This is a genomic window from Cellulomonas sp. P4_A2, from assembly GCF_056402515.1.
In genome coordinates, this window is record NZ_JBFUHG010000001.1 from 442,368 (window position 1) to 497,382 (window position 55,015).

52 protein-coding genes, 1 pseudogene and 2 riboswitches (2 of these 55 only partly in view) are annotated in these 55,015 nt (G+C 72.4%); of the genes and pseudogenes, 28 read left to right on the forward strand and 25 right to left on the reverse strand.

Annotated elements, in window-relative coordinates; genetic code table 11:
• The 3 genes in view from moaA to AC1DUE_RS02310 are tightly spaced (each overlapping or abutting the next) and all read right to left on the reverse strand, a layout consistent with a single transcriptional unit that may run on beyond the window.
• Positions 1-933, reverse strand: partial view of a GTP 3',8-cyclase MoaA gene (gene moaA / locus AC1DUE_RS02300; RefSeq protein ID WP_477037755.1) — the 5' portion only. 153 nt of this gene lie to the left of the window's left edge; 933 of the gene's 1,086 nt are visible here — the first part of the coding sequence; its start codon is at positions 931-933; its stop codon lies beyond the left edge, outside the window.
• Positions 930-1,346 carry a molybdenum cofactor biosynthesis protein MoaE gene (locus AC1DUE_RS02305; protein ID WP_477037756.1) on the reverse strand — a complete coding sequence of 139 codons (417 nt, stop codon included), beginning with the start codon at positions 1,344-1,346 and terminating at the stop codon, positions 930-932. Before AC1DUE_RS02305 ends, moaA begins: the two co-directional genes overlap by 4 nt.
• Entirely contained in the window at positions 1,343-1,843 is a 501-nt protein-coding gene (locus AC1DUE_RS02310) for a MogA/MoaB family molybdenum cofactor biosynthesis protein (protein ID WP_477037757.1), read from the reverse strand. Before AC1DUE_RS02310 ends, AC1DUE_RS02305 begins: the two co-directional genes overlap by 4 nt.
• A gap of 158 nt (positions 1,844-2,001) precedes the next feature.
• On the opposite strand from AC1DUE_RS02310, the gene AC1DUE_RS02315 reads away from it, so the two are divergent.
• The 6 genes from AC1DUE_RS02315 to AC1DUE_RS02340 all read left to right on the forward strand — a co-directional run bounded on the left by AC1DUE_RS02315 (position 2,002) and on the right by AC1DUE_RS02340 (position 8,747).
• Entirely contained in the window at positions 2,002-2,853 is an 852-nt protein-coding gene (locus tag AC1DUE_RS02315; protein ID WP_477037758.1) for a hypothetical protein, read from the forward strand.
• A 53-nt stretch (positions 2,854-2,906) separates the two neighbouring features.
• A riboswitch (glycine riboswitch) is annotated at positions 2,907-3,002 on the forward strand.
• A gap of 321 nt (positions 3,003-3,323) precedes the next feature.
• Positions 3,324-6,161, forward strand: a complete 2,838-nt coding sequence (gene gcvP, locus AC1DUE_RS02320; protein ID WP_477037871.1) for an aminomethyl-transferring glycine dehydrogenase — start codon at positions 3,324-3,326, stop codon at positions 6,159-6,161.
• 11 nt (positions 6,162-6,172) lie between these two features.
• Positions 6,173-7,306 carry a glycine cleavage system aminomethyltransferase GcvT gene (gcvT, locus tag AC1DUE_RS02325; protein ID WP_477037759.1) on the forward strand — a complete coding sequence of 378 codons (1,134 nt, stop codon included), beginning with the start codon at positions 6,173-6,175 and terminating at the stop codon, positions 7,304-7,306.
• A 38-nt stretch (positions 7,307-7,344) separates the two neighbouring features.
• Entirely contained in the window at positions 7,345-7,719 is a 375-nt protein-coding gene (gcvH, locus tag AC1DUE_RS02330; RefSeq protein WP_477037760.1) for a glycine cleavage system protein GcvH, read from the forward strand.
• A gap of 280 nt (positions 7,720-7,999) precedes the next feature.
• Positions 8,000-8,233, forward strand: coding sequence for a helix-turn-helix domain-containing protein (locus AC1DUE_RS02335; protein ID WP_028051171.1), 234 nt, complete (start codon positions 8,000-8,002; stop codon positions 8,231-8,233).
• Positions 8,234-8,315: 82 nt separating this feature from the next.
• The gene (locus tag AC1DUE_RS02340) at positions 8,316-8,747 is read left to right on the forward strand and encodes a (deoxy)nucleoside triphosphate pyrophosphohydrolase (protein WP_477037761.1); all 432 of its coding nucleotides are present in this window, start codon (positions 8,316-8,318) and stop codon (positions 8,745-8,747) included.
• Positions 8,748-8,754: 7 nt separating this feature from the next.
• Here AC1DUE_RS02340 and AC1DUE_RS02345 read toward each other — a convergent pair whose 3' ends face one another.
• From AC1DUE_RS02345 to AC1DUE_RS02370, 6 genes are all read right to left on the reverse strand, one after another.
• Positions 8,755-9,891, reverse strand: a complete 1,137-nt coding sequence (locus AC1DUE_RS02345; RefSeq protein WP_477037762.1) for a MalY/PatB family protein — start codon at positions 9,889-9,891, stop codon at positions 8,755-8,757.
• A gap of 65 nt (positions 9,892-9,956) precedes the next feature.
• On the reverse strand, positions 9,957-12,290 hold the full coding sequence (gene metE / locus AC1DUE_RS02350; RefSeq protein ID WP_477037763.1) for a 5-methyltetrahydropteroyltriglutamate--homocysteine S-methyltransferase: 2,334 nt from the start codon (positions 12,288-12,290) through the stop codon (positions 9,957-9,959).
• A complete protein-coding gene (locus AC1DUE_RS02355; RefSeq protein WP_477037764.1) occupies positions 12,287-13,339 on the reverse strand; it encodes a methylenetetrahydrofolate reductase in 1,053 nt (350 codons plus the stop codon). The genes metE and AC1DUE_RS02355 overlap by 4 nt, the downstream gene beginning before the upstream one ends.
• 43 nt (positions 13,340-13,382) lie before the next feature.
• Positions 13,383-13,477, reverse strand: a riboswitch (SAM riboswitch).
• 75 nt (positions 13,478-13,552) lie between these two features.
• Positions 13,553-13,768, reverse strand: a complete 216-nt coding sequence (locus AC1DUE_RS02360) for a hypothetical protein (protein ID WP_477037765.1) — start codon at positions 13,766-13,768, stop codon at positions 13,553-13,555.
• A 192-nt stretch (positions 13,769-13,960) separates the two neighbouring features.
• Positions 13,961-14,560, reverse strand: a complete 600-nt coding sequence (locus AC1DUE_RS02365) for a DNA-3-methyladenine glycosylase I (protein WP_477037766.1) — start codon at positions 14,558-14,560, stop codon at positions 13,961-13,963.
• Positions 14,557-15,795: a TetR/AcrR family transcriptional regulator gene (locus AC1DUE_RS02370; protein ID WP_477037767.1), complete on the reverse strand. Its 1,239-nt coding sequence runs from the start codon at positions 15,793-15,795 to the stop codon at positions 14,557-14,559. Before AC1DUE_RS02370 ends, AC1DUE_RS02365 begins: the two co-directional genes overlap by 4 nt.
• Positions 15,796-15,876: 81 nt before the next feature.
• Between AC1DUE_RS02370 and AC1DUE_RS02375 the strand changes: the two genes are divergently transcribed.
• The 3 genes from AC1DUE_RS02375 (at position 15,877) to AC1DUE_RS02385 (ending at position 18,525) form a co-directional block, all read left to right on the forward strand.
• Complete coding sequence (locus AC1DUE_RS02375; protein WP_477037768.1) at positions 15,877-16,800, forward strand: ATP-binding cassette domain-containing protein; 924 nt, start codon at positions 15,877-15,879, stop codon at positions 16,798-16,800.
• Positions 16,800-17,579, forward strand: a complete 780-nt coding sequence (locus tag AC1DUE_RS02380) for an ABC transporter permease (RefSeq protein ID WP_477037769.1) — start codon at positions 16,800-16,802, stop codon at positions 17,577-17,579. Before AC1DUE_RS02375 ends, AC1DUE_RS02380 begins: the two co-directional genes overlap by 1 nt.
• Positions 17,580-17,661: 82 nt before the next feature.
• The gene (locus AC1DUE_RS02385) at positions 17,662-18,525 is read left to right on the forward strand and encodes a hypothetical protein (RefSeq protein WP_477037770.1); all 864 of its coding nucleotides are present in this window, start codon (positions 17,662-17,664) and stop codon (positions 18,523-18,525) included.
• A gap of 3 nt (positions 18,526-18,528) precedes the next feature.
• Here the strand turns inward: AC1DUE_RS02385 and hrpA are convergent, their stop codons facing one another.
• Positions 18,529-22,659 (reverse strand): ATP-dependent RNA helicase HrpA, encoded by a 4,131-nt coding sequence (gene hrpA, locus AC1DUE_RS02390; protein ID WP_477037771.1) that lies wholly within the window; start codon positions 22,657-22,659, stop codon positions 18,529-18,531.
• A gap of 77 nt (positions 22,660-22,736) precedes the next feature.
• Between hrpA and AC1DUE_RS02395 the strand changes: the two genes are divergently transcribed.
• Positions 22,737-23,222: an aminoacyl-tRNA deacylase gene (locus AC1DUE_RS02395; RefSeq protein ID WP_477037772.1), complete on the forward strand. Its 486-nt coding sequence runs from the start codon at positions 22,737-22,739 to the stop codon at positions 23,220-23,222.
• 4 nt (positions 23,223-23,226) lie between these two features.
• On the opposite strand, the gene AC1DUE_RS02400 is transcribed toward AC1DUE_RS02395, so the two are convergent.
• Positions 23,227-23,619 (reverse strand): PPOX class F420-dependent oxidoreductase, encoded by a 393-nt coding sequence (locus AC1DUE_RS02400; RefSeq protein WP_477037773.1) that lies wholly within the window; start codon positions 23,617-23,619, stop codon positions 23,227-23,229.
• Between the two features lie 118 nt (positions 23,620-23,737).
• Between AC1DUE_RS02400 and AC1DUE_RS02405 the strand changes: the two genes are divergently transcribed.
• The 3 genes from AC1DUE_RS02405 to AC1DUE_RS02415 are packed head-to-tail and all read left to right on the forward strand — an operon-like array spanning position 23,738 to position 28,300.
• Positions 23,738-24,061 carry an STAS domain-containing protein gene (locus tag AC1DUE_RS02405; RefSeq protein ID WP_477037774.1) on the forward strand — a complete coding sequence of 108 codons (324 nt, stop codon included), beginning with the start codon at positions 23,738-23,740 and terminating at the stop codon, positions 24,059-24,061.
• Positions 24,062-24,116: 55 nt separating this feature from the next.
• Positions 24,117-25,265, forward strand: coding sequence for an exonuclease SbcCD subunit D (locus tag AC1DUE_RS02410; protein WP_477037775.1), 1,149 nt, complete (start codon positions 24,117-24,119; stop codon positions 25,263-25,265).
• Positions 25,265-28,300 carry an AAA family ATPase gene (locus AC1DUE_RS02415; protein WP_477037776.1) on the forward strand — a complete coding sequence of 1,012 codons (3,036 nt, stop codon included), beginning with the start codon at positions 25,265-25,267 and terminating at the stop codon, positions 28,298-28,300. Before AC1DUE_RS02410 ends, AC1DUE_RS02415 begins: the two co-directional genes overlap by 1 nt.
• 26 nt (positions 28,301-28,326) lie before the next feature.
• Here AC1DUE_RS02415 and AC1DUE_RS02420 read toward each other — a convergent pair whose 3' ends face one another.
• Both AC1DUE_RS02420 and AC1DUE_RS02425 read right to left on the reverse strand, forming a co-directional pair.
• The gene (locus tag AC1DUE_RS02420) at positions 28,327-28,743 is read right to left on the reverse strand and encodes a hypothetical protein (RefSeq protein ID WP_477037777.1); all 417 of its coding nucleotides are present in this window, start codon (positions 28,741-28,743) and stop codon (positions 28,327-28,329) included.
• Between the two features lie 85 nt (positions 28,744-28,828).
• On the reverse strand, positions 28,829-30,250 hold the full coding sequence (locus AC1DUE_RS02425; RefSeq protein ID WP_477037778.1) for a multidrug effflux MFS transporter: 1,422 nt from the start codon (positions 30,248-30,250) through the stop codon (positions 28,829-28,831).
• A gap of 117 nt (positions 30,251-30,367) precedes the next feature.
• Here AC1DUE_RS02425 and AC1DUE_RS02430 point away from each other — a divergent pair, with 117 nt between their 5' ends.
• From AC1DUE_RS02430 to AC1DUE_RS02440, 3 genes are all read left to right on the forward strand, one after another.
• On the forward strand, positions 30,368-31,708 hold the full coding sequence (locus AC1DUE_RS02430) for a GmrSD restriction endonuclease domain-containing protein (protein WP_477037779.1): 1,341 nt from the start codon (positions 30,368-30,370) through the stop codon (positions 31,706-31,708).
• A 61-nt stretch (positions 31,709-31,769) separates the two neighbouring features.
• The gene (locus AC1DUE_RS02435; RefSeq protein ID WP_477037780.1) at positions 31,770-32,474 is read left to right on the forward strand and encodes an LmeA family phospholipid-binding protein; all 705 of its coding nucleotides are present in this window, start codon (positions 31,770-31,772) and stop codon (positions 32,472-32,474) included.
• Positions 32,471-33,193, forward strand: a complete 723-nt coding sequence (locus AC1DUE_RS02440; protein WP_477037781.1) for a M50 family metallopeptidase — start codon at positions 32,471-32,473, stop codon at positions 33,191-33,193. The genes AC1DUE_RS02435 and AC1DUE_RS02440 overlap by 4 nt, the downstream gene beginning before the upstream one ends.
• Here the strand turns inward: AC1DUE_RS02440 and AC1DUE_RS02445 are convergent.
• Both AC1DUE_RS02445 and AC1DUE_RS02450 read right to left on the reverse strand, forming a co-directional pair.
• Positions 33,190-33,426 (reverse strand): zinc ribbon domain-containing protein, encoded by a 237-nt coding sequence (locus AC1DUE_RS02445; RefSeq protein WP_477037782.1) that lies wholly within the window; start codon positions 33,424-33,426, stop codon positions 33,190-33,192. The two genes, AC1DUE_RS02440 and AC1DUE_RS02445, sit on opposite strands and share 4 nt — an antisense overlap.
• Positions 33,423-33,860, reverse strand: coding sequence for a MarR family winged helix-turn-helix transcriptional regulator (locus tag AC1DUE_RS02450; RefSeq protein WP_477037783.1), 438 nt, complete (start codon positions 33,858-33,860; stop codon positions 33,423-33,425). Before AC1DUE_RS02450 ends, AC1DUE_RS02445 begins: the two co-directional genes overlap by 4 nt.
• A gap of 120 nt (positions 33,861-33,980) precedes the next feature.
• Here AC1DUE_RS02450 and AC1DUE_RS02455 point away from each other — a divergent pair, with 120 nt between their 5' ends.
• Both AC1DUE_RS02455 and AC1DUE_RS02460 read left to right on the forward strand, forming a co-directional pair.
• Positions 33,981-35,522, forward strand: a complete 1,542-nt coding sequence (locus tag AC1DUE_RS02455) for an N-acyl-D-amino-acid deacylase family protein (protein WP_477037784.1) — start codon at positions 33,981-33,983, stop codon at positions 35,520-35,522.
• 33 nt (positions 35,523-35,555) lie between these two features.
• On the forward strand, positions 35,556-35,930 hold the full coding sequence (locus AC1DUE_RS02460) for a RidA family protein (protein WP_477037785.1): 375 nt from the start codon (positions 35,556-35,558) through the stop codon (positions 35,928-35,930).
• 19 nt (positions 35,931-35,949) lie between these two features.
• Here AC1DUE_RS02460 and AC1DUE_RS02465 read toward each other — a convergent pair whose 3' ends face one another.
• Positions 35,950-37,107, reverse strand: a complete 1,158-nt coding sequence (locus tag AC1DUE_RS02465) for an alanine racemase (protein ID WP_477037786.1) — start codon at positions 37,105-37,107, stop codon at positions 35,950-35,952.
• A gap of 154 nt (positions 37,108-37,261) precedes the next feature.
• Positions 37,262-37,888 (reverse strand): annotated as a pseudogene (locus AC1DUE_RS02470) (HNH endonuclease family protein); the annotation flags it as partial.
• A gap of 207 nt (positions 37,889-38,095) precedes the next feature.
• Here AC1DUE_RS02470 and AC1DUE_RS02475 point away from each other — a divergent pair.
• The 4 genes from AC1DUE_RS02475 to AC1DUE_RS02490 all read left to right on the forward strand — a co-directional run bounded on the left by AC1DUE_RS02475 (position 38,096) and on the right by AC1DUE_RS02490 (position 42,126).
• On the forward strand, positions 38,096-40,093 hold the full coding sequence (locus AC1DUE_RS02475; RefSeq protein WP_477037787.1) for an HNH endonuclease signature motif containing protein: 1,998 nt from the start codon (positions 38,096-38,098) through the stop codon (positions 40,091-40,093).
• A gap of 145 nt (positions 40,094-40,238) precedes the next feature.
• Positions 40,239-41,243 (forward strand): aldo/keto reductase, encoded by a 1,005-nt coding sequence (locus tag AC1DUE_RS02480; RefSeq protein ID WP_477037788.1) that lies wholly within the window; start codon positions 40,239-40,241, stop codon positions 41,241-41,243.
• Positions 41,244-41,257: 14 nt separating this feature from the next.
• Positions 41,258-41,728 (forward strand): MerR family transcriptional regulator, encoded by a 471-nt coding sequence (locus AC1DUE_RS02485; protein ID WP_477037789.1) that lies wholly within the window; start codon positions 41,258-41,260, stop codon positions 41,726-41,728.
• Positions 41,729-41,769: 41 nt separating this feature from the next.
• Positions 41,770-42,126: a DUF2809 domain-containing protein gene (locus AC1DUE_RS02490; protein ID WP_477037790.1), complete on the forward strand. Its 357-nt coding sequence runs from the start codon at positions 41,770-41,772 to the stop codon at positions 42,124-42,126.
• 86 nt (positions 42,127-42,212) lie between these two features.
• Here AC1DUE_RS02490 and AC1DUE_RS02495 read toward each other — a convergent pair whose 3' ends face one another.
• Entirely contained in the window at positions 42,213-42,650 is a 438-nt protein-coding gene (locus tag AC1DUE_RS02495; RefSeq protein ID WP_477037791.1) for a nitroreductase family deazaflavin-dependent oxidoreductase, read from the reverse strand.
• Positions 42,651-42,792: 142 nt separating this feature from the next.
• On the opposite strand from AC1DUE_RS02495, the gene AC1DUE_RS02500 reads away from it, so the two are divergent.
• A complete protein-coding gene (locus AC1DUE_RS02500; protein ID WP_477037792.1) occupies positions 42,793-43,419 on the forward strand; it encodes a hypothetical protein in 627 nt (208 codons plus the stop codon).
• 125 nt (positions 43,420-43,544) lie between these two features.
• On the opposite strand, the gene AC1DUE_RS02505 is transcribed toward AC1DUE_RS02500, so the two are convergent.
• From AC1DUE_RS02505 to AC1DUE_RS02515, 3 genes are all read right to left on the reverse strand, one after another.
• Complete coding sequence (locus AC1DUE_RS02505) at positions 43,545-43,727, reverse strand: antitoxin (RefSeq protein WP_477037793.1); 183 nt, start codon at positions 43,725-43,727, stop codon at positions 43,545-43,547.
• A 26-nt stretch (positions 43,728-43,753) separates the two neighbouring features.
• On the reverse strand, positions 43,754-45,133 hold the full coding sequence (locus AC1DUE_RS02510; RefSeq protein WP_477037872.1) for an MFS transporter: 1,380 nt from the start codon (positions 45,131-45,133) through the stop codon (positions 43,754-43,756).
• A 145-nt stretch (positions 45,134-45,278) separates the two neighbouring features.
• Complete coding sequence (locus AC1DUE_RS02515; RefSeq protein WP_477037873.1) at positions 45,279-45,710, reverse strand: hypothetical protein; 432 nt, start codon at positions 45,708-45,710, stop codon at positions 45,279-45,281.
• 64 nt (positions 45,711-45,774) lie between these two features.
• Between AC1DUE_RS02515 and AC1DUE_RS02520 the strand changes: the two genes are divergently transcribed.
• Positions 45,775-47,061, forward strand: coding sequence for an alpha/beta fold hydrolase (locus tag AC1DUE_RS02520; RefSeq protein ID WP_477037794.1), 1,287 nt, complete (start codon positions 45,775-45,777; stop codon positions 47,059-47,061).
• Between the two features lie 68 nt (positions 47,062-47,129).
• Here AC1DUE_RS02520 and AC1DUE_RS02525 read toward each other — a convergent pair whose 3' ends face one another.
• Positions 47,130-47,264: a hypothetical protein gene (locus tag AC1DUE_RS02525; protein WP_477037795.1), complete on the reverse strand. Its 135-nt coding sequence runs from the start codon at positions 47,262-47,264 to the stop codon at positions 47,130-47,132.
• A gap of 105 nt (positions 47,265-47,369) precedes the next feature.
• Here AC1DUE_RS02525 and AC1DUE_RS02530 point away from each other — a divergent pair, with 105 nt between their 5' ends.
• On the forward strand, positions 47,370-48,122 hold the full coding sequence (locus tag AC1DUE_RS02530; protein ID WP_477037796.1) for a DUF429 domain-containing protein: 753 nt from the start codon (positions 47,370-47,372) through the stop codon (positions 48,120-48,122).
• On the opposite strand, the gene AC1DUE_RS02535 is transcribed toward AC1DUE_RS02530, so the two are convergent.
• The 3 genes from AC1DUE_RS02535 to AC1DUE_RS02545 form a co-directional block, all read right to left on the reverse strand.
• Positions 48,111-49,130 carry an LLM class flavin-dependent oxidoreductase gene (locus AC1DUE_RS02535; protein ID WP_477037797.1) on the reverse strand — a complete coding sequence of 340 codons (1,020 nt, stop codon included), beginning with the start codon at positions 49,128-49,130 and terminating at the stop codon, positions 48,111-48,113. The two genes, AC1DUE_RS02530 and AC1DUE_RS02535, sit on opposite strands and share 12 nt — an antisense overlap.
• Positions 49,131-49,204: 74 nt before the next feature.
• Positions 49,205-50,494 (reverse strand): glycosyltransferase, encoded by a 1,290-nt coding sequence (locus AC1DUE_RS02540; protein WP_477037798.1) that lies wholly within the window; start codon positions 50,492-50,494, stop codon positions 49,205-49,207.
• 10 nt (positions 50,495-50,504) lie between these two features.
• Positions 50,505-52,736 (reverse strand): glycoside hydrolase domain-containing protein, encoded by a 2,232-nt coding sequence (locus AC1DUE_RS02545; RefSeq protein ID WP_477037799.1) that lies wholly within the window; start codon positions 52,734-52,736, stop codon positions 50,505-50,507.
• A 144-nt stretch (positions 52,737-52,880) separates the two neighbouring features.
• Here AC1DUE_RS02545 and AC1DUE_RS02550 point away from each other — a divergent pair, with 144 nt between their 5' ends.
• From AC1DUE_RS02550 to AC1DUE_RS02560, 3 genes are all read left to right on the forward strand, one after another.
• On the forward strand, positions 52,881-53,591 hold the full coding sequence (locus AC1DUE_RS02550) for a DNA alkylation repair protein (RefSeq protein ID WP_477037800.1): 711 nt from the start codon (positions 52,881-52,883) through the stop codon (positions 53,589-53,591).
• Positions 53,592-53,643: 52 nt separating this feature from the next.
• Complete coding sequence (gene tsaA, locus AC1DUE_RS02555) at positions 53,644-54,051, forward strand: tRNA (N6-threonylcarbamoyladenosine(37)-N6)-methyltransferase TrmO (protein WP_477037801.1); 408 nt, start codon at positions 53,644-53,646, stop codon at positions 54,049-54,051.
• 91 nt (positions 54,052-54,142) lie between these two features.
• Positions 54,143-55,015 carry the 5' portion of an MFS transporter gene (locus tag AC1DUE_RS02560; protein ID WP_477037802.1) on the forward strand. 603 nt of this gene lie beyond the right edge of the window, so 873 of the gene's 1,476 nt are visible here — the first part of the coding sequence; it begins with the start codon at positions 54,143-54,145; the stop codon falls past the right edge of the window.

Genomic DNA, 55,015 nt, shown 5'->3' on the forward strand with positions numbered 1-55,015 from the left:
GCTCGTGCCGATGCGCAGCGCCTGCGCCGCACCGACGCCGATCGCCGAGCCGTCGGTGGGCTCCGCACCCCGCAGCAGCTCGCGGACGTCCGTCTCGGTCTGCGAGAACAGGCACGCGCGCAGCTGCCCGTCGGCCGTGAGCCGCAGGCGGTCGCACGCGCCGCAGAAGGGCGCGGTCACCGAGGCGATGACGCCGACGGTCTCGGGTCCGCCGTCGACGGTCCACAGCTCGGCGGGCGCGGCGCCGCGGCCCGGCACCTCGGTGAGCGTGAACGCCTCACGCAGGCGGCCCAGGATCTCGGCCTGCGTCACCATCTCGGCGCGGTCCCAGGTGTGCCCCGCGTCCAGCGGCATCTGCTCGATGAACCGCATCTGGTACCCGCGGTCCACGGCGAAGCGGGTCAGGGCCACCACCTCGTCGTCGTTCACCCCACGCATCGCGACCGCGTTGATCTTCACGGGGTGCAGTCCGGCGGCGTCCGCCGCCGCGATCCCGGCCAGGGTCTCGACGAGCTTGTCGCGGCGGGTCAGCTGCAGGAACTTCTGCCGGTCCAGCGTGTCCAGGCTGATGTTCACGCGCGACAGTCCGGCGTCCCTGAGCTGCGAGGCGAGCCCGGGCAGGCGCAGCGCGTTCGTCGTCAGCGAGACCTCGGGACTGCCCGACGGACCGTGCAGCGCGGTGAGCCGACGGACCACGTCCACGATGTCGACGCGCAGCAGCGGCTCGCCGCCCGTCAGCCGGATCTCCGTGATGCCGAGCTCCACCCCCACGCGGGCGACGTGCACGATCTCGTCCGTGCTCAGCATGGTCGAGCGCGCCAACCACGGGACGCCGTCGGCGGGCATGCAGTAGGTGCAGCGCAGCGAGCAGCGGTCGGTCAGCGAGATGCGCAGGTCGCGGTGCTCGCGCCCGAACCGGTCGACCAAGGTCATGTCATCCCCACCCAGACGTGTGATCCGTCCTCCAGTACCTCACGTTTCCACACCGGGAGCTCGGCCTTGACCTTCTCGACGAGGGCGCGGCAGACGTCGAACGCCTCCGCCCGGTGCGAGGTGGCGATCGCCGCGACGATCGCGGCCTCTCCGACCGCCAGGTGGCCGATCCGATGCGACACAGCGACGCCCAGCACGTCGTCGTCGGCCGCGAACGACGACGCGATCTGCGCCAGCACGGCCGGTGCATCGGGATGCGCGGAGTAGTCGAGCCCCACTACCCGTCCGGTGACCGACGGGTCGTGGTTACGCACGAGCCCCACGAACGTCGCGACCGCACCCGCCCGCGGACCACTGACGTGTTCCACGTGAAACAGCAGGTCGAGGGGCTCGTCGACGACGCGGGCGATCATCCGTGGTCACCGCCGCGCAGCTGGTCGAGAAGGTGCGGGAGCAGCGGCAGCAGCACGTCGAGCCCCTCGGAGACCCCACCGGGCGACCCGGGCAGGTTGACGACGACGGCCCCGTCCGCGGTGACGCCCGCGAGCCCGCGCGACAGGACGGCCGTCGGGACGGTCGCGGCGCCGACCCGTCGGATCGCCTCGGGGATGCCCGGGAGCTCGTGGGCGAGCAGCGGTCGCGTGCCCTCGGGCGTGCGGTCGCGAGGACCGACGCCGGTGCCGCCGGAGGTGATCACCACCCGCGCGCCCGCGTCGACGGCGGCGCGCACGGCAGCCTCGACCGACCCCGCGCCGTCCGGGACGACGACCACCGGCGCCACCGTGTACCCGCTCGCCTGCAGCCGGCCCGCGGCGAGCGGCCCGGACCGGTCGGCCCGCGTGCCGGCGGCGGACCGGTCGGAGACCACGACGACGACCGCCGGGACGCGGTCGGTCGACGGGGGGCTCATCACGCCAGCCTAACGAGCGGCGAGGAGAGAGCCGTCCTGATGAATCCCGCCCTCGGTCGCCGGCCGTGGCGATCGTCGCCCCTATCCTGCTCGGCGCGGGCACGGTCCACGCCCTCCGCGCCCCGCGGCGGAGGGCTCCTGCAGGGGGGAACGCGCACATGTCCAACTGGGGCGACCCGAACCAGCGCCCGGCCGAGCCGCCCTACGGCCAGCCGCAGCCGACCCACGGCCGGCCGCTGCCCTATGAGCAGCCACACGCGCAGCCGCAGCCGTACGGCCAACCGCAGCCGCACGTCCAGCACCCCACGTCGTACTCCCCGCCGCAGGCCCACGGGCAGCCCGACCCGGGTAGCTACGCGGCCGCGCAGCACGCTCAGCACCTCGCGCAGCTCGACGCGATGCACCGCTCCGCCGACCGCCAGGCCGTGCTGATCCGCTGGGGCATCGGTGCCGCGCTGCTGGCCTTCCTCTTCTTCCGGACGTACCGGCAGGGCCTGTCCGGCGTGGCGGCCGTCTGCGCGATGCTGGCGGTCGTCCTCGTCGCGTTCGTCGTCGGCGGGTTGGTCTCGAGGTCGATGACCGGTGGTCGTCACCGCGCGGTCATGGCCGCCCGGCCGGGCCTGGAGGTCGTCGAGGCGTGGGGTGCTCGCGGTCTGCATGCGGCGCTGTCGGCCGCGGGGATCACGCCGACCAGGGTGCGCAAGACCGCTGCGACGTCCCTGTCCGTGGTGCCGTCCGACCAGGGCATCGAGCTGTGGACCGGGCGGCGGTCGACGGCGGCGGTCCTGGTCGCGATCCCCTGGTCGTCGGTCGTCGCGATCGACGAGTCCCGCGGCTCGATCACCAACGACGGCACACGTCCCGCGATCATGCTCGTCACGGCGATCGGGCAGAACCTGCTGCTCGTGCCGCGCCGGCGCACGAACGGCGGCCGCGTGCTGGCCGCCCGCGACCTCCGGGTGCTCGTCGCGCGGCTCGAGGAGCTGCGGGTCCGGGCGCTGGGACGGTAGGCCCGGTCGACACCCCCGGCAGGTACGCTGAGCCCACAACTTCACACGCTGCTCGAACCGCGGCGGGAGAGCTCCCGCGCACGACGGCGGGGCGCCGAAGGAGCAATCCTCCCCGGGAATCTCTCAGGCCCCTGTACCGCCACGGCGAGGCAACTCTGGAAAGCGGACCGGCAAGGTCCCACCGACGGTGCAAGTCTGTCCTCGGGCAGGCAAAACTCTCAGGTCTGCACGCGTGCACGCGCACGAACGCAGGTGACAGAGCGGGGAGCCCACCCACCGTCCCGGTGCCCCCACCGGACGACCCTGCGGAGCAGCCCGTGACCGACTTGCACTCAGCCGTGATCAGCGGCCCCGTCCTGCACCTGGACGCCTCCGGCGACATCGTCGCCTCGACGCGCGTCGAGCACACGCCCGCCGCCGAGGACTTCGCCGACCGGCACATCGGCCCGCGCGGCACGGAGACGGCGCACATGCTCTCGGTCGTCGGCTACGACAGCCTCGACGCGCTGATCGACGCGGCCGTCCCCGCGAGCATCCGCACGGACCGGCCGCTCGACCTGCCCGCCGCACGGTCCGAGGAGGACGTGCTCGCCGCGCTGAAGACCATCGCCGGCCGCAACCAGGTGCTCACGCCGATGATCGGGCAGGGGTACTCCGACACGATCACGCCGGCGGTCATCCGCCGCAACGTGCTCGAGTCACCCGCCTGGTACACCGCCTACACGCCCTACCAGCCGGAGATCGCCCAGGGCCGGCTCGAGGCGCTGCTCAACTTCCAGACGATGGTCACCGACCTCACCGGCCTGGACATCGCCAACGCCTCGCTCCTCGACGAGGCCACGGCCGTCGCCGAGGCGGTCGCGCTCATGTGGCGCGGCGCCCGGGGCAAGGCCGGCACCGTGGTCCTCGACGTGGACCTGTTCAGCCAGTCGCTGGCCGTCACGATCGGCCGCGCCGAGGCGATCGGCCTGCCGGTCCTCGTCGCGGACCTGACCGACGGGCTCCCCGAGATCGAGGGCGACCTCGTCGGGGTCGTGCTGCAGCAGGTCGGCGCCTCCGGCCGCGTGCGCGACCTGACGGACGTCATCGCACAGACCAAGGAGCGGGGAGGCCTCGTCACGGTCGCGGCCGACCTGCTCGCCCTGACGCTCGTCACCAGCCCCGGCACGCTCGGCGCCGACATCTCGGTCGGCTCGGCGCAGCGCTTCGGCGTCCCGCTGTTCGGCGGTGGGCCGCACGCCGCGTTCATGGCGGTGCGCAACGGCCTGGAGCGGTCGCTGCCCGGGCGGCTTGTGGGTGTCTCGATCGACGCCGACGGAGCGCGGGCCTACCGGCTCGCCCTGCAGACGCGCGAGCAGCACATCCGCCGCGAGAAGGCGACGAGCAACATCTGCACCGCGCAGGCGCTGCTCGCGATCGTCGCGTCGATGTACGCGGTCTACCACGGGCCCGACGGACTGCGGGCGATCGCCGAGACCGTCCACGCGCACGCGTCCGGCCTCGCCGAGCTGCTCACCGGCATCGGCGTCACGGTCGAGCACGACACGTACTTCGACACGATCCGCACGGTCGTCCCGGGCAAGGCCCGCGCAGTCGTCGCGAAGGCCGCCGACGCCGGTGTCAACCTCTGGGCCGCCGACGACGACCACGTGCAGATCGCCTGCGACGAGCGCACCAACGCCGACCACCTGCTGCGCATCGTGCTGGCCTTCGCGGCCGCGGGCACCACGACGCTCGAGGCGGACGAGGACGGCACGTACTCGTTCGGGTTCACCGGTGTCGGCGGCCCGCAGGGGTTCGTCGTCGAGACCACGGCCCTGCCCGCGGTCCTGCGGCGCACGGATACCTACCTCACGCACCCCGTCTTCCACCTGCACCGCTCCGAGACCGCGATGCTGCGCTACCTGCGCCGCCTCTCGGACAAGGACCTGGCCCTCGACCGCACGATGATCCCGCTGGGCTCGTGCACGATGAAGCTCAACGCCACGGCCGAGATGGAGCCCATCAGCTGGCCGGAGTTCGCGAGCATCCACCCGTACGCGCCCCTCGACCAGACCCTCGGCTACGCGGAGCTGGTGACGCAGCTGCAGGACTGGCTCGCCGAGATCACGGGCTACGCCGCGGTGTCGGTGCAGCCGAATGCGGGCTCGCAGGGTGAGCTGGCCGGTCTGCTGGCCATCCACGGCTACCACGCGGCGCGCGGCGACACGCGCGACGTCTGCCTGATCCCCGCGTCCGCGCACGGCACGAACGCGGCGTCGGCGGCGCTCGCGGGCATGCGCGTCGTCGTCGTCGCGACGGCGTCCGACGGGTCCATCGACCTCGACGACCTGCGCGCCAAGCTGGACCAGCACGGGCCGCAGGTGGCCGCGATCATGATCACCTACCCCTCGACGCACGGCGTCTACGAGGAGGGTGTGCGCACGGTCTGCGACCTCGTGCACGAGGCCGGCGGCCAGGTGTACATCGACGGCGCGAACCTCAACGCGCTGGTCGGACTGGCGCGTCCGGGCGAGCTCGGCGGCGACGTGTCCCACCTCAACCTGCACAAGACGTTCTGCATCCCGCACGGCGGCGGCGGTCCCGGGGTCGGCCCGGTCGCGGTCGCGGCGCACCTCGCGCCGTACCTGCCGGGCAACCCGACCCCCGGCACCAGCAACGAGGCCACGGCACCGGTCAGCGCCGCGCCGTGGGGGTCTGCGGGCATCCTGCCGATCAGCTGGGCCTACGTCGCGCTGATGGGTCCCGACGGGCTTCGCGAGGCCACGGAGACGGCGGTGCTGGCCGCGAACTACCTGGCCACGCGCCTGTCGGCGCACTACCCCGTCCTCTACACGGGCCCCAACGGGCTCGTCGCGCACGAGTGCATCCTCGACCTGCGCGACATCACCAAGGAGACCGGCGTGACCGCCGAGGACGTGGCCAAGCGGCTCATGGACTACGGGTTCCACGCGCCGACGCTCTCGTTCCCGGTGGCCGGCACGCTCATGGTCGAGCCGACCGAGAGCGAGGACCTGGCGGAGATCGACCGGTTCGTCGAGGCGATGATCGCCATCCGCGGCGAGATCGACGCGGTGGCCGCGGGCCGCTGGACGGTCGCCGAGTCGCCGCTGCGCAACGCACCGCACACGGCCGCGAGCCTCACCGCGGACGAGTGGACGCAGGCTTACCCGCGGGAGCTCGCCGGCTTCCCGGTGGCCGCACTGCGCGAGGGAAAGTACTGGCCGCCGGTCCGCCGGATCGACGGCGCGCACGGGGACCGCAACCTGGTCTGCAGCTGCCCGCCCATCGAGGCGTACGCCGAGTGAAGGACGAACCCGTGACCGACACACTGAGCCCGCTCCACGACGAGCACGTCGCCCTGGGCGCAGCTCTCACCAGCTTCGCCGGCTGGCAGATGCCGCTGCGGTACACGTCCGACATCGCGGAGCACACCGCGGTGCGCTCCGCCGCCGGGCTGTTCGACCTCTCGCACATGGGCGAGATCCGCGTCACCGGCCCCGACGCCGCCGCGTTCCTCGACTACGCCCTCGTCGGGAACCTCTCCGCCCTGCGCTTCCAGGGCGCGCGCTACACGATGATCTGCGCGCCGGACGGCGGCGTCGTCGACGACCTGATCGTCTACCGGGACCGCGAGGACGCCTTCCTCGTCGTCGCCAACGCCTCGAACCACGAGGTCGTGCTCGACGCCCTGCGCGAGCGCGCGGCGGGATTCCAGGCAACGGTCGAGGACCGCTCCCCGCAGACCGCCCTCATCGCGGTCCAGGGCCCGAACGCCCTCGACATCGTGCGCGCCACGCAGGGCCTGGACGAGACGGGCGGCGACATCGGCGCATCGAAGTACTACGCGTGCCTGCCGGCCACCTTCGCCGGCGAGCCCGTCCTGGTCGCCCGCACCGGCTACACGGGCGAGGACGGCTTCGAGTTCTTCCTCGACGCTCCCCTGGCCCCCGCCCTGTGGCAGGCGTTCCTCGCGGCGGGCAGCGACAAGGGCCTCGTCCCGGCCGGGCTGTCCGCACGCGACAGCCTCCGCCTCGAGGCGGGCATGCCCCTGTACGGCAACGAGCTGGACCGCACCACCACGCCGCACGACGCGGGGCTGGGCCGCGTGGTGAAGCTCGACAAGGCGACGGCCGACGGCGAGCCGGTCGACTTCGTCGGCCGTGCCGCCCTCGAGGCTCGGGACGGCGCGGAGGCCACCAGGACGCTCGTCGGGCTGGAAGGTCTGGGCCGCCGGGCCGCCCGTCACGGCTACCCCGTGACCCTGCCGGACGGCTCGCAGATCGGCGTGGTCACATCCGGGGCGCCGTCGCCGACGCTCGGCCACCCGGTCGCGATGGCCTACGTGGCGCCCGAGAACAGCGCGCCCGGTACCGAACTCGCCGTTGACGTGCGGGGACGCCTCGAACCTGTTCGGGTCGTCCCTCTTCCCTTCTACCGCCGGGCCCGGTAAACCAGCACTAGGGTCCGTCCCCCCTGACAGGAGCACCTATGAGCACGGATCTGCCCACCAACCTGCACTACACCGTCGAGCACGAGTGGCTGCAGGACGGTTCCCCGTCGACCATCGGGATCACGGCTACAGCCGCCGACGCCCTGGGCGACATCGTCTACCTCGAGCTGCCGGCAGTCGGCGAGGAGCTCGTGGCGGGCGCTGTGGTGGGTGAGATCGAGTCGACCAAGTCGGTGTCCGAGCTGTACTCCCCGGTGTCGGGGACCGTGATCGAGATCAACCAGTCGGCTGTGGACGACCCCTCCGTCGTCAACTCCGACCCCTATGGTGCGGGCTGGCTCCTGAAGGTCGACGTGACGTCGACCGGTCCGCTCCTGACGTCCGACGAGTACGCCGCGCAGAGCGCCGGCTGACCCGCAGGACACACCGGCTGGTCCCAGGTAGTCCCATTTCGTGGACATTGCACTCGCCCGATCGGGTGAAACCTGAGAACCAGCCACACGTACGGCGTATCAAGGTGCCGATGCGACGTTCATTGTGGGTGGCTAGCGAGATCGGCATGTCGGGGGGGAACCCGTACATGAAGAGTTGGCAGAAGTGGCGTCATGGCTCACTGATTGCCCTCTCTCATCCGGTACGCAGCCAAGAGCGTGACCCGGACGTCCCGGGCGACGCAGCACACCGGAGGACATCATGAGCATGGTGGAGACGAGCAGGACCGTCGGAGTCTCGAACGACGCACTGACGCGCCGCGAGCGGGTCGTCCTGGCCGAGCTGGCCGAAGACGTCACTCTCGAGGAGATCGCCACGCGACTCTTCGTCACGCGCAACACCGTGAAGTCCCAGGTGCGCAGCGTGTACCGCAAGATCGGAGTCTCCACCCGCGCCGAGGCCGTCGCCTGGGCAGTGGCGCACGGCATCCGCTGACTCTCCTGGTGCGCCGGCTCGAGGAACGCGGCCGTCGCACCGAAGCCACACCCCTGACACAGGGGCCTGGCAGACTCACCGCATGACCTCACCCGTACTCGTCGTCGCCGCCGCCATCGTGGACGACCTCGACGACCCGCGTGAGCTGCTGGCCGCGCGACGTGCAGTCCCGGCCCGTCTGGCCGGCCGCTGGGAGTTCCCCGGCGGCAAGGTGGACGCCGGCGAGCAGCCCGAGGACGCCCTGCACCGCGAGATCCGTGAGGAGCTCGGCGCACGGATCGGCCTGGGCGACGAGCTCGTCGGACCCGACGATGGCCTCTGGCGCCTCTCCGACGAGTACGTGATGCGCATCTGGCTGGCCGAGGTGGTCGAGGGGACCCCGGAGCCGCTCGAGGAGCACGACGAGCTCAGGTGGCTGCCGATCAGCCAGTGGCACGACGTCCCGTGGCTGGATGCGGACGTCCGCATCGTCGACGCACTGCAGGAGCACCTCAGCAGGGCCGCGCACCGCTGAGGGCTTCTCAGGCGCGCCGCGTTCCCTCGAGCGTCGTCGTGAGCCTCGCTGCGGCGTCCGTGAGGATGGCCGACGAGGTGGCGAAGTTCAGTCGCACGTGGCCCGCGCCCTCCACGCCGAACGTCGGGCCCGGGTTGACCGCGAGACCGCCGTCGAGCAGCGCGCGCGCCGGGTTGTCCGAGTACCTGCTGAGGTCGAGCCAGGCGAAGTAGGTGGCTGCTGGGGGCGTCCAGTCCACGACCGGCGCCAGGAGCTCCCGCAACAGGCTGCCGTTGCGCTCCAGGCCCGCCAGGACCTCGTCGAGGAAGGCGCCTCCGTCCGCGTAGGCGGCCGTCTGCGCGACGACGCCCAGGTGCATGACGCCGTCGGCGACGGGGTCGGCCATGCCGTCGAGCTCGTGGGCGTCCGGGCCGGGGACGGCGACCGCGACCCGGAGCGCGGCCAGGTTGAACGCCTTGGACGCGGAGTGCAGGGCGATCGCGTCGGGGATGACCGTGGTCGCCGGGACGAACCGGGCTCCCGGCGTCGGGACGAGGGGGGCGTGGATCTCGTCGGACACCACCCGGACGCCGTGCTTCGCCCCGAGCGCGCCGACCGCGGCCAGCTCGTCGGCCGTGTGCAGGGTCCCGGTCGGGTTGTGCGGGTTGCAGAGCAGGAAGGCGGCCCGACGACCGTGCAGCGCCGCGCGGCCGAACGCGTAGTCCAGGGCGTCGAGGTCGAGCCGGCGATCGGCACCCAGGGGTGCGTGCACGATGTGCCGGTCGGCATGCCGCAGGAACGTGGTGAACGGCGGGTAGACCGGCGGGTTGATGACGACGGCCTCGCCCGGGTCGGTGAGCAGCCGCAGGACCTCGACGACGCCGACCATGACGTCCGCGGCCGTGCGGGTCCGCCCGGGGTCGACGTCCCAGTCCCACCGGGTCGAGGCGAACCCCGCCATCGCCTCGGCGAGGTCCCGGCCGGCGGGGTAGCCCGTGTCGCCGCGGAGCATCGCGTCGTGCACCGCGCGGACCACCGGCTCGGCCTGCGGCACGTCCATCTCGGCGACGAACAGCGGGAGCACGTCGGCCGGGTAGTGCCGCCACTTCTCGCTGGTGCGGGTGCGGAGCTGGTCGAGGGTCAGCGTGTCGAAGATCGTCGTCACGTGACCGACCGTAGACGCACGACGGCCCCGTCCACCGGACGGGGCCGTCGTTGCCTGCGCTGGTGTCAGAGCGTCGCCCGCACCGCCCGCGTCGCGGCGAGGATGTGCTCCAGCGACGGGGCGACCTCCTCGTAGCGACGGGTCTTGAGGCCGCAGTCCGGGTTGACCCAGAGCTGGTCCACGGCGATGGCCTTGACGGCCTCGGTGAGCAGCTCCTCGACCTCGCCCTCGCTGGGGACGCGCGGCGAGTGGATGTCGTAGACGCCCGGGCCCACGGCGCGCGGGTAGCCGGCCGCCGCGATGTCCGCGAGGATCTCCATCTTCGAGCGGGCCGCCTCGATGGACGTGACGTCGGCGTCGAGGCCGTCGATCGCGCCCATGATCTGGCCGAACTCGGAGTAGCACAGGTGCGTGTGGATCTGCGTGTCGGCGCGGACGCCCGCGGTCGACAGGCGGAACGAGCGCACCGACCAGTTGAGGTACGCGGCGTGGTCCTCGACACGCAGGGGCAGCAGCTCGCGCAGGGCGGGCTCGTCCACCTGGATCACGGCGATGCCCGCGGCCTCGAGGTCCTGGATCTCGTCGCGCAGCGCGAGGCCGACCTGGTTGGCGGTGTCGCCGAGCGGCTGGTCGTCGCGCACGAACGACCACGCGAGGATCGTCACCGGGCCGGTGAGCATGCCCTTGACCGGCTTGGTGGTCAGCGACTGCGTGTACGCCGTCCAGTCCACCGTGATCGGCTTCGGCCGCGAGACGTCGCCCCACAGGATCGACGGACGCGTGCAGCGCGAGCCGTAGGACTGGACCCAGCCGTTCTGCGTCACGGCGAACCCGTCGAGGTTCTCCGCGAAGTACTGGACCATGTCGTTGCGCTCGGGCTCGCCGTGCACCAGCACGTCGAAGCCGATCTGCTCCTGCAGCTCGACGACGCGACGGATCTCCGCCTTCATCTCGTCGTCGTACTGCGCCTCCGTCAGCTCGCCCTTGCCGAAGGCGGCGCGCGCCTTGCGGATCTCGCCGGTCTGCGGGAACGAGCCGATCGTGGTCGTCGGCAGCGGCGGGAGGTTCAGGCGGGCGGCCTGGGCGACCTTGCGCTCGTCGAACGGGCCACGGTTGAACGCGTCCTCGGTGAGGGCGGCCGCACGCTCGCGGACCGCGGGGACGACGACACCGGGCGCCGTGCGGCGGCTGTTCACGGCGTCGGTCGCCGCGAGCAGCTGCTCGTGGATGGCCTCGCGACCCTCCGTCAGGCCCTCGGCCAGCGTGACGACCTCGACGACCTTCTCGTCGGCGAACGCGAGCCAGCTCTTCAGGGTGTCGTCGAGACCCGGCTCGTCGGTCGTCGTGTGCGGGACGTGGAACAGCGACGTCGAGGTGCCGACGGTGACCGCGGCGGCGCCGAGGCCCTCGAGCTGCTCGAGGATCGCCAGCTTGGCGTCCAGGTCCGCGCGCCAGATGTTGTGGCCGTCGATCACGCCGGCGACCAGGGTCTTGGTCTCCAGGCCGGCGACCTTCTCGGTCGGCGCGCTGCCGCGGACCAGGTCGATGCCGATGGCCTCGACGTCGGTGGCGGCGAGCACGGGGAACGCCGCACCCAGGTCGCCGTACGGGGCGGCGACGAGGATCGCCGGGCGGTCGGTGAGGTCCGTTGCCAGGGCCCGGTAGGCCTCGATGACGGCGGCGAGCAGCTGCTCGGCCGGCACCTCGATCGAGTCGGAGACCAGCGCGGGCTCCTCGATCTGCACCCAGGTGGCACCCGCGGCGGCGAGGTCCTGCAGGAGTGCCGCGTAGACGGGCAGCAGGTCCTCGAGGCGGTCGATCGGCGCGAAGTCGTCGGGCGCGCCCTCGGTGGACTTGGCCAGCGCGAGGTACGTGACGGGACCGACGATGACCGGACGCGTCAGGACGCCCTCGGCCAGGGCCTCCTTGAACTCCCGCACGGGGCGGTCGCTCGCGTAGCGGAACGTGGTCTCGGGGCCGATCTCGGGGACCAGGTAGTGGTAGTTGGTGTCGAACCACTTGGTCATCTCGAGCGGCAGGTCGTCGCCGCGACCGCGCGCCACGGTCGAGTAGCCGGCCAGGTCGAGCGTGCCGTCGGCGGCCACCAGGTCGGCGAAGCGTGCGGGCACGGCGCCCACGACGGCCGTCGCGTCGAGCACGTGGTCGTAGAACGAGAACGCGCTCGGGATCGCGGGCACGTCGGTCGCCAGGCCGAGCTCAGCCAGACGCGTCCGGGTCCGGCGGCGCAGGTCGGCGGCGACGGCCTCGACCTCGTCGGCGGACGACTTGCCCGCCCAGAAGGACTCGATGGCCTTCTTCAGCTCACGGCGCGGGCCGATCCGGGGGTAGCCGAGCACGGAGCCGGCGGGGAACTGTGCCGGAAACTGGATCTTGGTCATGGTATTTCAGTCCCTCGAGGGTCGGCGGTTGCCGTGACCTGCGGCCCGCTGGCCAGGTCGGGAGCTGTCCGAGCTCCGCCGTCGAGGTGTGCACCCTCGAGCAGGTCAAGTACGGCATGGTGCTGGTTGAACGTGTAGAGGTGGACGCCGGGAGCCCCGCCGTCCAGGACGCCGTTGACCAGGTCGACGCTCGCGCGGATGCCCCGGCGGTGGCGGTCGAGCTCGTCGTCGGCGGAGCCGAGCAGGTCGAACAGTCTCTCAGGCACCGGGACCCCGGTGAGCTCCTGCACGCGGTGCAGGCGGGCGGGATCGGTGGTCGGGATGATGCCCGGGATGATCGGGATGGTGACCCCGGCGTCGCGCGCGTCGGCGACGATCCCGAGGTAGTCGTCGGCGTCGAAGAACACCTGCGTGATGGCGAAGTCGGCACCCGCCTCCTGCTTGGCCAGCAGCGAGGCGACGTCCTGGGCGCGGGTGCCGCCGGTGGCGTGGTTGCCGCGCGGGAAGGCCGCGACCGCGACCGACAGCGGTCGGACGCGCGCGCGCACCGCCTGCGACGGGCTGTCCGCGCAGCGCTGCGCCTCGATCTGGCGCAGCAGCTCCACCAGCTCGCCGGCGGTCTGCAGGCCGTCCGGGTGGGCCACCCAGTCCTGCTGGTCGACGGGCGGGTCGCCGCGCAGCGCCAGGAAAGAGCGGACGCCCTCGTCGAGGAACTCCTCGACGATCGTCGTGATCTCCTCGCGGGAGGTGCCGACGCAGGTCAGGTGGGCGATCGGGTTGAGCGTCGTCTCCCGCAGCAGCCGGCGGACCAGCTGCCGGGTGGTGACGCGCGTCTTGCCCGAGGCGCCGTAGGTGACCGAGACGAAGTCCGGGTGCACCGACTCGAGCGCCTGGATGGTCGCCCACAGGCGCGGCGCGGCGTCGGGGTTGCGCGGCGGGAAGAGCTCGAAGGAGATGGTCGGCCGGTCGTTGGCGGCGTGGGGGCGCGCGGCCGGGGCGACGTGCAGCCCGGGCGTGCGAGGTTCCAGCGTCGCGGCGCTCACGGGCACGCCTGCGGGGTGGGGCAACGGTCGTTCGGGGACATCTGGGTTCACTCCATCGTCCCTGGCGGAAGCACCCACACCCTCGCAAGAGGGGGGTTGCTGCGGCGTCGTCGAGCCAGGTCTCTCGGCCGCTCTGGATGGTAGGCGCGATCGTAGACCGCCGACCACATGGTGGGCAACCACGCTCGATGGGTGAGACGAGACTGTCCCGGGGAGCGATCAGACCCCACGGCGTCCGCCGAGGGTGTTGTCGTCACGCCCGCGGCGCTGTTGCGGGACGTCGAACCACGAGGTGGGCGAGCCGGCCGGGACGAGCCGCAGCCCGTCCTGCACCGCGGCGAGGATGTCCACGTCCGGTGCCGGGGTTCCCGTCAACGCATCGGCCGCGGCGCGCACGTCGTCGTGCCGCCCGTCGGGTTCGAAGACGTCTGCCATTCTCGGCACGATAGTCGGCTGGTTCTCACCTGCCGAGATGGGTTCGGGAGCGTCACCCGGCAGGAGTATCGATCTCACCCGGCGCCACAGCACGCCCAGGACCCCGTCGTCCAGTGCTTCACCCGGGCGTACCAGTGCGTTCTGCCTGGTCAGGCGTCCATCTCTAGGGGCGCGGGGGGTCCGGAGCCTCGGCTAGGCACCCTGGGCGCTCGGACACGTGGCCAGGTGGTCGTCCACCACCCCGCAGGCCTGCATGGCGGCGTACGCGGTGGTGGGTCCGACGAACCGGAAACCGAGCGACTTGAGCTCCTTGGCGAGGGCCTTGGACTCAGGGGTGATGGCCGGGACGTCCGTCCACGTGGCGGGACGCGTCCAGCCGGAGCGGTCGGGGGCGTGCGACCACAGGACCGCGTCGAGGGAGCCGCCGTCCGTGTGCAGCGCGCGCAGCGCCCGGCCGTTCGCGATGGTGGCCTCGATCTTGGCGAGGTTGCGCACGATCGACGCGTCGGCCATCAGCCGCGCGACGTCGTCGTCGCCGAACTCGGCCACGACCTCCGGGTCGAAGTCCGCGAACGCCGCCCGGAACGCGGGCCGCTTGCGCAGGACCGTGATCCAGGCGAGCCCGGACTGGAAGCCCTCGAGCGCGAACCGCTCGAAGAGCGCGTTCTCGCCGTGGACCGGCTTGCCCCACTCCTCGTCGTGGTACTTCTCGTAGAGCGGGTTGCCGTCGCCGAAGCAGCGGCCGATGTTCGAGTCCGGCCGAGGCTCGGGAAGTGGGTCGGGGAGCGTCATGCCCCGAGTCTGTCTCCTCCGTCCGACACCGGACCGGCCGGATGCGGAGCCGCTCGGTCGAGCGAGGGCTGGGGTCGGCTCGACGCGACGACGATCAGCCGCTCGATGCCGTCGAGGATCAGCTGCGTGCCGAAGTCGAGGGTGTCCTCGTCGAGCGGGTCCCAGACGAAGCCGCCGGCGTCGACGGCGCGCAGCAGCGCGGGGTGCGAGGCGGGCGTCGCGAGGATGCCGATGAGCGTGCCCAGGTCGGGTGCGTCGCCCTCCGTGGGGCCGACCGCCGCGGTGCGTGCCTGCGCCGACAGCTGCTCGCTCACCCGCAGCTGGTCGAGCGCATGCGTGGAGAGCACGCCGATGGCGCCGACCTTCTGCGACTCGGTCAGCGGGGTGTCCTCGAGCGCCGCGAGCATGCCCTCCATCCAGGAGAGCCGCCCCGGGCCGATGGCGTGCAGGACCGTGGTCGTGCGGGCCAGCCACGGGTGCGCGCGCAGGATCGGCTGCTGGATCGCGAGGATGAGCTCGAGCCGCTCGCGCCAGCCCCCCAGCGAGGCGTCGGTGACGGGAGGCGTGCCCGCGGCGCGGTCGGACATGAGGCTCAGCACCTCGTCCTTGGACGTGACGTAGCGGTAGAGCGACATCGTCGTGAAGCCGAGCGACTCGGCCAGACGCGACATCGAGACGGCGTCCAGGCCCTCGGCGTCGGCCAGCGCGATGCCCGCGTCGGCGATCTGCTCCAGCGACAGGCCCGGGCGCGGACCCGGCCGCCCGACCGCCGGCGCTCGCCACAGCACCGCGATGCCGGGCGGAAGGTCGGCGGGCAGCGGCAGTTCGTCCGCGGGAGCGGTCGACGCGGCGACCCGGACCGCCTGCCGCCGGGCCTTCTCGGCGTCCCGGGCGGCCCGCTGCTGCGCGAGCGACGCGGTGCGCTCGGCGCGCTCCGCCTCGCGCAGCCGCGTGGCGGCCTCACGAGCGGCGTCGCGGGCGGCCTTCTCCTGTCGCTCACGCTCGTCGCGCTCGGCCTTCTCCCTGTCCTTGACGCGCTTGTCGGCCTCGCGCCGGCGACGCTCGACGTCCCGCGCCGCGTCGCGCTCGGCCTTCTCCAGGTCGCGCCGCGCCCGCTCGGCCTCCTTGGCCTCTGCGCGCTCGGCGCGTTCGCGGTCCTTGCGCAGCGCCTCGGCCTCACGGCGGGCGTCCTCGGCCTCGCGTGCTGCCTGTGGGTCGTTCGATTCCTGGCTCACGACACCTCCTTGACTGCCGATCCTACAAGTGTGTATGAAGTACACACACAGTTTACGCCATACACAAAAAAGGGGATCCCGATGAGTGCACCCGTCGTCGTCGCCCGAGGACTGCGCAAGTCCTACGGCGACATCACCGTGCTCGACGGCGTCGACCTCGACGTCGCACAGGGCGAGGTCCTCGCCCTGCTCGGTCCCAACGGGGCCGGCAAGACCACCACCATCCGCATCCTGTCCACGCTGCTGAAGCCGGACGCGGGCACCGCGTACGTCGCCGGCAAGGACGTGGTGAAGCAGGCCGCGGACGTCCGCGCGTCGATCAGCCTCACCGGGCAGTTCGCGGCCGTCGACGAGCTCCTGACCGGCGTCGAGAACCTGCGGCTCATGGCACGCCTCGCACACCTGGGCAAGCAGGAGGTACGCATCCGCAGCGACGAGCTGCTGGAGCTGTTCGACCTCACCGACGCCGGCCGCCGCGTGGTGAAGTCCTACTCCGGCGGCATGCGGCGCCGGCTCGACCTGGCCGTCGGGCTGCTCGCTCGCCCGCAGGTGGTGTTCCTCGACGAGCCGACCACAGGCCTCGACCCGCGCAGCCGCAACGGGCTGTGGGAGGTCATCCGCGACGTCGTCGCGACCGGGACGACCGTGCTGCTCACCACGCAGTACCTCGAGGAGGCCGACCAGCTGGCCGACCGGATCGCGGTCATCGACCACGGCCGGATGATCGCCGACGGCACGGCGTCCGAGCTCAAGCGGGCGGTCGGTTCCGCGCACGTCGAGCTCCGTCTCCGAGACGGCGCGGAGGAGCGGATCCAGACCGACGGTTCCGTGCACGACGTCCGCCGGATCCTCGCCGACATCGAGCGCCGCGGCATCGCCGTGGACACCTGGGAGGTCCGCTCCCCCACCCTCGACGACGTCTTCCTGACGCTCACCGGCCGCCCGGCCGACGACGCGGACCCGGAGCTCGTCCTCGCTGCCTCGTCGACGAGCAAGGAGTCCTGATGACCACGATCACCACGCCGCCAGCCCTGGGCTGGGGCGTCCACGACACCGCGTCGCTCGTCTGGCGCTCCGTCCGCCGCTCCGTGCGGCAGCTCGACACGATCCTGCTGGCGGTGCTGCTGCCGGTGATGCTCCTGCTGATGTTCGTCTACGTGTTCGGCGGGGCGCTCGATGCCGGCATGGACTACGTCGACTGGGTCGTGCCCGGGATCATCCTCCTCACCGCCGGGTACGGGTCCGCGAACACCGCGGTCGACGTCGCCAGCGACATGACCGGCGGCATCATCGACCGCTTCCGGTCCCTGCCGATCCGCCCGACGGGCGTGCTCACCGGGCACGTGGTCGCGTCGATGGCGCGCAACGCGGTGTCGACCGCGCTCGTGGTCGGGATCGCGTTCCTCATCGGGTTCGACGCGCACGCGTCCGTGCTCGACTGGGTCGCAGCGCTCGGGCTCATCGCCCTGTTCGTCCTCGCGCTCACGTGGATCGCTGTGGCCATCGGCGTCGTCGCGTCGGGCCCCGAGGCCGCCAGCGGCTTCACGTTCATCATCCTGTTCATCCCGTACGTGTCGTCCGCGTTCGTGCCGCCGGAGTCGATGCCGTCGGTGCTGGAGAACATCGCCACCTACAACCCGATCACGCCGCTCTCGGACACGCTCCGCGGCCTGCTGCTGGGCCAGCCGGTCGGGTCCACCTGGCCTGCTGCGGTCCTCTGGTGCCTCGGCATCTTCGTGGTGGGCCGCGTCGCCGCCGGGCTGCTGTTCCGCCGGTCCCGCTAGTCGCGTTCCGACGAGGTGCCCCGTGGCGTCCAGCCACGGGGCACCTCTCGCGCACCCGTGCGATGTTCGCTAGACACGGAGCATGACGACGCCTCCGCCGGACGGTCCGCTGTTCCCACCGGTGCCGGGTGCGTCGCCGGAGCCGCCGCCGCCGTCTTCGTCGCGACGCGGCTGGATCATCGCGCTCGCGGTCCTGCTCGTCGTCGCGATCGGCGTCATCGTGTTCCTCCTGGTGCGGGACGACGCGTCCGACGAGCCCGCCGCGTCGCCGTCGGAGTCGACGTCGTCGACCGCGCCGGAGCCGACGACCACCACCGAGCCGGAGAGCCCGCCGGCCGCGGCGGGCTGCGCCCCCAACGGCGTCGCCGCTCCCCCCGGCGCGAACGAGGTCACCGTCGTGGACGTCGACGGGGACGGGAAGCCGGACAAGGCCTGGATCAGCCCGGGCGCCGACCGCCAGTTCGGCATCACGACCGCGTCGGGTGCGACGTTCTCGATCCCGATCGAGTCGGCCAGCCCGGAGCCCGCATCGGCGGTGGTGAACCTGGTGCAGAAGGACAAGCTGCCGATCGCGCTGGTGAGCACCGGTCGGGAGGCCCTCCTCTACTCGCTCGCGCAGTGCGAGGTGAAGCCGGTGGCCAACGCGCAGGGGCAGCCGTACACGTTCGACCTGGGGTTCGCGGGCGCCGGCACGGGCGTCGGGTGCTCGGGCGCCGACCTCGACCTCGCCGGGCTGAACGCCGTCGCGGCGGCCGACGGCACGTTCACGGTCACGCGGACGTTCGTGACGCTGGACGCCGACGCCCGCAACGCCACGAACGGCTCGCCGGAGGACGTCGCCACAGGTGCGGCGGCTGACGAGGCGGTCGTGACGACCGCGCAGGAGGTCTCGTGCGGCGAGCTCGTCGCGGGCAACCCGGCCGACGGCCCGGTCGAGCCGCAGTAGCGGTCAGCCGGCGGCCGCCAGCGCCTTCTTGATGCGGGTGGTCGAGACGGGAGCGGGCGTGCCGAGCTGCTGCGCGAACAGGCTGACGCGCAGCTCCTCGAGCTGCCAGCGGACGTCGTCGACCGGCAGACCCTTCTCGACGGCGTCGTCGTAGGCCGCCTCGACGTCCTGCACCTGCCAGGCGAGGTCGGCGTCCCGCTGCGGGTTCTCGGCCGCCTTGACCAGCCGGTGGCGCGCGGCCCGCAGGTAGCGCGTGAGGTGGGGGAGCCGGTCCGCGCCGACCTCGCTGACGAACCCGTCGTGCACGAGCCGCTGCGCCTGCGAGCGGATGTCCTGCGCGGTGGCCAGCAGGGCGAGGCTGGACCTGCCGCGGATCTCGGCGTCGAGCTCTCGCTCGGCCGTGAGCACCGCGACGAGGTCCCCGACGATCGCGTGGACGGTGTCCTCGAGGCCGGCGCGGACCGTCGCGCGCAGCGCATCGTAGGTGCCGGCGTCGCGGACCTCGCGCGTCGGGCCGATCAGCCGGTCGATCGCTGCGAGCTGCACGTCGGCGACCAGCGCGTCCGTGGTCCGGTACGGGCTCGACGCCAGCGTGAGCGCCTGCGTGCCGTTCCAGCGGCTGGTGATGCGGGCGGTCGCGAGGCCGACGTCCAGCAGCAGGAGTCGTCGCAGCCCGCGGTGCGCGGCGACCGGGCGCTGCGACTCGTCGGCCAGCGAACGGACCGCGACCGTGCCGCCCTTCTCCTCGACGAGGGTCGGGTATGCGCGGACCGGCCCCGCCTCCAGGACCTCGGGCAGCTCGGGCAGGTCCGCGGGCCAGGTGCGCAGACCGGTGCGGTCGAGGGAGACCAGAGGCTTCGCGACGACGGTCGCGGGGGTGCCGGCGACCGCCGTGGGCACCGGGACGGGTGCGGTGCCGGAGGCGCGCGCCTCCTCCATCGCGGCGCGGACGGCCGTGCGGACGGCGTCGTCGACCGCGGACTGCGTCTGCCTCGCCAGCCGGCGCTGCAGGACGAGCAGGTCCTTGCCCTCGTCGACCACTCCCCCGCGGTCGCCGACCACCCGGAACGTCATCCGCAGGTGCGCCGGCAGGCGGTCGTCGTCGAACGCGTCCTCGGGCACGTCGACGTCGCGCAGGGCCAGGACCGCTCGTCGGAACACGTCCCGGAAGGACGGTGCGGCGTCTCCGGCGCGGACGGTGTCCTCCCAGTCCGCGGTGTGCTCGGTCATCCAGGCGTCGACCGCGCGCGCGACGTCGGGTGCGGGGACCAGCTGGACGCGCACGGGCTTGGGCAGCGCGCGGATCGTCGCGGTGACGAGCTCCTCGCGCAGGCCGGGCACCATCCAGCCGAAGCCGTCGGGAACCAGGCGCGCGAGCGTGGTCAGCGGGATATGTACAGTCACGCCGTCGGCTTCTGTACCAGGCTCGAACTGGTACGTCAGCGGCAGGCGCAGGTCGCCCTGCGGCCAACGCGACGGGAACGACGACTCGTCGATCGCACCCGCCTCGCCCACGAGCAGCTCGCGGGTGAACGACAGGAGGTCGGGGTCGTCGCGGCGCGCGGTCTTCCACCACTGGTCGAAGTGCCGGGCGGAGACGACGTCGTCCGGGACGCGCTCGTCGTAGAACGCGAAGAGCGTGTCGTCGTCGACCACGAGGTCTCGTCGTCGGGCCCGTGCCTCCAGGCCCTCCGCCTCGGCGAGCAGGCGCCGGTTCTCGTGAAAGAACTGGTGGTGCGTGGTCCACTCGCCCTGCACGAGGGCGTGCCGCACGAACAGCTCACGGGCGTGCTCGGGGTCGACCTTGGCGTAGAGCACGCGCCGGTTGGTGACGATCGGGACGCCGTAGAGCAGGACGCGCTCGAACGCGGTCGCGGCGCCCTGCTTGGTGGACCAGGCCGGCTCGGAGTACGTGCGCCGGACCAGGTGAGCGCCGACCTCCTCGGCCCACTCCGGCTGGATCCGCGCGACGTCGCGACCCCACAGCCGGCTCGTCTCGACGAGCTCGGCGGCCATGACCCACGCCGGGGGCTTCCGCGCCAGGCCGGAGCCGGGGAAGATCGCGAACCGCGCGCCGCGGGCGCCGAGGTACTCGTTGCGCGGGCGCTTGCTGGGCGGCCGCTTGCCCGCGGCGGGCGCGGCGACCTCGGTCGCCTCCTGCATGCCGATCTGGCTGAGCAGCCCGGCCAGGATCGCGACGTGGATGCGGTCGCCGTCCCAGGAGAGCTTGAGCGGGTCGGCCTCTGCGGCGGTCTCGTTGCGCGGAGGATTCATGACGATCCCCAGCGGCTTGGCCAGCTCGCGCAGCTGCGTGACCACGTCCTGCCACTCGCGGATGCGCAGGTAGTTCAGGTACTCGGAGCGCACCTGGCGGCGGAAGGCGGAGCCCGACAGGTCGCGCTGCTGGTCCTTGAGGTACTGCCAGAGGTTCAGGTAGGTGAGCAGGTCGCTCGTCGGGTCGGCGAACCGGCTGTGCGACAGGTCGGCCTTGTCGCGCTCCTCGGCCGGGCGCTCACGCGGGTCCTGGATGGACAGCGCGGCGGCGATGATCATCACCTCGCGTGCGACGTTGCGACGACCGCCCTCGACGATCATCCGCGCGAGCCGCGGGTCCATCGGGAGCTGGGCGAGTGCCTTGCCGGTCTCGGTCAGGCGCGCGCCGTCCAGCGCTCCCAGCTCGGTCAGCAGCTGCACGCCGTCGCGCACCGCGCGGGTGTCGGGGGGGTCGACGAACGGGAACTCGCCGATCTCCTCGGGGGTCGCGGCGACGCCGACGGCGATCATCTGCAGGATCACGGACGCGAGCGACGTCCGCAGGATCTCGGGCTCGGTGTACTCGGGCCGGGCCTCGAAGTCGTCCTGCGAGTACAGCCGGATCGCGATGCCGTCCGCGACGCGCCCGCAGCGGCCGGAGCGCTGGTTGGCCGACGCCTGCGAGATGGGCTCGATCGGCAGCCGCTGGACCTTGGTGGCCTTGGAGAACCGGCTGATGCGCGCGGTGCCCGGGTCGATCACGTAGCGGATGCCCGGCACGGTCAGCGACGTCTCGGCGACGTTGGTGGACAGGACCACGCGCCGGTTCTGGTGCCGCTCGAACACGCGGTGCTGCTCGGCGGCGGACAGCCGGCTGTAGAGCGGCAGGAGCTCGACGGCGTTCGGGAGGCGGGGGTCCGTGACCAGCGAGCCCCGCAGCACGTCCTCCGCATCCCGGATCTCCCGCTCGCCCGAGAGGAACACCAGGATGTCGCCCGGCCCCTCGAGCATCAGCTCGTCGACCGCCTCCGCGATCGCCGTCATCGGGTCGCGGTCCTCGGGCTTCTTGCGCTGGCCCTCGACGGCCTCGGCGACGAGCGGGCGGTAGCGGATCTCGACGGGGTACGTGCGGCCGGTGACCTCGACGACGGGGGCGGGCGTGCCGGCGGCGTTCTTGAAGTGCGTCGCGAACCGGTCGGAGTCGATCGTCGCCGACGTGATGACGACCTTGAGGTCCGGGCGCTTGGGCAGCAGCTGCGTGAGGTACCCGAGGATGAAGTCGATGTTCAGCGACCGCTCGTGCGCCTCGTCGATGATGAGCGTGTCGTAGGCGCGCAGCATCGGGTCCCGCTGGATCTGCGCCAGCAGGATGCCGTCGGTCATCACCTTGACCAGCGTCTCCTCGGACGACGTGTCCGTGAACCGCACCTGGTAGCCGACGATCCCGCCGAGCGGTGCGTCGCCCGCGATCTCCTCGTTGATCCGCTCGGCCACGCTGCGTGCGGCGATCCGCCGCGGCTGCGTGTGCCCGATCTGACCCTCGCGTCCACGGCCCAGCTCCAGGGCGATCTTCGGGATCTGCGTGGTCTTGCCGGACCCCGTCTCGCCCGCGATCACGACCACCTGGTGGTCGCGGATGGCCGCGGCGATCTCGTCGCGACGAGCACTGACGGGCAGCTGCTCGGGGAACGTGATCGGCGGGACCACCACGTGGCGACGGACCTCGGCGGCCCGCTCACGCCGAGCGGCCGCGCGTCCGTCGTCGGAACCCTGGCTCGTGCGCTGGGCAGGCGCCTGGGGGTTGCGCGCGCCTCGCCGTCTCGGGGGTCGCCGCCGCCCGGACCCGGACGGGCCAGCGGGGGCGGGGGACGGCGTGCTCACGACGTCCCATCCTCCCAGGTGCGGCACGGACCTCGCTCGCGCATTACCTCGGCCGGCACAGTCCTACAGTGACCACCATGACCGACAACGCCGCCAGCGAGGGTGAGCGCCGGGCGGCAGCCGCCCTCGAGGCCTCAGGCATCACGTACGAGATCACCCGCCACGGGCCTGTGTCGTCGCTGCAGGAGGCCGCCACGGCCCGCGGCATCGACCCCGCCGGGATCATCAAGACGATCGTGGTCCGACGAGGCGACGACGACTTCCTGTTCGTCCTCGTGCCCGGTGACCGCACGATCTCCTGGCCCAAGCTGCGGGCGCTGCTCGGCGTGACGCGGCTCTCGATGCCCGACGCCGACACGGCGAAGGAGGTGACCGGCTACGTGCGCGGCACGATCACGCCGTTCGGGTCGCTGGTCGAGTGGCCGGTCGTCGCCGACTCGCGCGTGCCGCTGCGGACGGTGTCGATCGGCGGCGGCGCGCACGGCGTCGCGGCGAACGTGGACGGCGCCGAGCTGGTGAAGGTCCTAAACGCGACGGTCTCGGACGTGACGGACCCGGAGTAGCGGGCTACTTCGTGACGTACGTCGTCGGGCGGACCGTCAGGATCACGCGCTTGTGGGCGTCCTTGATCTCGTAGCTCTCGCCGTACCGCTTCTGCAGCGACTGGTAGAAGCTCGCCACCTCGTCGTCCGGCTCGGTCTTCTCGACGACGCCGCGGACCTCCAGCGAGCGGTACGGGTCGTCGGGATCGGCGATGGAGATCGCGACGCGGGGCTCGTGGGCGATGTTCTTGAACTTCTGGCGGGTGGTCGTGTGCGTGAACCGCAGGACGTCGCCGTCCCAGACGAACCACATGACGCTGCTGTGCGGGGAACCGTCGGGCGCGACCGTGGCGAGGTGGGCGAACGTGGGTCGCTCGAGGAGGTCGGCGTGGCTTGCGGGGAGCTCGGTGGTGGCCATCGAGCGAGGCTAACGCGGGCTCGGGAACCCCGCGCGCGACGTCTCCGTTTCCTAGGTAGCGTCATCGCGCCGGCGGCACCTCCCCGGCGTCACGCACTGCGTTGGGACTCATGTGGCAATGGAGCTGATCGACCCGCCGACCGCCGGGAGCATCCGGGTCGAGGCCCGGGACGGCAGCACGGTGGTGGTCCTGGTGGGCGAGATCGACGCCTCCCTGCGCGCCGAGGCGAGCGCCTGCATGGCGCAGTCCCTCGTGGCGGGAGCCCCGGTGATCATCGACTCCACGCTCGCGACGTTCATCGACTCGTCGGGGATCGCGTTCGTCCTGCAGCTCCACCTGGCCGCCACCGAGGCGGGGATCGCCGTCTCCCTGCGTGACCCGCACCGGGTGCTGCTCGACGTGCTGGACATGATCGGGCTGGGTGGCGAGCTGCCCGTCTGACGGCTTCCCGGCACGTCCCACGGTCGTTGTCGGTGGGCCGGGTTACGTTCGCCGCATGCGGTTGTTGCACACGTCGGACTGGCACCTGGGCCGGACGCTGCACGGGGTCGATCTGCTCGACCACCAGGCGGCGTACCTCGCGCACCTGGTCGATGTCGTGCGCTCCGAGCAGGTCGACGCGGTGGTCGTCGCGGGGGACGTGTACGACCGGGCGATCCCGCCCGTCGAGGCCGTGACGCTCCTGTCGGACACGCTCGCGCAGCTGGCCGAGCACACCACCGTCGTCGTCACGTCCGGCAACCACGACTCGGCCACGCGCCTGGGGTTCGGCGCCGGCGTCTTCAAGGAGAGCGTGCGGCTGCGCACCCGGGTCGCGGGGCTGGCGTCTCCGGTCGTGCTCTCCGACGAGGTCCTCGTCTACGGCATCCCCTACCTCGACCCGGACTTCGCGCGGGTCGAGCTCGCGGACGCGCCCGACGCACCGCTCGTCCGGTCGCACGAGGCCGTGACGACGGCGGCGATGCGGCGGATCCGCGCCGACGCCGAGTCGCGCGGACAGGCACGTGTCGTCGTCGCCGCCCACGCGTTCGTCATGGGCGGCGAGCCGACCGAGTCCGAGCGGGACATCCGCGTCGGTGGCGTGGACCACGTGCCCGCCGGGGTGTTCGCGGGCGCCTCCTACGTGGCGCTGGGGCACCTGCACGGGCCGCAGGGGCTCGACGGCCCGGACGGGACCGTGCTGCGCTACTCGGGCTCGCCGCTCGCGTACTCGTTCTCGGAGCAGCACCACGCCAAGTCGACCGTGCTGGTGGACCTGTCGGGTCCCGTCGTGCGGACCGAGCTGATCGCTGCCCCGGTCCCTCGCCGGCTCGCGGACGTGTCCGGCCCGCTGGACGAGCTGCTCGCCGACGAGAGGCACGTCGACGACTGGGTCCGCGTGACGGTCACGGACGTCCACCGCCCGCAGGACCTCTTCCGCCGCGTCCGCGCACGCTTCCCGCACGCGCTCGTGGTCCAGCACGTCCCGGTGGCGCTGCCCGGGCGACCCCGGCCCTCGGTGGTGACCGCCGCGCACGACCCGCTCGACGTCGCCGCCGACTTCCTCACGCACGTCACCGGCCACGGGCCGACGCCGGCCGAGGTGGCCGTGCTGCGGCGTGCCTACGAGGACGTGGCAGACGTCGACGCCGAGAAGAGCGCCTGATGCAGCTGCGCTCCCTGACGCTGCAGGCGATCGGCCCGTTCGCCGGCCGGCACACCATCGACTTCGGGGCGCTCGCGCAGGGCGGGCTCTTCCTGCTCGAGGGTCCGACGGGGTCCGGCAAGTCCACGGTGATCGACGCGATCGTGTTCGCGCTCTACGGCAAGGTCGCGTCCGCGGAGGCCAGCGAGGAGCGACTGCGCTCGGCGTATGCCGCTGACGACGCGGAGAGCATGGTCGACCTCGTGTTCGAGGTGCCGGCGGGGGTGTTCCGGGTGCGGCGCACGCCCGCCTACCAGCGCGCCAAGCGCCGCGGGACCGGGACGACGCCCGCGCAGGCGTCGGTGAAGCTGTGGCGGTTGACGGCCGATGCCGGGCCCGACGATGTCGGCATCCCGCTGGGCAACCGGCTGGACGAGGTCGGCGCGGAGATCCAGCGGCTGGTCGGCCTCGACCGCACCCAGTTCGTGCAGACGATCGTCCTGCCGCAGGGCGAGTTCGCGCACTTCCTGCGTGCCAAGCCCGAGGACCGCAAGGACCTGTTGCAGAAGATCTTCGGAACCGAGGTCTACGAACGGCTGCAGAAGCGGCTGGCCGAGATGCGTCGCGAGAGCGACCGCGGAACCGACGCAGCCCGGGTGGCCCTGAGGTCGGGCGCCGCGCAGCTGGTCGGCGCCGCGCGGCTGGCGCCCGAGGACGGCGCCGTGCTCCGGTCCGCGGTCGAGGACGCGATCGCCTCCACCGCGCTCGTGGCGTCCGTCTCGGACGTCGTGTCGGCGACCACCGCCACGCTCTCGGCTCTCGCCGGCTCGGCGCGCTCTCGGTCCGGTGAGGCCGAGGCGGCGTGGCTCGAGGCCCGGCGGCTGCTCGACGAGGCGCGCGTTGCCGCCGACCTGGTAGCCACGCGCGATCGGCTCCGGGTGCGTCGGGCCGAGCTCGAGGCGTCCGCCGACCTGAACTCGCAGGCCGTGTCCCGGCTGGCTCGTGCGCGCTCCGCCCAGGCTGTGCGGCCCCTGCTCGTCGGGCTCGACCGGGCGCTGACCGCGCTCGACGCCGCCGAGAAGGGCGTGCTGGCGGCCCTCGACGCCGCGCCGCCCGACATCGCCGACGCCCCCGACGGCTCGCTGCGGACGCACGTGCGCGCCGCGAGCCGCTCCGCAGCGGCGGAGGCGGCAACGCTGCAACGGCTGGTCGAGGTCGAGGCCGGCCTGGCGACGCGGCGGCGTGCGATGCGGGCCGCGCGGGCCGCCCTGGACGACCTGCAGGCTGCGATCACGGTCGACGACACCTGGCTGGCCGGCCGGCCCGACGAGCGCGAGGTGCTGCACGCGACGCTCGAGGCCGCGCGGACCCTCGCCGCCGAGCGCGGCGACCGGTCGGCCGCGGTGACCGCAGCGGGCGAGGTGGTCACCGCACACACCGAGCTGAGGTCCGCGCAGGAGGCGCTCGCGGTCGCGGTCGAGACGCATGCGGCGGCCGCCGCGCTCGCGGTGTCGGCGCACGAGCGCGAGACCGTGCTGCGCCGTGCGCGGATCGCCGGGCTCGCCGGTGAGCTCGCCGCCGACCTCGCCGACGGCGACGACTGCCCGGTGTGCGGTTCGGCCGAGCACCCCGCCAAGGCGCCCCTCGACGCCAACCACGTCTCCGCCGCGCAGGTGGACCAGGCGGAGGGCGAGCGGTTGCGGGCCGAGGACGTGCTGGTCGCCGCGGTCGCGCAGGTCGGGCGGCTCACGGAGCGCGTCGCAGGACTGGCGCAGCGCACCGGGGACCTCGACGCCGCAGAGGCCGAGGCGGCGCTGGCCGAGTCCCGCGCGGCGCTGGCCGAGGCTCAGGCCGCCGAGCGCGAGGTGGCCCGGCTCGGGCCGGTGCTGGACGGGTTCGACGAGGGGACGCGTTCCCGAGAGGCGCGACGGGCGTCCGCCGTCGCACAGCTGGCCGGCGACACCGCAACCCTCGACGTCACGCTGCACGACCTCGACACAGCCGAGGCGGACGTCGTGACCGCTCGCGGTGAGCACCCGACGGTCGCGGCACGGCACTCCGAGATGCTGGAGCGCGCCGCCGCCGCGGACGCCGTGCTGGAGGCTCTCGGCGAGCGGGCGACAGCGCGGGACGAGGTGCGCCGCCGGGAGGTCGAGCTGGCCGACGGGCTGGCCGAGCAGCGCTTCGGGACGGCCGCCGAGGCCCGCGACTCGCTCGTCGAGGCGGCCGTGCTCGCCGAGCTCGAGGCGATCGTCACCGCGTACGCGACCGAGCTGGACCGCGTCACGGCGGGTCTGGCCGAGCCCGCGATCGTCGCGCTGGCCGAGGACCTCGTGGTCGACCTCGACGCGGTCCGGTCCGCCGAGTCCGTCGCGCGCGGGCTGGCCGAGGAGGCCGCAGGAGCCGCCCGGGTGGCCACCGACCGGTCGCACGCCGCCGAGTCGGCCGGTGCGGACGTCGTCGCGGCGGCGCGGGTGCTGGCCGAGCGGATCGAGCAGGCCGGGCCGGTCTCGCGGCTGGCCGACCTGGCCGCGGGCGGCGGCAGCGACAACGCGCGCAGCCTCTCGCTGGCCACCTTCGTGCTCATGCGTCGGTTCGAGGACGTCGTCGCGGCCGCCAACGACCGGCTGCTGCTCGTCTCGGACGGCCGGTTCGAGCTCGAGCGCAGCGACGAGAAGGAGGACGTCCGCGCCCGGAACACGGGTCTGGCGATGCGCGTCCTCGACCACCGCACCGGCCGCCCTCAGGACCCGCGGCAGCTGTCCGGCGGCGAGACCTTCTACGTCTCGCTCTGCCTCGCGCTCGGCATGGCGGACGTGGTCACCGCCGAGGCCGGAGGGATCGACCTCGGCACCCTCTTCGTCGACGAGGGGTTCGGGTCGCTGGACGCGCACACTCTCGACCAGGTGCTCGCCGAGCTGGGCCGGCTGCGTGCCGGCGGGCGGGTGGTCGGGGTGGTGTCCCACGTCGAGACGCTGAAGCAGTCGATCGCCGACCGCATCGAGATCCGCCCGACCGCCGAGGGCCCCAGCACGCTGAGCGTCCGGGCCGGCTGAGCGGCGCCGCGTCGCGGTTCGGTCCGCTACCAGGCCCAGCCGCGGCTGGCGAGCTCGACCTCTTCGCGGAAGCGTTCGGCTCCGTCGCCCTTGGGGTGCACCTCGACCTCGACGCCGGCGAGCTTGCACGCTTCCGCGAGCAGCTGGTCGTAGGCGAGCTGCGACGCGATGAGCCGCTCGGCCCGGGCGAACGTGTGCGGGTCGTCCTCGAGCTCGCGCATGTGGTCGGCGACCTTGGTGAGCCGCGACTGGACGTGCAGCGTCATGAACGGGTCGTAGACCGGCGGGTGCTCGCGGCGTAGGTGCGCGGCGACGTGCTCGAGCCACCCGGCCACGGCTCGCTGCCAGCGCGGGGGCTGGTCGGGCGTGGCGATGAGGCCCCAGGCCAACCGAAAAGCGAGGGCCGGGACGAAGAAGAGGAAGACAAAGAGCACCAGGGTCACGGAGCGTCCTTCATCGCGCGCTTCCCGCCAGGTTATGTCGCGCAGTGTGACCTGCGCCACATCAATCCTCATCCGAAGTGAAGGATCACCCTGGGCAGGGCACCGCGTCGGGCTCGTCGGCCCGCGAGGCCGGTCCGGCCGCCCGCGCGTGCTCGCTTGCGCGCGCCCCGGAGGGTCGGCCGAAGCCCGGCGCGTTGACGTCGGACGGCGTGCCGTCCGCGCGAGCCGAGACGGCTGCGACCACGGCGGGGACCAGGACGCGGGACTGCGCCGACACGTCCGTGTGGACCTCCTCCGCGGCCGTCGTACGGACCCGGTTCCACGAGCGGCGGACGGCGAGCAGGAGTACCGCGGAGATGAAGATCGTGCCGGCCATGACCCCGGCCATCGACTCGGCGGTCGGCGTACCGCCGATGCTGGTCAGCGGGGCGATGAGAGCGCCGAGCCCGAACTGCAGGGCACCGAGCAGGGCGGCGGCGGACCCGGCGCGGTGCGGGTTGCTGGCCAGAGCGATGGCCGGCGCCGACGGCAGGACGAAGCCCGCGGTACCGAGGGTGAGCACGAGGAGGGTCACGACGAGCCAGAGCGGCCCGCCGACGATCGTCGTCGCGAAGAGGGAGAGCGAGAGACCGAGACCGACCAGGACGGTGCCGCTGAGCACCTGCTCGGGCGTGAACCGGCCGACCAGCGCACCGTTGACCTGCGAGCCGGCGGTGATCGCGACCGCGCCGCCCGCGAACACCCAGCCGAACTGCTGCGCGGTCATGCCGTAGCCGTCCTGGAACACGAACGTCGAGGACGCCACGTAGGTGAACATCGCGCCCAGGTAGAACGCGGACATGAGGGCCAGGCCGAGGAACGGCAGGTCGGCCAGCAGGTCACGGTAGGTGCGCAGCGCGCCGAGGGTCCCGCCGGTGCGGCGCAGGTGCTCGGGCAGGCTCTCCCGGAGCGCGAACGACGAGACGACGAGCAGGACCGCGCCGACGACGGCCAGGAAAACGAAGATCAGCCGCCACGAGCCGAACCGCAGCAGCTGGGCGCCGATGGTCGGGGCGAGGATCGGTGCGACGCCGACCACGAGCATGAGCCGGGCCATCACCTTGGAGACCGCGAGCCCCTCGTACCGGTCGCGGACGATCGCCATCGACAGGACCATGCCGGTCGCGGCGCTGAACCCCTGGACGAACCGCAGGCCGGTGAAGACCGTGATGTTGGTGGCCACGGACAGCGCGACGGAGACGACCACGTACACGGAGAGGCCGACCAGGAGCGGGCGCCGGCGACCGAAGGCGTCGGAGATCGAGCCGATGGTCAGCTGCCCGAGAGCGAGCCCGGCCAGGGACGCGGCGATGGTCAGCTGCACCGCCGCGGCGGACGTGTTCAGGTCGGCCGCGATCTCGGGGAACGCGGCGAGGTAGGTGTCGAAGGTCAGCGGGCCGACGGCAGTCAGCGCGGAGAGCAGGAGGACGAAGCCGACGCTCACACGCGTCGCGGGGATCCGGGCCATGAGGGGTGCAACGGTTGCGGACCGCAAGCATCTTCCCGAGGTGTCCAGTCCTCGGGACGGAATGTGATCTGCGTCGGTCGCTCTCACGCGCGATCGTGCGGGTGCCGATGAGTTGACGTGACACCTGTCGAGGCCGACGGCCCTGCCCCTGTCCGCGGTGCCGGGTGGGAGCCCTGGCGCATCGCGGGCGCCGCCGGGTTCGGCCTGGTCTCGTTGAGCGGCCTCGCCGGCGGCTGGGGCGGCGCGGTGCTCTTCGCCTCGCTGTACCTGGGTGCGACGGCGCTGTGGGCGCTGGTCCGCAAACGGTCGTGGCTCGGTCCGATGCGCCGCCGGGGCACGGTGATCCTGCTCGCGTGCGGGTTCGTCGGGCTCGTCGTCGGAAGCGCCGCGGCGACGCCGGCCGAGCCGGTGCCGGCCGCCTCGGGTGCGACCGCGACGGCCGGACCGACGGCTGCCGCCGAGCACAGTCCGACCGCGGAGGCGACGCCGACCGTCCCGGCCGTCCCGACGCTCGAGGAGCAGGCCGCCGCGCTGCCCGAGCCCGAGCCGGCACCGGTCGCCGACGTCGCAGCGGTCGAGGCCACCGCCGCTCCGCAGACGGCGCTGGGCGCGGTGCTTCTGCTCGAGGTCAAGGGTCGCGCGCCGAAGACCGGCTACGACCGGGACCTGTACGGGCAGGCGTGGAAGGACGTGGACCGCAACGGCTGCGACACCCGCAACGACATCCTGCGCCGGGACCTGACGTCGATCGTGCTCAAGCCGAACACGCAGGACTGCGTCGTCGCGACGGGCACCCTGCAGGACCCGTACTCGGCGCGCGCGCTCGACTTCGTCCGCGGCCAGGAGACGTCGTCGGCCGTGCAGATCGACCACGTCGTCGCCCTCTCGGACTCATGGCAGAAGGGCGCGCAGGCCTGGGACGTGACGCGCCGCGAGGCGTTCGCGAACGACCCGCTGAACCTGCTGGCCGTCGACGGGCCGCTCAACATGCAGAAGGGCGACGGGGACGCCGCGACCTGGCTGCCGCCGAACAAGTCCTTCCGGTGCGCGTACGTCGCGCGCCAGGTCGGCGTGAAGTACACCTACGGGCTCTGGGTCACGCAGGCCGAGCGCGACGCGATCGTGCGCGTCCTGTCGACATGCCCGGACGAGCCGCTGCCCGCCGGGTCGTCAGTCCCTGCGGTCCCGGCGCCCCCGGCCCCGGTCGTCGCGCCGCCCGTCGCGGCTCCCGTCGCGCCCGCGCCCGCTCCGGTCGCCCCGGCACCCGTGGCACCGGCACCCGCGCCTGCTCCCGCTCCAGCCCCGCCGCCCGTCGAGGCGCCGGCCCCGAGCGTCTACTACAAGAACTGCACCGAGGCGTGGGCCGCAGGAGCTGCGCCCGTGCACGTCGGCGACCCGGGCTACGCGCCGCACCTCGACCGCGACAAGGACGGCATCGGCTGCGAGCAGCGCCCCTGAGCGCGGTCCATGACCCCCCGGGCCACTACGGTGAACCCGTGATCACACGCGGGCGGCAGGCATGAGCAAGGGTGCGGTCGTCGCGGGCGTCGCCATCGGCGCCGTGGTGCTGCTGGTCGGTGGCGCGTTCGTCGCGGACCGCGTCGTGGCGTCCACGGTGGAGAAGCGTTCGGTCGAGGCGATCCAGCAGAACCTGGACGGTGTCGTCGGCACGCCGACCGTGGACATCGGCGGCTTCCCGTTCCTCACGCAGGTGCTCAAGGGCTCGCTCGACGAGGTCTCCGGGCAGGTCGACGGGGTGACGATCGAGGGCATCCCGGCCACCGACGTGACGCTCGACGCGACGAACATCACGACCTCCGAGCCCTACACCGCGGGCACGGCGACCATCGAGGCGACGCTGCCGACCGCGTCGATCGACCAGATCATCGCCGACCAGACGACGCTCTCGATCACGACCAACGTCGACGGTGACGCGCTGCAGGCGACCGGCCAGGTGCTCGGTGTGCGACTCACGGCGAGCCTCATCCCGCGGGTCGAGGACGGGAAGCTGCTGGTGGACGTGACGAGCGTCGCGATCGGCGGGGCGTCCCTCAGCGTCGACTCCCTGCCGAAATCGATCGGCGACAAGCTCGACGACATCGAGATCCCGGTCAAGACCGGCCTGCCCGAGGGGCTCGTGCTCTCCGGGGTCCAGGTCGTCGACGACGGCGTCCGCATCACCGCGACCGGCACGGACGTCGTCATCCCCACCGAGGTTCCGTGAGCAGCTGGTTCAGCGATGCGTGGTCGGACATCACGACGCCGCAGCCTGTGCCGTCCACGGCCGTCGTCGTCGGAACAGCAGTCGCGGTCCTCGCCGTGCTCGTCGTGCCGGTCGCCTGGCACCTCGCGCGGCACGGCCTGACGATCGTGCACGAGGCGTTCCACGCCGGTGTTGCGGTCCTCGTCGGCAGACGGCTGTCCGGGATCAAGGTGCACTCGGACACCTCGGGCCTGACGGTGTCGTCGGGAAGGCCGCGCGGGCCGGGCATGGTCGCTACGGCCGCCGCCGGGTACACCGGCCCCGCGATCCTGGGGGTCGGCGCCGCGTTCCTGCTGTCGCGGGGGTACGCGGTCGCGCTGCTGTGGTTGCTGCTCCTGGTGCTGGTGCTCGTGCTCGTCCAGATCCGCAACTGGTACGGCCTGTGGTCGGTGCTGGTCACCGGGGCGCTCGTCGTGGCGGTGACGTTCTGGGGTTCGTCGCAGGTGCAACTCGTGTTCGCCTACCTGGTCACGTGGTTCCTGCTGCTCGGGGCGCCGCGCGCGGTGATCGAGATGCAGTCCCAGCGCCGGGGGCGCCGGGGTGCCGCGGACACGTCCGACGCCGGCCTGCTCGGACGCCTGACCCACATGCCCGGGGGTCTGTGGGTCGGCATCCTGCTCCTGTTCTGCGTCGCCGCGCTGGCGCTCGGGGCCGCTTGGCTGATCGGGCTGCAGCTCTAGCGCGCGACCACCCGCGGATGGTCCTTCCACGCCGGCAGCGTCGCCATGTGGTCGAGCGTCTCGGCCTCCAGCTGCTCACGGCTGGCGTCCGGCTCGCGTCGGGCCTGCCAGCTGATCATCCGCTCGAACCGCTCCTCGAACGCGTGCAGGTTGCCGTCCGCGTCCGTGCAGTGCGCGCAGTAGCGGCCTGACTCGACGGGCATCCCGCAGCTCTCGCAGTGCATCTCGGTCATGGTTCCTCCTTCTCGTTCGCCTGGATCAGTGCTCTCAGTCCGCCGACGAGACCAGCGCGCTGGTCGTTCGTCATGCTCGTCGCGGCTCGGGCGAGCAGCTCGGTCGACAGGACCTGACGCTCGCGCTCGAGGGTGTCGAACCCCTGACGGGTGAGCCAGACCAGAGTCCGGCGGCGGTCGTCCGGGTCGGCCTCGCGTTCCAGCAGCCCCTTGCCCTCGAGCTGCGTGACGATGTCGCTGACCACGGACTGCGCCCGGTCGAGGTGCTGCGCGGCTTCGCCGACGGTCAGCGGTCCGGTGTGTGCGAGGTGCAGGAGGACGGCGCGCGAGGCCCCCGACATCTGCGCGCGCTTGCCGTCGCGACGGTGAAAGCGCAGGTAAGCCTGCTGGAACGCGTCCTCGAACTCCCTCGCGAAGTCCTCTTCCTGGGTCACGAGGCTCACGTTCCCGCTCGTGCGATCCATCGTCAATCCCGATGCGTTCGGATGCTCCGCCTCCCGGCGGTCCGGCGTCGGCGGGGGCATGATCGTCCCGGGTTCGAGGTGAGGACAGGGATGAGCGGCGAGACGACGCGACCGGTGCTGGTGCGAGGTGGCCTGCTGGCCGACGGGGTCAGCGACGACCTGCTGCGAGCCGACGTGCGGCTGGCGGGCGACCGGATCGTCGAGATCGGTCCGGACCTGGAGGTCGAGGGCGCCGACGTGATCGACGCCGGCTGGCAGCTCGTCATGCCCGGGTTCATCGACACGCACGTGCATGTCGACGCCCTCGTGCTCGACCCGGACGCGCAGGCGGCGATGACGTTCCAGGGGGTCACGACCGCCGTGCTCGGCCAGGACGGGGTGTCGTTCGCCCCCTCGCCGCCGGGCTCCGGTGCCACCGAGTACGCGGAGCGGTACTTCGCGGCGATCAACGGGCGGCACCCGTCCTTCCGCGGCGGCTCGGTGGCCGAGCTGCTGGCCACCTACGACGGCACGACGACGGTCAACACGGCCTACCTCGTGCCGCACGGCACCGTGCGGTTCGCGATCATGGGGGCTGACGACCGACCGGCCTCGTGGGACGAGATCGCCGCGATGGTGCGGCTCCTCGAGCAGGGTCTCGACGATGGCGGCGTCGGGATGTCGACCGGGCTCGAGTACGCGCCGGCGATGTCGGCGTCCCGTGACGAGCTGCTCGCGCTCTGCTCAGCCCTGGCCTCGCGCGGGAAGCCGCACGTCTCGCACATGCGCGGCTATGAGGACCGGGCCCCGACCGCGCTCGCGGAGCTGCTCGGACTGTCGCGGGCGACTGGCGTCGGCACGCACGTGTCGCACTTCCACGGGCCGGCCGAGTCGCTCGTGCCCATGGTCGACGCCGCCCTCGACGAGGGGCTCGACCTCACGTTCGACTCGTACCCCTACCTCAAGGGGTCGTCGATCCTGGCGCTCGTCGCCCTGCCGACGTCCCTGCCGCTGGCCGACGCCGAGCGGACGCTGGCCCTCCTCGCCGACCCGGCCGTGATCGCGTCGCTGCCGCCACGTGACGACGTCTGGCCGCGCGTGACGATCTCGTGGGCCCCGGGCTTCGAGTGGACCGAGGGGATGCCGCTCCTGGGAGTCGCTGCCCGGCTCGGCCTCTCTGCGTCGGACGCCGCCCTGCACCTGCTGGTCCAGACGAAGCTGCAGGTCGGGTGCGTGTTCGGGTTCCCGCCCGGTGCGACCGAGCACTCGATGCGGGTGCTCGCGCAGCACCCCGCCCACTGCGCCGGCTCCGACGGTCTCTACCTCGGCGGTCACCCGCACCCGCGCGGCTGGGGCACGTTCGCGCGGTACCTCGGCGAGCACACGCGCGAGCTGGCCGACTGGTCGTGGCCGGAGGCGCCGGCGCACCTGTCGACGACCGCCGCACGGCGGTTCGGGCTCACCGACCGCGGCTCCGTGCGACTGGGTGCGCGCGCGGACCTCGTGCTCCTCGACCCCGCGAACGTCATCGACCGGGCGACCTACGAGGAGCCGCGCACGCTGGCGACCGGCGTCCAGGCGGTGCTCGTCAACGGGGTTCCCGTGCTGCTCGACGGCCGGCTCACGGGTGCGCTGCCCGGCCGCCCCAGGTGACGGCTCAGGCTCCTGCCAGGTGAGAATGGGCGCATGACCCGCGAGAAGATCAGCACCCCCGACGCCCCGCAGCCCGCCGGCAACTACTCCCAGGGCATCCGCCTGGGCAACCTGGTCTGGACCGCCGGCTTCGGCCCGCAGGACCCCGTGACCGGCGAGATCGCGCCGTCGGTGGGCGACCAGACGCGGCAGGTGCTGCGCAACGTGGCGGCCACGCTCGCAGCCGCCGACCTCACGCTCGACGACGTCGTGAAGACCACCGTCCACCTGGCCGACCTCGCAGACTTCGCCGAGTTCAACGCCGTCTACGGCGAGTTCTTCGGCGACCCCAAGCCGGCGCGCACCACCGTCGGGTCGGTGCTCGCGGGGATCAAGGTCGAGATCGACGTGGTCGCCGGGCGCGTCTAGGCCGACGTCGGCGACGTGCCTAGAACCAGGTCGTCACGACGTCGACGACACGCTGCTCGGAGTCGAGCACCGGGATCACCCGCCACTTGTCGAACGCGGTGCACGGGTGCGAGATGCCGAGCTCGAGCAGGTCGCCGGGGCTCAGGGGGTCCGCGTCCGTGCCGGCCTCCAGGAACGCGTGTTGGTCGTTGGTGCGTGTGACGATCCAGCCCGTCCTGTTGAGCACCACCGGCAGGCCCGAGTCGTAGGGCACATCGCGCTTGCCGGCACCGACCAGCGCGAGGCCCGGTTCGGGCGTCGAGAGGACCTGCGCCCAGACCCGCAGCGCCGGGTGGAGGCTGCCGGCGATCCGCGTGAAGGGGGTCGACGAGACGTACGTGCCGTGGTCGTGCGTCACGTAGGACCCGGACCGCAGGATCGTCCGGCCACCCGGAAAGGCGCGCAGCTCGTCGGCAACAGCGTCGAAGAACGCCGACCCACCCGCGGACAGGACGATCTCGCCGTCGATGTACGGCCGCAGCTCGGTGGCGACCAGGCGCACCTCGGCGAGGAACGCGCGGGCCTCGTTGATGCTCGAGCAGCCGCCCTCGTACGCGCTGACGCCCCGGAGGCTCACGTTGTCCGTCGCCGCGATCGCCTTCGCGACGGCGAGCGCATCCGTCCGTGAGCGCACGCCGGTGCGGTCGTAGCCGACCTCGAGGAGCACGGTCAGCGATCCCCCGGCGTCCTTGGCCCTGGCGACACCCTCGACCGAGTCGACGTAGAACAGGATCTCCGCGTCGTCGCACGCCGCGATCCAGCGCAGAACCGTCGGGTCGACGATCTCGTTGGCCACCAGGATCCGTCGGACCCCGAACGAGTACGCCGCGAGCAGCTGGTTCCCCGTGGCGACCGTCATGCCCCACGCCCCTGCGTCGAGCTGCGCGGCGAAGACCTCCGCGGACATCGTCGTCTTCCCGTGCGGCGCGAACTCCAACCCTCGGTCGCGGGTCCAGTCGGCCAGCTCCGCGATGTTGTGCGCGAGCGAGTCGGCGTCCAGCGTCAGCACCGGGAACGTCAACGCACCGTCCGTGAGCGTGTGCCCTGCGGCTGTGAACTCGTCGACCGTGACCGGTGTCGGCTGCCAGAAGCCCTTGGTGGTCGGGCCGATCTCCCTCGTCGGGACGTGGACGGACATGCCCTCGAAGGTAGCGCCGTTCCGGTTGGCCGGTCGGTCGGGGTCGTCGGCCGCTCGCCGCCTGATCGGGTCCGGGCCCGGCCGGCCGTTTCCCGTAGGCCCCGGCGTCCTTCGCGACGACGCACCGGCCCAACTCGTGCTCGAGCGCGTCGTGCTCGGCGGCGGTGACCCACAGGCCGTAGGCCGACTTCACGCGGATCTGGCGCAGCACGTAGACGCAGCGGTAGCCCTTGTTGGGCGGGAGCCAGGCCGCGGCGTCGGAGGCGCCCTTGTCCTGGTTGGCGGGGCCGTCGACGGCGAGCAGGTTGGCGGGGTCGTTGGCGAAGGCCTCCCGCTTGCCCGCCGACCAGTCCTGCGCCCCGGTCTCCCAGGCGTCGGCCAGGGCGACCACGTGGTCGATCTGGACGTCGGCGGAGTCGGGTCCGCGGACGAAGGCCTCCGTCGTGCCCGTGTACGGCTCGTCCAGGGTCCCCGCCAGCACCGTGCAGTCGTCGGTCTCGGTGCGCTTCTCGACGAGGTCCCGGGCGAGCACGTCGTTGCGGGTGTCGCAGCCGTTCCGGTCGACGTCCGCCCACGCCTGCCCGAACCGCTCGCGCGAGTACCCCGCACTCGGTGCGCGCTCGCGGACCGTGAGCCGGTCCAGCGACTCCCCACCTGCGACCAGGTCCGCCTGCGTCACCGGGTACCGCGCCGCGACCCGTGCCTGCGTCCAGGCAGGGACGCCCGCGCCGATCGCCACGCAGACGATCAGCACGAGGAACCACGGCCAGGCTCGCTTCATGGTGCGACGGTCGCAGGGTGGTGGGGTGTGCTGCGGCCGCCGCGTGGTTGGTCTTGTCGGGTGGGGCTGTGGGCGGTTGGCGACGCATAGGTTGGCGCGACGTGGGGCTGTGGTCGCGTCGTGGTGCACAGGCTGTGGATATGTTCGCGCAGGTCAGCGACGGTTTTGGTCTTGCGTGCGCCGTCTGGATGACGTAGCGTCGAACGTATGTTCGAAGCACCTGAGACTGCGGTTGCGGTGGCGGCCGAGTGGCCGTCCCCGCCTACCGACGAGGCCACCGCCAAGGCGCCAGAGCACGCCGTCTCGCCCGCTCGGGCTCTCGCCGGCACGGCCGCAGAGCACCTCGGATTGCTGGTGGCGTGTGCGTCGACAGTCGCAGTGGATGCACGGTCGGCGTCGTCCTGGGTGTCGTCGGCGCGGGTCGCCGCGCTCGCGTCTCTCGATGCGGCCGTTGCAGCGGTCGCCGAGGCGCGGGCGCATCTGCTGGTCGCGGACCGGGACGCGGGCGACTCGCAGCTGCCGGGGGACCGGTCCTATGAGGCGGCGCGAGCGCGGGTGACGCGTGCGGGGGTGGGGGACGCGCGCCGGCAGGTGCAGCAGGCCGACGCGCTGGTCTCGATGGGGACGGTGGCAGTCGGGGTGCGGGACGGGTCGGTCCCGTTGGGGCACCTGGACGTGCTGGCCCGAGTCGCGGCGGCCGCGTCCCCGGAGGTTGCAGCGGTGCTGCGCTCCGAGGAGGTCCAGCAGGACATGGTGCGGTTGGCGCGGGTGCAGTCGGCGCCGGACTTCGGCAGGGCGCTGGCGAGGTTCGTGGCTGCGCAGGACCCGGCCGGGCTGGAGGCCGCGCACCAGGACTCCTACCAGGCGCGGTTCCTGGTCTTGTCGGCCCAACCTCACGGCGTGTTCCTCAAGGGTCAGCTGGACTCGACGGCGGCGGAGTCGCTGCGGGTCGCCCTGGATGCGATGGGTCAGTTCCCCGACGAGACCCGCTCCCCGGGTCAGGCGTGCGCGGACGCACTGGTGATGCTCGCCGAACGCATCTGTGCCGGGACTTCCGCCCCGCTCGGTGCCGGGACAGCCGCGCCGCTTGGTGCCGGGACAGCCCCAGGCGCCAGCCGCGTGCCGCGAGCGCCGGGCGCCGGCCACGTGGCGCGAGCGGCGGGCGATGCTGCACATGACACCGGTGACGTTGGGGCGCGCATGGGCGGCGGCCTGAGCGTGCCAGCCGGCTCCGGTGACCTGCCTGATGGTGTGAGTGAGCCGGCATCTGGAACGGGCTCCCGTCCCCACCTGTCGCTGCTGGTGCCGGCCGCCACGTTCGCCGAGCTCCTCGCCCACGAACAGGCCCGACACGCCAAGGCCGCCACGCGCGGCAGCGAATCGAACTGCGCCGATTCCGACCAGGACGCCCAGACCGACCCTCATTCGGGCTCGGGCTCGGGCTCGGGCTCGGGCTCGGGCTCGGGCTCGGGCTCGGGCTCGGGCTCGGGCTCGGGCTCGGGCTCGGGCCCCGGCCTTGGCGCCGATGCGGGTCGTGGCCGGGATCGGAGGCGGGTGGCGCCGGACTGGTCACCAGTGCCTCCTGCGACGCTGGAGGACGGGACACCGGTGGCGATGTCCGAGCTCGCGCGGTGCCTGTGCGATGCGGACATCACCCGGATCGTGATGGCGGCCGACGGGCAGCCCCTCGATGTGGGCCGCACCCGCCGGCTGCACACCCCGGCACAGCGCAAGGCGGTGATCGCCCGCGACCAGCAGTGCGTGTGGAACGGGTGCGAGACACCGGCCCCACGCTGCGAGGTCCACCACATCCGCTGGTGGAACCGGGACAACGGGCCCACCGACGTGGAACACGCCGCCCTGGTGTGTCGACACCATCACGGAGAGATCCACCGCCACGACCTGAGCATCCACCGGCTCCCGAACTCACCAGGCATCGAACCGGGCGGCGCACCCCTGCGGTACGTCTTCCGGAGCCCCGACCGTTCGGTCGCGAACGCGCCGCCCGCCTGGACCGGCGAAACGGTCGCGCCGCCGGGCCGGACCGGGTTCGGATCCGTCGCGCCATCCGGTCGGGCCGAGGTCGGGACGGATACCGCGACTCGAGCTGCCTCGGTAAGGGAAGCCAGGCGAGTTGCTCGGGAGCAGGCGTCGTTCGCGCTGTTCGAGTCCGACAGGCCTCCACCCGAGTGGGCGACCGGGTGACCGGACGGGCCGTGCCGTGGCCCCGACGTTCGGTCGGTAGGGCGGTTCAACGGTCCGGGCGCAGCAACGGGCACTGCGGCGTCACCGTGTGGGATGGCATGGATCGCTTGACTTAGAGCGCACTCGAAGGCGGACGGTGGGGGACATGACGATTTCTCTACGCACCATCGGAAGTGGTTCGGCTGCGCTCACGGTCTCGGCTCTCGGGCTGGGGTGCATGGGCATGTCCGACTTCTACGGCACGCGTTCCGAGGAGGGCAGCGGCGACGAGCAGGAGTCGATAGCGACCATCCGCAGGGCGCTCGAACTCGGGGTGACCTTCCTCGACACCGCCGACATGTACGGGCCGTTCACCAATGAGAGGCTGGTCGGTCGGGCGATCGCGGGGCGGCGCGACGAGGTCGTGGTCGCCACCAAGTTCGGGATCCGGCGGGACCCGGAGGACCCGAGCGTCCGCGGCGTCGACGGTCGGCCGGAGTACGTCCGTGAGGCCGTCGACGGCAGCCTGCAGCGGCTCGGCATCGACCACATCGACCTCTACTACCAGCACCGCGTCGACCCGTCGGTGCCCATCGAGGAGACCGTCGGGGCCATGGCGGAGCTGGTCGCCGCCGGCAAGGTGCGGTTCCTCGGTCTGTCCGAGGCCGGGCCGGAGACGATCCGGCGGGCGCACGCCGTGCACCCGATCACGGCCGTCGAGACCGAGTACTCGCTGTGGACCCGAGACGTCGAGGCGGAGATCCTGCCGACGCTGCGCGAGCTCGGCATCGGGCTGGTGCCTTACTCGCCGCTCGGTCGCGGGTTCCTGACCGGCACGATCACCTCGACGGACACCCTCGACGAGCGCGACTTCCGGCGGGCCAACCCGCGGTTCGTCGGCGACGCGCTGGACGCCAACCTGCTCATCGTCGAGAAGATCTGGGCGCTCGCGGAGGCCAAGCACGTGACGCCGGCGCAGCTCGCGCTGGCCTGGGTTCTCGCGCAGGGCGCCGACGTGGTCCCGATCCCGGGGACACGGCGGACTGCTCGGATCGAGGAGAACGCGGCCGCCACGGAGATCGCGCTCACGGACGAGGAGCTCGCGACCCTCGGCGAGCTCGACGCCCCGACCGGCGACCGGTACGCGGACATGTCCTCCGTCAACCGCTGAGGCATGATCGAACCATGAGCCTGCTCGCGGAAAGCTGGAGCCTCGCGGAGGCGGCCGAGGCCACCGGCCTGACCGCCCACACGTTGCGTTACTACGAGCGGGACGGGCTGCTGCTCGGGTCGGTCGACCGGGCGTCGTCGGGCCACCGCCGCTACACCGACCAGGACCTCGGCTGGATCCGGATGGTCACCCGGCTGCGGTCCACCGGCATGTCGATCCGCGACGTCCGGCAGTACGCGGACCTGGTGCGCGCCGGCGACGGGAACGAGGCCGAGCGCCTCGACCTCCTGCGCGCGCACCGGGACCGGGTGCGCAACGAGCTGCGCGAGGTGGAGGCACACCTCGACGCCATCGAGTTCAAGATCGAGCTCTACGAGGCGCGGGTCGGGAGCGAGAGCAGCACGACCGGGAGCGCCGAGCCGCAGGACGGTTCCCCGTCCGACGCGGACAGGCTCGCGACCCGCGACGAAGCGAGCGTCTCCTGAGGCGCGACCGTCGGATCGTCGCCGCGGCAGCGGTGCTCGTGGTGGTCGCTGGGCTGGTCTCTGGGAGCAGCCCGGTCGGCGACGCGCTCTATGCGGTGCTCGTCTTCGTGCTCGTCGTCGGGGTCGCGCCGAGGATCCGTACCGGCGCGGCGGCGGCGACAGCGTTCGGGATCTGCGCGGCGATCGAGCTGCTGCAGCTGACGGGTCTGCCCGCGGCGATCGTCGACGAGGTTCCCGCGGCGCGCTACGTGCTCGGGACCACCTTCAACGCGCCGGACCTGCTCGCCTACGCGGCCGGTGTCCTGGTCGCCGCGGTGGTGGATCTGCTGGTCAGGCGTGCGGCGGAGCGCCGACGGCGAGCGGACGCGGAGACCGCTGCGGTGAGCGCTCCGGGCTGACTCGCTCGCTGCTCATTGCGCGACGCTCGTCGCGAACCAGAGCCCTCCGCTCTCGGTGCGAGCGCGGGTCTCGTCGCGACCTGAGGTCACGCCATCGGCGTGAGGACGAACACCGGGATGAGGCGGTCGGTCTTCTTCTGGTAGCCCCCGTACGCCGGCCAGACGGCGAGGGCGTGGGTCCACCACTCGTCGCGCTCGGCGCCGGACGCCTCGTGGGCGAGGTAGTCCTTCTTGACGGCCCCGTCCTGGAGCTCGACGTGCGGGTGCTCGACCAGGTTCCGGTACCAGGCGGGGTGCTGGGCCGCGCCACCCTTCGATGCGACGACGGCGTAGCTGCCCTCGTGCTCGACGCGCATGAGGGCGGTCTTGCGCAGCTTGCCGCTGCTCGCGCCGACGGAGGTCAGCACGATCACGGGCTTGCCCTGCAGGAGGTTCCCCTCCCGGCCGTCGGTGGCTTCGAAGAGCTCGGCCTGCTTGCGGGCCCAGCCGGACGTGCTCGGGGCGTACTCACCGGAGAGAGGCATGCCCACCCGAACGGCTGACAGAGAGCCCCGATTCCCCGAACCCTCATCTTCCCGGCCAATCTGCCGATACGGTCTGCGCACACAGGCGCGCCACATGCGTCTCACAGCCTCCGCGTCCGCGCGGTCCTCCGATCGGAGAACGATGAAGTTCAACCCGCCCCCGAACTGGCCGGCGTCCCCCGAGGGCTTCACGCCGGCGCCCGGCTGGGTGCCGGACCCGAGCCTGCCTGCGCCGCCTCCGGGCTGGCAGCTGTGGGTCGAGGACGACGTCGCGCTCCCGGGCGAGTCGACGGACGCGGCGCGCCACCACCGCCAGGCGATCCTGTCGTTCTGGGTCGGCGTCGGGGTCCTCGTCGCGACCGCGATCGCGACGATGTTCGCGTCGTCGATCGGCGTGCTCTGGTGGGGCGGTCTGCTCGTCGGTGCGTCGTCGCTGATCCGCGCTTTCGTCACGTACCGGGCCTCGCGCAAGGACGGCGCACCGTCGCTGTCGGGCGCGGCCAAGGGGCTGGCCGTGGTCGGTCTGGTCGTCGCGCTCGGCGCCGGCGCCTACTCCGCGAGCGAGATGGTCGCGAACGAGACGCTGAACACCGCGGTCGGCTCGTGCTGGCACGTGACGTCGGACGACGAGGCGATCGCGGTCTCGTGCGGGGACGAGCACGAGTACAAGGCCGTCGCCGAGGTCGGCTCGGACGCGGAGTGCACCGAGGACCAGGCGGTCGTGCAGGCCGACGACGCGGACAAGGTTCTCTGCCTCGTCGAGGACTGAGCGCCAGGACTGAGCGCCAGGACTGAGCGCGAGGACTGAGCGCAAGGCCTGAGCGCAAGGCCTGAGCGCAAGGACTGAGCGCGCGAGAGGGCGGCGACCACACCGGTCGCCGCCCTCTCGTCTGCCTACTTCTTCTGGCTGTCCAGGAAGTCCTTGGCCTTCTCGACGACGGAGTCGACCTTGCCGTCGTCGGCGTCGCTGAGCTTGGACTTGGCCGCGTCCGCCGCCTTGTCCAGGCCGGACTTGACCGCGTCGCTGTGCTCGGACAGCGCGTCCTTCGCCTGACCGAGCAGGTCGTCGATCCCCATCGCCGTGCTCCCCTCGTCGAGTCTTCCTAGTCTCCGACGGGTTGGGGGGTCGCGCCCGCCGGGACGTGCTCGGTCGTCGTGCGCGGCATCGCGGCGGCGGCCACGACCATCGCCAGCGCGACGCCGAGGACCACGACGAACGCGACGGTCACGGCCGAACCGAACTGCTGCGGGGCCTGCGAGGGGGTGAGCCCGCCCATGCGCGCGTTGACCACGGCACCGAGCACGGCGACGCCGACCGCGCTGCCCATGGACCGCGAGAACAGGTTGGCGCCGGTCACGACGCCCCGGTCGCCCCAGCCGACGCTGGACTGGGCGGCGATCAAGGTGGGCGACGAGGTCAGGCCGAGCCCGGCCCCGACGACGAAACAGGACAGCCCGACGCCGATGACGGTCGGGCTGGTGGACACCCAGGCGAGGGCGGCGACGCCGAGAACCGCGACGACGGACCCGACGAGCGCAGTGGTGCGGAAGCCGTACCGCAGGTAGAGCCGGCCGGACTGCGAGGCGGTGATGGGCCAGCCGATGGTCAGGGCGGCGAGCGCGAGGCCGGAGGTCAGCGGCGAGACGTGCAGCAGGGCCTCGAGGAACGACGGGACGTACGACGTCAGCCCGATCAGGATCACGCCGACGGCCACGGCGATGAGGGACGCCGCGAGCAGCAGGCGCCGCGTGAACACCCACAGCGGCAGCACCGGTTCGTCGGCGGTCTGCTCGACACGGATGAAGGCCAGGAACAGCAGGATCCCGACGACGAACGCGCCGATGCTCTGCGGCGAGCTCCACGCCCACGCGTTGCCGCCCTCGAGCAGCCCCAGGATCAGCAGGCTCATCGACACGGTCAGCAGCCCGCCGCCGGCCCAGTCGATGCGATGGCTCTTGCGCTCGACGGTCTCGTGCAGGAACCGGATGAGGAGCCAGGCGGCCGCGATGCACAGCGGGATGTTGACGAAGAAGATCCACCGCCAGCTCACGAACTCGGAGAAGATGCCGCCGAGCGTCGGACCGACCACCGACGAGATCGCCCAGACGCTCGCGATGTACCCCTGCGCCTTCGCGCGCTCGGCGACCGTGTAGATGTCGCCGGCGATGGTGATCGCCATCGGCTGCACGGCCCCGGCGCCGAGTCCCTGCAGCGCACGGAACGCGATGAGCGCCGGCATGCTCCACGCGAACCCGCAGAGGACCGATCCGACGAGGAACAGGGCGATCCCGAGCAGGACGACGGGCTTGCGACCGATCGTGTCCGCGAGCTTGGAGTAGATGGGGACGCTGACGGCCTGCGTGAGCAGGTAGATGGAGAACAGCCACGGGAAGCTGCTGAACCCGCCGAGCTCGCCGACGATCGTCGGGACGGCCGTCGCCAAGATGGTCGCGTCGATCGCCACCAGGCCGGTGGTGACCATGATCGCGATGAGGATCGGGCCGCGGTCGGAGCGGAATCCGACGCCCGCGGCGGTCGCAGTGCTGGTCAGGGTGCTCTCCTCGTCGTCGACGATCACAACGCGCTCGGGCTCGACGCATTCCGACCGACCGACTGGTGGACCTGCGCTACGGCGTTGCCTCGTGGCCGGAGCGCCCGTGCGTGCGGTTCTCCTCCTTCAGCCGCGCCTCGTAGACGTGCCGACGACCACCCGTGAGCTCGTCGCGGACGCGCTTCTCGGCCGCCTGGAACACGCGGTAATAGGTGTCGTCGTACTCCTCGACGACCTGGAACGTCCACCGTCCGGCGAGCACGTTGCGGCCGACGAGCTCGGCGCGCAGCTCGTCGGCGATCCCAGGATGACCTGCGGCGGCGAGCTGGTCGAGCGCGTCCGTGAGCTCGGCGTCCGCCCGGCCGGTCAGCCGGTGGAACGCGTACAGCATGCCGCGCGCGTGCTCGATCACCTCGAAGGCCGCCGTCACGGCGCCGACCGCGTCCACGACGTCGTCCGGCGTCCCGGGGGCCCGGTGCGCGGCGTCGCGTTCGTCGTCGGAGGTCATCCCCTCGATGGTCGCCCGGCCCGTCCGGCCGCGCACCTCGGGCGGCGCGCCTACGGTGGATCGCATGGCGACGGAGTACCCGATGACCGGCTTTCTCGTGCGCGACCACCGGCTGGAGGTGCCGGTCGACTGGTCGGCACCGGACCGGTTCGGCTCGATCGAGGTGTTCGCGCGCGAGCTCGTGGACCCGACGAAGGCGGCCGAGGACCTCCCGCTGATCGTCTACCTGCAGGGCGGCCCCGGCCACGAGGGTCCGCGCCCGCTCGGCGGCGGATGGGTGCGCACGCTGCTCGAGACGCACCGCGTGGTCCTGCTCGACCAGCGGGGGACGGGTCGCTCGTCGCGCGTGGACGGTCGTTCGATCCAGCGTTTCGACGACGCCGCGACGGCCGCCGACTACCTTGCCTGCTTCCGCGGCGACGCGATCGTGGCTGACGCCGAGCACCTGCGGAACACCGTCTACGGCGGCCGGACGTGGGCGACGCTGGGCCAGTCGTATGGCGGGTTCCTGACGCTGGCGTACCTGTCGAGGCACCCGTCCGCACTGACGATGTGCCTGGTCACTGGCGGCCTCCCGCCGGCGACCGCCACCGCCGCGCAGGTCTACGCCGCCACCTACGACCGCCAGGCCGCCCGCAACCGGGAGCTGGCACGGCAGTTTCCCGACGACGTCGCGACGATCGGGTCCATCGCCGACCTGCTCGGCGCGGAGTCGGTCGCGCTCCCCGACGGCGACCCGTTCACCGTCGAACGCCTCCAGATGCTCGGGATGCCGTTCGGCATGAGCACCGGCATCGACCAGCTGCACTGGCTGCTCGACACGGCGATCGACGCCGATGGCTCCCTGTCCGAAGGGTTCCTGTCCGTGGTCGGCCATCAGACCGCATTCGACGGCAACCCGCTGTACGCGGCCCTGCACGAGGCGATCTACCACCAGGGGCCGGTGCCGGGCGGTTGGGCCGCGGCGTCGGAGCAGGCGAGCCGGCCGTCGTTCGCTGCGTCGGCCCGGCCTCTCCAGCTCACCGGCGAGGTGATCCTGCCGTGGATGTTCGACCAGATCCGCGCGCTGCGACCGTTCCGCGCCGCGATGGACGAGCTGCTCGCGCCACGGGAGTGGCCCACGCTCTACGACCTGGACCGGTTGGCGTCGAACGAGGTCCCCGTCGCGGCGGTGCAGTACTACGACGACCCGTACGTGGACCTCGACCTCGCGCTCGCCACCGACCTCGGCAACGCTCAGGTCTGGATCACCAACGAGTACCTGCACGACGGCCTGCGCGTGGCCGGCGACGAGATCCTGCCCAAGCTGCTGGAGCTGGGAAGGGGCAAGGCGACCGTGACCGGTCGCTGAGCGTGGGGCGGGACGACCCGCGCGAACGCGGCAGTTCGTCGCGAGCGCGGCACCTGGTGCTGCCGCGTTCACAACGGACTGCCGCGTTCGGCGAGGCCGGACCTCAGGGACGGCGGCCGCCGCCCGCGCCGCGGGAAGTAGACCCCGAAGGCGAGGACGCAGATGGCGACGAGATCGACCGCGAGGAGCGCGTACGGGGACATGGGAACCCTCCCGGTGGTTGGTGAGATCCCTGTTCAGCCGACGGCCGCTGTGCCGTCCCTGTGCGAGCGCCGAGGCCCCGGCGTGCGTCGGCGTACCGTGCCGGGGTGACCGCGTATCTCGGCATCGACCTGGCCTGGGGGCGGACCGCGCGGACCGGGCTCGCGGTGCTCGACGACGACGGCCGGCTCGTGGCGTCGACGTCGGTGGTCTCCGACGAGGACATCGCGGCGTTCGTCGCGACGCACGCCGCCGGTCCGGTGGTCGCCGCGATCGATGCGCCGCTGGTGGTGCCGAACGCGACCGGGCACCGCTCCGCGGAGAGGGCTCTGGGGGACGTGTTCCGCGCCTACAACTCCGGTGCGCACGCGGCGAACCGGTCGATCCCGTGGCTGGACCCGCCGCGCGGCGAGACGCTGGCGCGGCGGTTCGGGTGGTCCGTCGATCCCTTCGGCGACGGCTCGGTCGCGATCGAGGTGTACCCGCACCCGGCGATGGTCGCGCTCTTCGGGCTGGGGTCCGTGATCCCGTACAAGGCGAAGCGCGGGCGCGACGTCGGGATGCGGCGGGCCGCCTTCGGAGTGCTGGTCGAGCAGCTGGAACGCGTCTGCGAGTCGCCCCTGAGGCTCGCGTCGTCGCCGCGGTGGGCCGTCCTGCGGGACGCGGTGGCGACCGCGCAGCGCCAGGTCGACCTCGAGCGGATCGAGGACGAGGTCGACGCGGTCCTGTGCGCGTACCTGGCCTGGCTCTGGGCCACCGACCGTGCCGGGATGCGCGTCTTCGGGTCGGTCGCCGAGGGCTACATCGTCGTGCCGGACCGCGTCCTGGCACCGCCCGCGCGGCTCGCCTCAGGCCGGTGACCAGCCGAGGGCCGGCGCGATGCTCGTCGCGACGTTCTCCAGGATGCGGCGGCTCATCGCGTGCGTGGCGTTGGCGGGCAGGACGACGTCCAGGCCCGTGGCCTCCTGCAGGGCGACGTCGCCCTTCAGGCTCGCGATCACCTGCTCCGGGCTGCCGTGGTGGGTCAGGCTGAACACGCCGAAGCCGTTCGGTGGGCGGCCGGTCGCGTCGAACCGGGCGGTGTACCAGGCGATGTACTCGGCGAAGAGCTCGTCGTCCTGCGGCGTGACGCTGGGCAGCACGATGCGGCCGGCGACCGCCCGCGGCGTCCGACCGGGGACGTCGAACGCCGCCTTGTAGGCGAGGATCTGGTCGCGCTGCGTCTCCTCGAACGAGCGGCCGTCGTCCTCGCTGTTCAGGGTGGACACCAGCAGGTCCATCCCCTGCTCGCCCGTGCGGATCGCGGTCGCCCTCGAGCCCGGCCCGTACCAGACCCGGTCGGCCAGCCCCGGGCTGTGCGGCCGCACGAGGAGCTCGGTCCCGGGCGGCGCGATCGGGAAGCCGGTCTCCGGCGCGACGGCCACCGGCTCGCCCGCGATCGCGGCGCGCAGCCGTTCGATGCGGTGCTGGGACTCGTCGTCGAACGAGCGCTCCGCGGTGCCGTAGACGCCGTCGAGGATCTCCGCCGACGGCTTGATCCCGCCCGCGACTCCGAGCTCCAGCCGCCCACCCGACAGCAGGTCGACCGTCGCCGCGTCCTCGGCGATGGTGATCGGGTCCGCGTACCGCATGGGCAGCACGGCCGTGCCGAACCGGATGCGGTCGGTGGCCTGCGCGATCGCCCCGAACAGCGGGAACGGCGACGACAGGAACTGCTCCAGGTGCCGGACCCGCACCCAGCCGGTGTCGTAGCCGAGCTCCTCGGCGAAACGGAAGAGGTCGATCGCGTCCTTGAGTGACTGGGCGGCGTCGGCCGGGTCGTCGTACGGGACGAACGTCAGGAAGCTCAGCTCGAGTCGGGGGCTCACGCGCGCAGGGTACGACGAAGGCGGCACCGAGCCGGCCTCGGGCGCCGGATGTCTCACCTGCTCGTCGTGCGCGGTCAGCCGACCGGGACCGGGACCCAGGGGATCTGGACCTGCGAGACGCGGGCGAGGATGCCGTCGAGGACGGCGACGCGGTCGAACTGGAGGGCGTGCGCGCGGGCGCGCTGCTCCCAGTCGGACCGTTCGGCCGGGGACATCGTCAGGACGCGGTCGAGGGCGGCGGCGATGGCCGACGGGGACTCGACGGGCACGATCAGGGCGGTGTCGCCGACGGCCTCGCCGATGCCGCCGGTGTCGGTGGTGATCACGGGGCCGCCGCCGGAGAGCATCTTCTCGACGAGGGCGATGCCGAACGTCTCGACGAACTCCGGGCGCGGCTTGCTGGGCAGGACGTAGGCGGCGGCGCCGGCCATGAGATAGGACTTCTCGGCGTCGTCCACGTCGTCGAGGAACGTGATCCGCGAGGCGGCGGACGAGCCGGCGGCCAGCGAGCGCAACCGTCCCGCGTCCGGACCGTTGCCGGCGATCACCAGGCGCAGCGAGGCGGCCGCAGCGCTGGAGGCGAAGCCCTCGATGAGGTCGTCGACCCCCTTGGCGTGCGCGAGGCGGGAGAGGAACAGGACGTAGCCGTCGGCGGTGAGGCCTCGAGACGTCAGCACGTCCGAGGGCGGGAGGTTCAGGTAGGAGCCGACGTCGACCGCGGGGTAGGAGACGGTGACGCGCTCACGGCACTGGGCGGCGAACGTGGTGCCGTGCTTGGCGTCGATCGCGGCGGCCTCGCTGATGATCAGCTCACGCGTGTAGTCGGAGACGGCCAGGCAGATGTCGTGCTCCAGGTACGACGAGAGCACGTGGGCGGCCGCGCCGAACTGGTCGTTCTCGACGCAGGCACGGACCACGTTGGTGACGTCCGAGCCGACCGCCTCGGCGACGGTGACGACGTTGACGGGCAGGCCGGTGCTGCGGGCGACGCGCACGGCGTCGGCGATCGCGAGCGAGTGCGGCGACAAGTACAACGACATGGCGACCGTCGGTACACCGTCGGTGAACAGCTCGACGAGCCGCCCGGTGATGCCCGCGAGCCATCGCCCGTCGGGCACCTTGTAGTCGCCGACGGGCTCGGGGCGCTCGACGGTGATCCCGGGGCTGTACGGCAGGACGCCGTCGAGCGGCTTGAGCGGCAGACCGGTGGCCTGGAGCCGCTCGATGGTCCACGTGATGATGCGGACGTCGTCGAAACCCCTGTCCAGAGCGGCTTCTGCGAGGTTGCGCGCCTCACCCGAGTGGCCGCAGATCACCGGGTCGGCACGTACGACGATCACGAGGCGGCGGCGGGGTGTCGTCATGGCGGTCTCCTCAGCGACGCAGTGCGGGGGGAGGAACGGTCAGGGAGGGCATCGTGCTCACGGACGGCGGTCGGACGGCGGTGCCCCAGTCCGACGGTGTCGGGCCGAGCGTGACCAGCAGGCGTCCCCCGCGGTGGAGCTCGGCACCCGTGATCCAGGTGCGTTCGAGTGGTTCACCGTCGAGGTGCACGGACTGTACATACTGCGTCGGACCGTCGGGTGTCGGTTCGATGAACCCTTGGGTCTCGATGTTCAGGCTGCGGTCACCGACCGCGATGCTCGCCTCGCGCCAGGCCGGTGCGTTGACGAGGTAGAGATTCTGGCCGGCGACCGGGAAGAGCCCGAGCGACGCCCAGACGTACCAGGACGACAGCCCGCCGGAGTCGTCGTTGCCGGGCATCCCGCCGCGGCCGACGGCGAACTGGTTCTGGATGATCGCCTGCACGACCTCTGCGGTGCGGTCGGGCCGGCCGGCGTACTGGTACGCCCACGGCGCCTCCATGTCCGGCTCGTTGTTGAGGCCCTCGAACCGGTTGAGCGCGTAGCCCGCGGCCATCTCCTCGATCCCCGGCCGCAGGCCCGGCTGGACGACCGCCGGCGCTCCGTACCCGAAGAACTGGTCGAGCTGCTCGACGAACGCGTCGTCGCCGCCCGAGAGCTTGATGCGCGCGGCCATGTCGTGCATGAGCCGGAACGAGTAGTTCCAGCGCCCGCCCTCGTAGTAGGTGGAGTCCTGCAGGAGCCCGGTGCTCACGTCGTAGGCGTTGATCCACTGCGCGGCGAGCGGCGCGAACTGCTCGACGAGGTCCGGGTCGCCCACGTGCGCCGCGATCTGCGACGTGCACCAGTACGCGAACGCCAGGTCCAGCGTGTGGCTGATCGGGTGCGCCACCCCGCGCAGCAGGAACTCCTCGCCGTAGGTCCGACGAAGGTCGTTGTGCATGTGCACGAGCGCCCAGTCCCAGTCCATCCCGGGCAGGCCGAGCTGGCACAGGTCCGACAGGAACGTGTGCGCGAGCGCGGAGGCCTGCCGGCTGAACTGGTCGGCGCCGCGCGCCATCCGGTACCCGATCGGGAGGTTGCCCTCCTCCTCGGCGATCGACAGCAGCGCCTGCGCGAGCTCGACGGCACGGTCCGGCAGGAGGGTGGTCAGCAGCGGCAGCTGCGTCCGGTAGATGTCCCACATGGTCGCGATGTCGAACGCGAACGGGCCGTCGGTCGGCCAGAACGGGCTCTCCGCGGGCGCCAGGCACGGCTTGATCAGCGAGTGGTACAGCGCCGTCGAGAACACCGTCTGCTTCTCCGTCGACGGGGTGTCGATGCGGATCTTGCCCAGCGTCGAGCGCCAGACGTCCGCGGTCTGCGCCCGCCTCGTCGCGAAGCTGGACGGACCCGGGCCGCACTCCGCCTCGAGGTTCTTGCGGGCCTGGTCGACGCCGCGCAGCGAGAACCCGAACCGCAGCTCGACCACCTGGCCGGGCTCCGACGGGCCGGCCCACATGAGCCCGAACGGGCGCAGGGTGGTGGGGCGGATGTGGTCGAAGTCGAGACGCGTGCCGCCGGGCATGAGGCGCCGGTCGTACCAGAGCATCTGCCGCCAGTGCGGGTCGTCGCACTCGACGTGCACGGCGAGCGGCGTGCCCTCGACGATGATCTGGCCCTGCGCGACCCCGGGCGCGATCGAGTGCAGGTGCGCGCGCAGCGGCACCGTCCGGCCGTGGGGGATGGTGAGCCCGCCGAGCGAGAAGTCGATGACCAGACGTGCGTCACGGTGCGACGGGAACGTGTACCGGTGGACCGCGGTCTTGGGCCCGACCGTGATCTCCGCGCGGATGCCCGACTCGAGCGTCGCCGAGTAGTAGCCCGGCTCCGCGTCCTCGTCGACGATGTCCCAGAGCTGGCCCAGGTCGTCGAGCGGCTGCAGCATCGGGGTGACGCGGAAGTAGTTGTAGTACTTGCGGATCGCGCCCGTGCCGGACTGCTGGAAGTGCGTGAAGCCGCTGGCGACGGGCCGGTCGTAGATCTCGTTCGGCAGGCCCTCGGTGCCCAGGTCGTACTTCCCGTAACCGGTGGGGTAGCCGCCCGAGTACGCGCACGCGCTGACCATGCCGAGCGGGTAGGTGGCGCCCGGGTGCGTGTTCCCGACCTGCGGCTTCGGCCACCACCAGGTCGTCGCGAGGCCGTGCTGCTGGGGCAGGCTCGTGGCCTCCGTCCCGATGAACGGGTCGACTCGCTCGAACATCGCAGCCGCTCCTCGCGCTCGTGCGGACGCCTTCCGGCGGCCGATGCGTCGGTGCCTCGTCCTGCGGACGGTACGTCCGGTGGGTTACGGGCGGGTTTCGCGACGACACGGCCAGGGCTGGGGACGCGTCGATATCGTCTGGGGATGACGGCGCCGACGACCGCACACGACGTGCTCGACCGGCTCTCGACCCTGCGATCCGACGAACAGCTCGCCGCCTACGAGCGGTACTTCCCCCTCGACGAGCGCGGCGACGACGTGTTCCTCGGCGTGAAGATGGGCACGGTCTTCGCGCTGGCCAAGGAGGCGGAGCTGCCCCTGTCCGAGGTCGAGCTCCTGCTGGACTCCGAGCTGCACGAGGCCCGGGTGTGCGCCGTCAGCATCCTCGACGCGCGGGCGCGTCGCGCGCGGACGACCGACGACGAGCGTCGGTCCCTCTACGAGCTGTACCTGCGCCGGCACGACCGCATCAACACCTGGGACCTCGTCGACCGCGCCGCCCTGCACGTCGTCGGCCGGTACCTGGAGGCCCGCGACCGCTCGCCGCTCTACGAGCTGGCGCAGTCCGAGGACCCGTACGAGCGGCGGACCGCGATCGTCGCGACGATGTACTACCTGCGCGCGGGCAGCGACGACGCCGCCGACACGTTCGCGATCGCCGCCCTGCTGGTCGACGACGAGTCGGACACCGTGCGCAAGGGCGTCGGCTGGGCGCTGCGCACCGCAGGCGGCGACGGGCTGACGACGTTCCTCGACGAGCACGCGGCCCAGATGCCCCGCGTCATGCTCCGCGCGGCGGTCGAGCGCCTGCCGAAGGGCGAGCGAACGCGCCACCTGGCGCTGCGCACGACCTGAGTCAATCGACGAGGCTCTTGTTCCTGGCGTCCCGCGGCGGGAGGGTGACCGGATGGGCTTCGAGGTACTACCCGTGGGCCGGGTCGAGTCGTCGCTCGTCGACCGGGCGTCGGCGCCCCGGCAGGGGGACGAGGGGGCGCCGGATGCGTGGGTCGTCGTCGCGCCGGAGTATGCGGATGCGCTGGCCGACATCGCCGTCGGGGAGGACGTCCTGCTGCTCACCTGGCTCGACCGGGCTGCGCGCGACGTGCTCGTCGTGCATCCGCGCGGGGACGTCTCCAGGCCGGCGACGGGGGTGTTCAGCACGCGGTCGCCGGACCGGCCGAACCCGATCGGGCTGCATCGCGTGACGGTGCGGAAGGTGGACGGGACGCGGCTGCTGGTCAGCGACCTGGAGGCGCTCGACGGGACGCCGGTGCTCGACATCAAGCCGGTGCTCGGAGGGCTCGACGAGAGGTGACGGGACGCCGGGGGGCGCGTGAGCGCGCGGACCGCCATGATCGTGGCGAGGAGCTCCCACGCTCGTCGTCGGCGAGAGGACCCGTGACCCCATGACCGAGGCAACCGCGAAGCCGTGGACTCCGCCGAAGGTCCCGCGCAGCGCGTGGAACGCGCTGATCGTGCTGATGGCCGGCATGTTCATGGCGCTGCTGGACACGACGATCGTCAACGTCGCGCTGCCGACCATCCGGGAGGACCTGAGCGCGTCCGAGGCGACGCTGAGCTGGATCATCTCGGGGTACGCGCTGGCGTTCGGCATCGCGCTGATCCCCGCCGGCCGGGTCGGGGACCGGATCGGGCACAAGTGGGTGTTCTTCACCGGGTTGGCGCTGTTCACGTTCGCGAGCCTGCTGTGCGGGCTGTCGCAGACCAGCTTCCAGCTGATCGCCGCGCGGGTGCTCCAGGGGTTGGCCGGCGGCATGTTCGTGCCGGGGGTCACGGCGTTCATCCAGCTGCTGTTCCCGGGGCCGGTGCGCGGCAAGGCGTTCGCGATCATGGGGTCGGTGATCGGGGTGAGCACGGCGCTCGGGCCGATCCTCGGTGGCCTGATCATCGAGGCGTTCGGTGAGGCGAACGGCTGGCGGATCGTGTTCTTCGTCAACCTGCCGATCGGAGTCGCGGCGCTGATCGCGGCGGCGATCCTGCTGCCCGCGGGCAAGCTCGGCACGACCTCCAAGCCGGGCTACGACTTCGTCGGGCTGGCGCTGTTGACCGCGGGCCTGGTCGCGATCCTCGTGCCGCTGATCGAAGGGCAGGACAAGGGCTGGCCGGCCTGGACGTGGATCACGCTGGCCGCCGGAGTGGTGCTGATAGCGCTGTTCGGGGCGTGGGAGGTGCGGATCCAGGACGAGAACCCCATGGTCCCGCCGCACCTGTTCAGCCACCCGGCGTTCACCGGTGGGACGGTCCTCGCCATGGTCTAC

Coding starts and splice junctions, on each gene's coding strand:
- AC1DUE_RS02505 (WP_477037793.1), bottom strand. CDS start 43,727: ATGGGGATCGACGACCTGCTCGGTCAGGCGAAGGACGCGCTGTCCGAG.
- AC1DUE_RS02465 (WP_477037786.1), bottom strand. CDS start 37,107: ATGTCCGTCCACGTCCCGACGAGGGAGATCGGCCCGACCACCAAGGGC.
- gcvP (WP_477037871.1), top strand. CDS start 3,324: ATGCTCTCGGTCGTCGGCTACGACAGCCTCGACGCGCTGATCGACGCG.
- AC1DUE_RS02315 (WP_477037758.1), top strand. CDS start 2,002: ATGTCCAACTGGGGCGACCCGAACCAGCGCCCGGCCGAGCCGCCCTAC.
- gcvH (WP_477037760.1), top strand. CDS start 7,345: ATGAGCACGGATCTGCCCACCAACCTGCACTACACCGTCGAGCACGAG.
- AC1DUE_RS02485 (WP_477037789.1), top strand. CDS start 41,258: ATGAGCCTGCTCGCGGAAAGCTGGAGCCTCGCGGAGGCGGCCGAGGCC.
- AC1DUE_RS02415 (WP_477037776.1), top strand. CDS start 25,265: ATGCAGCTGCGCTCCCTGACGCTGCAGGCGATCGGCCCGTTCGCCGGC.
- AC1DUE_RS02305 (WP_477037756.1), bottom strand. CDS start 1,346: ATGATCGCCCGCGTCGTCGACGAGCCCCTCGACCTGCTGTTTCACGTG.
- AC1DUE_RS02395 (WP_477037772.1), top strand. CDS start 22,737: ATGACCGACAACGCCGCCAGCGAGGGTGAGCGCCGGGCGGCAGCCGCC.
- AC1DUE_RS02365 (WP_477037766.1), bottom strand. CDS start 14,560: ATGACGCTCCCCGACCCACTTCCCGAGCCTCGGCCGGACTCGAACATC.
- AC1DUE_RS02340 (WP_477037761.1), top strand. CDS start 8,316: ATGACCTCACCCGTACTCGTCGTCGCCGCCGCCATCGTGGACGACCTC.
- AC1DUE_RS02400 (WP_477037773.1), bottom strand. CDS start 23,619: ATGGCCACCACCGAGCTCCCCGCAAGCCACGCCGACCTCCTCGAGCGA.
- AC1DUE_RS02545 (WP_477037799.1), bottom strand. CDS start 52,736: ATGTTCGAGCGAGTCGACCCGTTCATCGGGACGGAGGCCACGAGCCTG.
- AC1DUE_RS02435 (WP_477037780.1), top strand. CDS start 31,770: ATGAGCAAGGGTGCGGTCGTCGCGGGCGTCGCCATCGGCGCCGTGGTG.
- AC1DUE_RS02515 (WP_477037873.1), bottom strand. CDS start 45,710: ATGACCTCCGACGACGAACGCGACGCCGCGCACCGGGCCCCCGGGACG.
- AC1DUE_RS02475 (WP_477037787.1), top strand. CDS start 38,096: ATGTTCGAAGCACCTGAGACTGCGGTTGCGGTGGCGGCCGAGTGGCCG.
- AC1DUE_RS02405 (WP_477037774.1), top strand. CDS start 23,738: ATGGAGCTGATCGACCCGCCGACCGCCGGGAGCATCCGGGTCGAGGCC.
- metE (WP_477037763.1), bottom strand. CDS start 12,290: ATGACCAAGATCCAGTTTCCGGCACAGTTCCCCGCCGGCTCCGTGCTC.
- AC1DUE_RS02460 (WP_477037785.1), top strand. CDS start 35,556: ATGACCCGCGAGAAGATCAGCACCCCCGACGCCCCGCAGCCCGCCGGC.
- AC1DUE_RS02455 (WP_477037784.1), top strand. CDS start 33,981: ATGAGCGGCGAGACGACGCGACCGGTGCTGGTGCGAGGTGGCCTGCTG.
- AC1DUE_RS02425 (WP_477037778.1), bottom strand. CDS start 30,250: ATGGCCCGGATCCCCGCGACGCGTGTGAGCGTCGGCTTCGTCCTCCTG.
- AC1DUE_RS02310 (WP_477037757.1), bottom strand. CDS start 1,843: ATGAGCCCCCCGTCGACCGACCGCGTCCCGGCGGTCGTCGTCGTGGTC.
- AC1DUE_RS02500 (WP_477037792.1), top strand. CDS start 42,793: ATGAAGTTCAACCCGCCCCCGAACTGGCCGGCGTCCCCCGAGGGCTTC.
- AC1DUE_RS02380 (WP_477037769.1), top strand. CDS start 16,800: ATGACCACGATCACCACGCCGCCAGCCCTGGGCTGGGGCGTCCACGAC.
- AC1DUE_RS02495 (WP_477037791.1), bottom strand. CDS start 42,650: ATGCCTCTCTCCGGTGAGTACGCCCCGAGCACGTCCGGCTGGGCCCGC.
- AC1DUE_RS02550 (WP_477037800.1), top strand. CDS start 52,881: ATGACGGCGCCGACGACCGCACACGACGTGCTCGACCGGCTCTCGACC.
- AC1DUE_RS02375 (WP_477037768.1), top strand. CDS start 15,877: ATGAGTGCACCCGTCGTCGTCGCCCGAGGACTGCGCAAGTCCTACGGC.
- AC1DUE_RS02385 (WP_477037770.1), top strand. CDS start 17,662: ATGACGACGCCTCCGCCGGACGGTCCGCTGTTCCCACCGGTGCCGGGT.
- AC1DUE_RS02520 (WP_477037794.1), top strand. CDS start 45,775: ATGGCGACGGAGTACCCGATGACCGGCTTTCTCGTGCGCGACCACCGG.
- tsaA (WP_477037801.1), top strand. CDS start 53,644: ATGGGCTTCGAGGTACTACCCGTGGGCCGGGTCGAGTCGTCGCTCGTC.
- AC1DUE_RS02540 (WP_477037798.1), bottom strand. CDS start 50,494: ATGACGACACCCCGCCGCCGCCTCGTGATCGTCGTACGTGCCGACCCG.
- AC1DUE_RS02480 (WP_477037788.1), top strand. CDS start 40,239: ATGACGATTTCTCTACGCACCATCGGAAGTGGTTCGGCTGCGCTCACG.
- AC1DUE_RS02525 (WP_477037795.1), bottom strand. CDS start 47,264: ATGTCCCCGTACGCGCTCCTCGCGGTCGATCTCGTCGCCATCTGCGTC.
- AC1DUE_RS02410 (WP_477037775.1), top strand. CDS start 24,117: ATGCGGTTGTTGCACACGTCGGACTGGCACCTGGGCCGGACGCTGCAC.
- AC1DUE_RS02445 (WP_477037782.1), bottom strand. CDS start 33,426: ATGACCGAGATGCACTGCGAGAGCTGCGGGATGCCCGTCGAGTCAGGC.
- AC1DUE_RS02335 (WP_028051171.1), top strand. CDS start 8,000: ATGAGCATGGTGGAGACGAGCAGGACCGTCGGAGTCTCGAACGACGCA.
- AC1DUE_RS02510 (WP_477037872.1), bottom strand. CDS start 45,133: ATGGTCACCACCGGCCTGGTGGCGATCGACGCGACCATCTTGGCGACG.
- AC1DUE_RS02360 (WP_477037765.1), bottom strand. CDS start 13,768: ATGGCAGACGTCTTCGAACCCGACGGGCGGCACGACGACGTGCGCGCC.